Source organism: Ruegeria sp. O5, assembly GCF_056535105.1.
On record NZ_JBQERN010000006.1, the window covers coordinates 1 to 57,307 of the forward strand.

A 57,307-nucleotide genomic window follows, 5' to 3' on the forward strand; every position below is an offset into this window, starting at 1 on the left:
ACTCAGCATTGGGCTGGAAAAGCCCTGTCGCATTCGAAAGGAAAGTGGCTTAAACGAGCACTTGGGGCGGCAAAAAAACGGGACAGGTCCACTTTGTTCGAATACGTACGCTCCTACGAACAACTTGACGCGCTTGTGGACCCCGTTCACTTCGATGAAATCAGACTTAAGCGTGATAAAGATGAACTTCGCGAGCTTTTGTTCGCCTACGCTGACGAGGCGGAAATTGACATCTTCCAACTGGTAACGATGGAATTTCTAAGTCGACTGGACTTTGCTTGTGCTCATCGATGGGGCCTTGTGATCGAACTGTTGATTGACACCCTCACCAAAGCAAAACTAGAGGGTAAAAGCGAACTCAAGCTGGAAGACTTCGCTGAACAGTTTGCACTGCGGACAGGTACGACAGAGCAGTATTCTCCATTCACTGAGAAAAACTACGTCGAGGCATTCGATACAAAGAGAATGCTCAAATTGAGCGATTAGTCAGTATTTGATGAAAACTAGTCTGCAAATTCGAAGGCATGCTGCACCTGCATTCGGCGGGTCGCAGCCCAAAGCGGACCTTCATCACTAAGCTTTGCAATCTCTGAGATGCGGGACGAAGCTGACTTTTCAGGTCCGGCTATGCGTTCCTTTCCTAGCAATAAATTTCGTAGTCTCTATCATGCTGGTTTCGCCCCACTGTCGAAGGAAACAACATGTTGCGTTCAATGCTTATCCCCGCAGTTCTCTTTGCGCCTCATTGTCTGACTGCTGCAGAGAAAGTGTCGGCAACGAACTTCTATGTCGTCAACCAAGAGCAAATTTCCGCGGGCGAGGACGTGTTCTGGAAAGAGGACAACTATGGGACTTATACCGTTGACGAGGGACCAATCGATCCTGGTTTTGTCCGGTGCGTGGGCTCGGGTTTCGGCGGACCCAGCGGTGTCAGCGGCGGTGGCGTCTGTGTTTATGGTGAAGAAGAGGACACGTTCACCATGAGATGGGAGGTTGTTGCCTTCGGCGTCAACAACTGGCGGATTGTTTCCTCCACCGGCAAATATTCGGGGATGACTGGAAGTGGAACGACCAAAACACGTGTGGCGTCAAAACTCCTGGCGCTACCGCACCGTATTTCTGACTGGGAAGGCGAGGTTGCCTTGCCCGCTAGGGATTGAAACTCGAACTGAAATGGTCGGGGATGATGCTGATTTGAAAGGTTGGCAAAGCCCGCATTGGGCTTGTTGTCGCCTTTCGTTACTTTTCACATTAATGACCGGTGGCAGCCCGAAGCGGACATTCTCGAAAGTTGGCACACTACTGCCGAACTTGATAGATTCGAAAAAAGGTTGCTATTGGGAAATGCGCATGACACGCCGACTTGCCGCCATACTTGCCGCCGATATGGTCGGCTACTCACGGCTTATGGCGGCTAACGAGGCGGGAACACTTGCTCGTCTCAAAGACCTACGACGGGACATCATCAATCCAAGTATCGAAAGTGCCGGAGGTGAGATTATCAAGCTTACCGGTGATGGCCTGTTTGCACTTTTTAGCTCGGTCGTTTCTGCCGTTGAGGCCGCAGCGACGCTCCAGAAGGCGCTGCACGCCGCCGAAGCCGAGAGCCCCACCGAAAGCCGGATCAGCTTCCGAATAGGGTTGCACATTGGAGACGTAATCTTGGACGAGGGCGACATTTATGGCGAGGGTGTTAATCTTGCCGCAAGACTCGAAGGCATCGCTGACCCAGGCGGTGTCATACTGTCTGACGACGCATGCCGGCAGGTTCGAGGCAAAATCGAACACGACATCATAGACCTTGGCGAAGTAGCGCTCAAAAACATCTCCGAGCCAGTTCGCGCCTACAAATTGGCGATGGAGGGCAAATCAGATTCCACGCAAAACCAATCTCAACCCACTGACAAACCCTCCATCGCTGTCTTGCCCTTCCAGAACATGTCCAATGATCCAGAACAGGAATACTTCTGTGACGGCGTTTCCGAAGACATCATCACAGAGCTCTCGCGCTTTCCCGAGCTTTTCGTCATCGCCCGCAACTCCTCATTTTCGTTCAGGGGTCGCCCCGTCACCCATATAGATATCGCTCGAGAACTCGGTGTTCGCTACATGCTAGAGGGTAGCCTCCGTCGAGCCCAAAACCGCGTACGCATTACTGCCCAACTCATCGACTGCACAAATGGAGCCCATGTTTGGGCCGAGCGCTACGACCGCACGCTAGACGACATCTTCGCGTTACAGGATGAGATTACACGCAGCGTGGTCGGCGCCATCGCCCCCCAGATATCCATTGCCGAAATAGATCGCGCGTCTGTGGCTCGAGATATCGACTTCAACTCCTACGACCTCTCGCTACGTGCAATGGCGATCTTCTACGCGGGAGGCTTCTACTCTCAGGATAAGTTCGATGAGGTCATATCGGTCTCTGATCGCGCCATTGATCTCGACCCGCGCAACGTCCAGGCCCATTGGATCAAAGCGTTTGCCTACCTGATGCGTTATCTATACCAGTTCGATGAGGACCCCACCGAAAACCTGGGCCTAGCTGATAAAAGCGTTGAACCTCTGTTTCTTGGTGGTCAACTCGACCCGCGCGCCTTATGCGTTCGCGGTATGGTTCGTCATTTCCGTGGAGATTTTGACGGGGCCAACGCCGACTTCAGTTTGGGCTTCACACTGAACCCGAACTTTGCCCGGAACATCTTCTTCATGGCCTGGCATGAATCTTTGGTCGGCCGAACCACACAGGCGCGCGAACATGCCCACCTTGCCCTCCAGCTTTCCCCACGCGACACTGACCTCTGGGTAGGAGACGCCTATCTGGCGCTCGCCCAAGCTGCCTTCGCCGACGCTGATTTTGAAGACGCAATGCGTTGGGGTGAGCACGCCATTCAGATGACGCCGCGTGCGCCGATCCGCCGGGCTCTTATGATCGCCAGTGCCGCCCACCTCGGGCGCGCCGAAGCAGGCCTGCCACATGAGCAGGCGCTGGCGGATTTCGCCCCAGCGTTCCTAGACAGCATTGTCTCCGGAGCTTTGATCCTCTTCCGTCTACCCGAACACAATGCGCTTTTGGTCGAAGGCTTGAAGAAAGCTGGTGTTAAGCCGTAGAGTTGGTCAGGATGCCAAAGCTCGAAACTATCGCAGACAAATCGTGCCAAGGGCCAATCCAATTTTAGCGCAATGTCCTCGAAAGGTTCTAGGCTCTGGACCTATAAACGGGTAGCAATTTCAACGGCAGCTTCCATCAGCACCGGACGTTCGTCGAAATCGCCGCTATGACCGAGTTGCGGACAAACCAACCGTAAGGTTGTTTGCTGTGAATGTCCGCAATGCGGTTATTCAGCGGCGCTCAATGAGGCAGGTGCACGAAACTCGCGTGCGATTTCTGAGACCAGTGCCTTGACTGGAGCAGACCTGCTTTTGGGATTGACCCGTGCAACGAATGTAATGCTAGGCGGCGATGGGAACAGGTTTTCGATCACATCCATGTCTTCTGTCACATGCATTCCGTTCAACAAGGCGATGCCAAGCCCTGAACGAACACCCGATTGAATGCCTGCAGCGCTTGGGCACTCAAGGACTTTCTCAAAGGATCGCCCTTTTTGCAGCACCTCCGAAAAACCCCATTTCCGATAAAAGCAATTGGTATCGAAAGACAGAAACGGAATTGGTCGAGCGAGGTCTAGTTCATAGTCTTTCGATTTGACCCAATGAAGGGTGTCATCAAAGAGAGCCTGATCTTGGGGCTCTATGTCTGCTGTGAACACCTGCATCATCGCAAGATCAAGCTCATCTGCTTGCAGCCAGGCTTGAACATTCAGGCTTTGGCTGGTCCGCGTTCGCACACTTACAGAAGGGTACAACCGCGTAAACCGACCAAGGATTCCAGCGATGTCGCTGGTCGTAGCATCTTCGGTCATGCCCAGACGAATGGCTCCATTCAAGTTTTTCTTTCCCAAATCTGAAAGCGCTTCGTCATGCAGATTGATAATACGCAAGGCATAATCATGAAGGCGTTTTCCGGCATCCGTGAACAGTGGTCCTCCGGATTGCCGTGCTAAGAGGGTGCAATCCAACGCACTTTCTAACCGTTTGATTTTGTGACTAACGGCTGACTGCGACACACCCAACTGTCTCGCCGCATTGGTAACACCGCCACTGGTGCCAATGGCGCACAACGCACGCATTGCATCGATTTCCAGCCTCTCAGCCAAGGTTGCTCCTCATATGACAAACTAGCATCAAAATATGACAATCATTCATTTGTGTCATATTGTAGCCTTGGTTATCCATCTTGCAAAGCCAAATTTGCGAGGACACCCAATGACCGACATTAGCCATCAAAACGCTATAACGCGCGACAATCGCAAGCTCACTTCTCTGTTCGAAGTCATCGGCTCCATTCTGGCCATGGTCTATGCGATGTCGATTGCGATGAACATCGGCGCGGAGATGCTTGGGTTTTCCTTGCTCTTGGTGTCGTCGGCACTGTTTGCAGGATGGGCTTTTTTAGACCGGCGTTGGACGTTCCTATTGCTCCAAGTGTTCTACGCTACGTCAGCAATTATTGGGTTGATCCGATGGGCCTGAGAACAATTCAGCGAAATCGTCCATACCGACAAGAAGGAGAGAAACTATGAAACTGATGGACTTCAAGGTTCTGGCATTCGACGTTTATGGCACGCTGATCGACTGGGAAAGCGGCATGGTCACAGCTCTCAAACCCTTGACGGACAAGGTCACTCAAAACCTGACACGCGACGATATTCTTGAAGCGCACGCCTATCATGAATCCACGACGCAACGTTGGACACCCAACAAAAAATACTTTGATCTCCTTGCAGTCGTTTATCGTCGTCTGGCTGAAGAATGGGGTGTCGAAGTGACTTGGGAAGAATGCCAAGCATACGGCCTGTCCGTGCGCCAGTGGCCTGCATTTGACGACAGCCGTGAAGCACTCGCCTATCTCAAACAACACTACAAACTGGTCGTCTTGACCAATACCGACAACACGAGTTTTTCAGGCTCGAACGCTCGGCTCGATGTCCACTTTGATGGTGTTTACACCGCTGAAGACGTTGGCAGCTACAAACCATCTGATCGAAACTTTGACTACATGCTGGAAACGCTTGCGCGGCAAGGTGTCGCCAAAGAGGATATTCTTCATACAGCAGAAAGCATGTTCCACGATCATGGCCCTGCCAACAAATACGGGCTCTCTAATTGCTGGATTTACCGCCGTCACGAAAAAGAAGGATTCGGGGCAACAATGAACCCCGGAGAGATGCCCAGCTACGACTTCTGCTTCAACAGTATGGCGGAGCTGGCTGCTGCACATAAAACGGAACTGTCAGGCGCGTAACTGAGAAGCAGTCATTCGCGGCGGTGCAGAATATCGGAAGGTTGGGCTCAACCTGGTCATCCACGCTATTTTGTCGGATGACAGTTCAGAGCCCCAGAGCCGACGTTCACTGCGAAATTTTCAAAACCTAGGCCATGACTGGCAGCTTTGCGCAGAAGCGGACGGTAAACAAATATGCGTTTATGTCCGGGTAGCGGGACGCAGCGTGAATTCGCTGCACGGGCGCAAGTGTCTGCTTTCAGCGCCTGACGCAGCAACGTTGCAGTTAGATATCAACCTATCTGGGTTGTGGATTCACGCGGGCATGAGCGACGCGAGGATATTATTTGCGTCCTGTCACGACATTCACCGCGTCAGGGTAGACAAGTCTATCGCCCACAACATATGCGTCGAGCATTTCCGCGACCTCTTGAATCAAGGCACTTTGCGCATCTTCTTCGAGTGCGAGAAATGCGCCTGCAATAGGCATAGACGCCAGATGCATGGGAACAAATTCTGGCGCAAGCGGAACATCGATCATCAGCTCTTGCCTCTGAACGGCCACATCCGAAAACCCTTGATCCGCGACCTGTTTTCTTAATTCTTCCACCGGTGGCGTCTGCCGTTGAGCGCTCTGCTTTTCTGCAATCTCGGGGGAGATGTGGTGGGCAACGGCAGAGCAGAGGGCTTCAGTGTAAGCGCTATGACCATCCCAGATTGAGAAGGCCAAACGCCCGCCTGGAACCAGGAGCCGCAAGAACTCACTCAGAGCTTTGGGCTGTTCCGGAAAGTAATGGTAGCCATGCTGCGAAAGAATGACATCGTAAGACCCTGATGGCAGTCCGCTGCTGCATACATCGCTCTCAATCCATTGAATATCGAGATCACCGGCTAAATCTTTTGCCTTGGCGAGCATTGGCGCGTTGATATCCAGACCATCGACCTTCCCGCTTGCTCCAACCTTTGACTTTGCCAGTCGGGTTGTCACACCTGTTCCGCAAGCAACATCCAAGACACGTTCCGAAGAAACTAGTGAAGCCTGTTCAACAAGCGCCTCAGCCCATCGGCCAAACCAAAGGGGCACCATGATTTCTTCGTAGATTTTGGGTCCGTTACCTGCCAATTGAAATGTCATGGAAAAACCTTTGTCGCTTTTTCTGTTAGCGACAGCGTATGCGCGTACCCATTCTCAGGTCAAACCGCCGTTGATTGTGTTGTGTTCAGGATGTCCTTTGATCTGGACATTCATGCAAAGCGCAGCATCGGTCATTTTGGGCTCAGTGCCGTCATCCGAGTGTTTTTGTCGGATGACCGCAATGCCGCGCGGAGCCGCCTTTGCGATGGTCGATTCCATTCCCTGAGGCATCGTGATTCAAGGTCGACAGGAGGATTGTCCATGTCGCATCTGTTCTGGCTCGACCAAGAGCGTCTCAACCGCATCAAGCATATGTTCCCAAAGCCACGCGGTGTTGCGCGTGTCGATGATCGCCGCGTTCTCAGCGGCATCATCCATGTCATTCGCAATGGATTGCGCTGGCGAGACGCTCCGTCCGATTATGGGCCACACAGACACTTTACAACCGATGGGCTCGATGGTCCCACATGGGCGTCTTTGCACGTATCCTGACCGAATTAGCCGCTCAAGGCGATGAAACAGGCACGCTAATGATTGATGCGACGCATCTGAAGACCCATAGAACAGCGTCCAGCATGGGGCTCAAAAAAGGGGGCGCGGCCGCCTGATTGGCCGCACCAAGGGTGGGCTGAACTCAAAACTCCATGCCGTAACCGATGCGGTGGGTCGTCCAATTCGGCTATTCATGACGGCGGGAAACGTCAGCGACTACATCGGAGCACGGGCACTTTTACCCTCACTACCTGCTGCGGAATGGATGTTGGCGGATCGCGGATATGACGCCGACTGGTTCCGCGAAAGCTTGAAAGAAAGAAGCATCAAACCCTGCATACCATCGCGCCGGAACCGCAAGGACATCATCCCACATGACACAAAGATTTATCGAATCCGCCACAAGATTGAGAACATGTTTGGGCGGCTTAAAGACTGGCGTAGGGTCGCGACCCGTTATGACAGATGCCCTGTAATCTTCATGTCGGCCATTGCGCTCGCGGCAACCGTATTGTTTTGGTTATGAGTCCAGAGCCTAAGCAATCGCTCATTGCTTCAATCGGCGACGACTGTTTCCAGCCCAAACCGGACATTCAACCCAGGACTTTGCAATTCCGGCTTGGCGGGCTTTTTGGTCGAAGAAATTTCTTGCACCAAGGTGCTGAGCCCAAAAAGTTAACAAATCAGACCGTTCCTCTAAGCCGATGTTTTTCCTATGGTTGGTAAGAAGTACCAAGTCGGGAGGTCTTAATGAACAAGCTTATCTCAGTAACGGGTGCCGTCTGCTTTGCTTTCACTGGAGCTTGGGCCGACGAACATACCCCGCCCAACATTCTTGTCATCATGGCAGATGACGTAGGTTGGGCGAGCGTCGGCGTTTACCACGGAGGTGTCAAAAGCATCGAGACGCCGAACTTGGATCGCCTCTCCTCTGAGGGTGCTCGTCTCACAGATTATTATGCCGAGCCAAGTTGTACTGCCGGTCGATCAGCTTTCATGACCGGACAATTGCCAATACGGACTGGTATGCACACGGTTGGACTGCCGGGAGATCCGGTAGGTTTAAACCCAGATGACCCAACGCTTCCGATGTTCCTGAAAAAGTTGGGGTATACGACGGGGCAGTTCGGAAAAAACCATCTAGGCGACCTCAATGAGTTCCTACCGACTGCAAAAGGTTTCGACGAGTATTGGGGTTGGCTCTATCACTTGAATGCTATGGAATATACGTCTGATCCGGATTGGCCAGACGACCCAGAATTCAACGCGCAATTTGCGCCTCGCAACATCATTCATTCATTTGCAACAGAGGAGGTAGACGAAACAGTCGACCCGCGATTTGGAAAAGTCGGGAAGCAGCGCATTATTGATGACGGGCCTGCGCCTCCTGAGCGCCAAAAGACTTTGGATGACGAAGTGACATCTTACACGAAAGACTTCATTTCTCGTGCAGTAGAGTCGGACACTCCGTTTTTTGTCTGGATGGCTCCAGCCCGTGCACACGTCTGGACCCACCTCAGCCCCGAATACGAAGCTATGTTGGGCAATGGGCGCGGACTTCAGGATGTTGTCATGAAGGAGTTGGACAACAACGTTGGTAACGTTCTCAGCCACCTTGAGGATCTGGGAGTCGCCGATAATACCATAGTGATGTTCACCGCAGACAATGGCCCGGAAACACTGACGTGGCCTGATGGTGGTACGACACCGTTTCATGGGGAAAAGGGTACTACTTGGGAAGGTGGCTTTAGAGTTCCTGCGATTATTCGCTGGCCGGGCAAAATTCCAGAAGGTCAAGTCTTGAATGGCATCTTCAGCGGAATGGACTGGATGCCAACATTTGTAGCTGCGGCTGGAGGTCCGACAGATCTAAGAGAAAAGCTCCTAGAGGGATATGAAGGCTATAAAGTGCATCTCGATGGCTACAACCAACTAACTTACCTGACAGGTGAGGATAAAGAGAGCAATCGCCGCGAGCTGATCTACTATCAGGGTACGGACCTCCAAGCAGTACGCTACAACGATTGGAAAGCGCACTTTGTCGTTCAAAACCATGGCTGGTCAGGCCCGAAGGAAGAGTTGGTCGCCCCCTTGCTTTTCAACCTTCGCCGCGATCCTTATGAGAAAGCTGCGGATGAAAGCGGGATGTACGTCCGCTGGATGGGCGAGAAAATGTGGGCATTCGGTCCAGCCGCCCGTCTAGTGCAGGCACATCTCGCTACTTTCGAGGAGTTCCCTCCGCGCGGGAAGCCGGTCGCCAATCAAGACCATGTTGAAGAACAGACATCAACCGAAGGCGGCATCTCTCAGTAGAGGAAGCGAGGCAACCAATACGCCTTTCCCACCGCAGCGTGGGCATCCGGCTCGGATCATCGGATGCCCAAAATAACCGACTAGGAATTTCGCAAAAAGCGAAACCTCTACGAGAAGGAGTCCTCCATGAGTGCTAGATTAGTCCTTCTGCTTGCTGCCGTCGGCCTCGTGCCAATTGCGTTATCATACGGTCTGATGCCCGGCCGTTCGATCCCAGTTTTGCTGAGATTTCCGGTGGAAGGGACGAACCAAACCCACGTGTTCCGAGCGATTATGGGTCTTTACCTGGCAAACGCTCTGTTTTGGTTGGCGGCTGCTTCGAAACCAGAGTTACAACGCCCCGCGCTGTGGGTTCTATTTTTGTTTATGTCAGGACTGGCCGTTGGGCGCATACTAAGCATCCTTATCGATGGAGTTCCGAACGGGGTACTTCTCTTTTATCTTGCAGCCGAGATAGCTTTTGCAGCTCTGGCGGCGGTTTCTCTGAAAAAAGTACGAGGAAACAGGAAGTGGTAAAATGGTGAGGTCTGGCTTTGTTTTCTCGATGATCGCAACTTTATCAGTTTCGGCATCCGCTTTTGCACAATCTTCATCTGTCCAGACCGCGGTGGACGAAAACTTCTTAGAGCTTGAGACTGCCGTTTCCGAAGCGGGAGCTGCTCCAATCGCATCGATAGATCACGCGCGCCTGGCCAAGGCCGAAGGCGTCGAAATGCCAGCATCTCGTGTACTCGTTTTCTCTGATCCAGAGGTAAACACACCTATACTGGAGGAGAACGTACGTGCAGGTCTGGACCTTCCTTTTCGCGTTCTTTCATTCGATCAGGATGGTCGACCGCAGATCGAATACACAGACTCTCAGTTTCTCAAAGTTCGGCATGGTCTAATCAATACCCAAGCGTTGAATGCATTTGAGAACAAGTTGCTCGAAGTCCTGAACGACTTGGATGCAGCACCAGCGCCGACCAAAGGATTAGTTGCAAACCATGGCATCATCGAATTGCGATCTGAGCTCAGCGTTCCAGAGGCAGTGGAACGTGTCAGGACAGCTGTGATGGGACAGGACGATACAGTCTGGTTTGGGGAGATCGATTTTGCGGCCGAAGCGTCCCAACTGGGGACGGAGCTGCCGGATGCTGTTCTCTTGCTATTCGGCGGACCAGCGCCCGGTGGTGTGGCTATGGCGGACTTTCCGGCAATTGGTTTGGATGCCTTTTGCCAAAAACTATTGGTTTACGCGAATGAAGAAGGCGGCTCCGTAGTCATTTTCAATGACATCGCTGCTTTGGCGGAGTTGCACTACGGTTCTTCAGCCGAACCTCATCACGGTTTGAACAAACGGCTGACGGAGACATTTCGCAAGGCAATTGAGTAGCCGCTGTTAGGAAAACGCAAAAAACCTTTGCCGATTGGCCATCTTTTCGTCGTCCGCTTTGGGTTGATTTCAGCGGTTCTCAACGCAACAGGCCTACCACGCTTTGGGCCGTTCGTTAAACTTTGCAAAGGCCGCTTTCTGCGCATCGCTGACGTAGTACAGTCGGGATGCTGCGCGGCAGAGAAGCGAAGCTTTGCCCGATAAAGCGGAAGTTGACCCGAGCCATCTCAACATCCGATTTCGGTGCAGTGGGTAGCTCTCGAAAAAGTCTTCGAGGTGCGATGCTCGCCGAAGCCCGTCAAATTTGCGATGGACTAGTGTTGTTTCAATATTTGCGGCATGGGCCGGCACTTCTAGTGGTCTTGGTCTTTGTTCTACTTTTGCACGCTTATGCCTCCTGATTTTGGTCTTGCACGCTTATGCTTCACGCGTTGCACAGTTATGGTGTTTCATCAAATTTGTCTCTCTTTAAGCTATTGTTTTTAAGAGATTTTTTTGCACAACCTATGCGAGAAAATACTGATTCGTGCACGCTTATGCTCAATTTGCACTAATATCACACACTATGAATCTAGGTCCGGATTTTGGCGCGTTCTCAGCGGCTTTTCTGATATCAGCGCCATGTTGAGACGCGCAGGTGCATGCTCTTGCGAGAAAATAGGAAAGACCCCGGAGTTTTTTCTTGCCGCAGGGTAAGTGTTAAGGTACCCGCGTTTTACCGGTCCCGATGTGGCTAAGAGGGAATCCGAGGTGCCTTTTGGTGCCAACCGGAACTGCCCCCGCAACTGTAGGCGGCGAGCGCTGTCCATTTCCGTCACTGGGCCATTTTGGTCTGGGAAGACAGGACAGACAAAGACCCGTCAGTCAGGAGACCTGCCGGTATGAAACCGAAACACACCGGGCGGGGTTGTCCGGGGAGGTTGCCGAAGAAACGCGCCGGGCGGTCTATTTTCTACCCTGCGCTCACGGCAGGCAGTAAAGCGTCTGTTGCTTCGGTAAATGCCCATTCACCCGTTCTCTGGTCATTGACACATGGAGATCGATTGTCATGTTTCTACGCACTGGCCTGATTGGCCTTTCCTTGCTGGCTACCAGCGCTGCCGCCGAAGGAAACTTTCCCCTAACTATCGAAAACTGCGGTCACTCGGTCACGTTTGACGCGCCAGTGACGTCGTCAGTCACGGTCGGCCAAGCCGCGACCGAGGTGCTTTATGCGCTGGGTCTGGGCGAGCAGGTTCTTGGAACCTCGGTCTGGTTCAACGAGGTGCTGCCTGAATATGCCGAGGTGAATGCCAAGGTAGAGCGTCTGGCAGACAATGATCCCAGCTTTGAAAGCGTTGTTGCCAAGCGGCCGGGACTGGTCGCAGCGCAATATGAGTGGCATGTCGGACCCGAGGGCATCGTCGCCACGCGTGAGCAATTTCACGAACTGGGCATTCCAACGTACGTAATGCCTGCAGATTGCATCGGCAAAGACAATACAGTCGGCGGCGATGGCACCCGCCTGCAAGCGTTCTCGACCGATACGCTGTATCAGGGTATCGAAGAACTGGCGGCAGCCTTTGATGTATCCGAACGCGGCACGGACCTGGTTGCCGAGTACAAGGCCCGCGAAGCCGCAGCCGTCGCCAAGGCGCAAACCGTGAAGCTGGACGATGTGTCAGCCGTATTCTGGTTTTCCTCTCCTGAAATGGAAAGCGACCCGTTTGTGGCCGGACAGAAAGGCGCACCGGGATACATGATGAGTAAATTGGGTATCCGCAACGTCGTCGAGACGGATGAAGAATGGCCAACAGTGGGCTGGGAAACCATTGCCAAGGCCAATCCGACGGTGATTGTTATCGCCAAGATGGACCGCCGTCGCTTTGCTGCGGACGACTACCTGAAAAAGCTGGAGTTCCTGCGCACTGATCCGGTGACCAGCCAGATGGATGCGGTCAAGAATGACCGGATCGTCATTATGGATGCGCAGGCCATGGACGCCACCATCCGCGCAATCCCGGCGCTGGAGGATCTGGCCGAGAAGCTGGATACCATCGGAAACAACCTGTGAACGAGGCCGCCGCAATCTTACGGCAGGGTTTCAAGGCTGCGTGCCTTACCGTGCCATTGTTGATTGCGGCGGTTCTTGCGGGCGCGATGATCGGGGAAACCTCTCTGTCGCCCGATTTGGTTCTCTCCGTTCTGGCCAACAAGCTGGCCGGAGCGGACTTTCCTGTCGACCCAATTGATCAGGGTATTATCTGGAGCTACCGGATTCCTCGCGCTCTGGTCGCTGCGTCCTGCGGTGCCGGTCTGGCTGTCGCAGGGGTCGTGTTGCAGGCTTTGCTGCGAAACCCGTTGGCCGACCCTTACATTTTGGGCATTTCTGCCGGGGCCTCGACGGGTGCCGTGGCTGTAACCATCGCTGGTTTGGGTGGGGGGGCTTTGTCGCTGTCTTTTGGCGCGTTCAATGGCGCGCTTTTGGCTTTTGGTTTTGTCGCGTTGCTGGCCCGAGCCGCTGGCGCAGGGGGCGGACGGGTTGCGACGGCACAGATCGTCCTGGCGGGAATTGCCGGGTCTCAGTTGTTCAATGCGCTGACGGCCTTCATCATCGCCAAATCCGCCAATGCCGATCAGGCGCGCGGGATCATGTTCTGGCTGATGGGAAACCTCAGCGGCGTGCGCTGGCCGGATGTGTATCTGGCCATTCCGGTGGCCCTTGTCGGTTGGCTCATTTGCCGCTTTCACGCCAGAGCACTGGACGCCTTTATTTTCGGCTCTGATTCAGCGGCCTCCCTGGGCATATCGGTACGTCGGGTGCAGGCAACCCTGATCTTTGCGACCGCGCTCACGACAGCTGTCATGGTTTCTATCGTCGGATCCATTGGCTTTGTCGGGCTGGTCATCCCTCATGCTGCCCGGTTCCTTGTGGGACCGGGGCATCGCAGGCTTATCCCAACCTCCGCCTTGATCGGAGCGGTCTTCCTGATCGGCGCAGATATCGTGTCGCGCATCATCATCCCGGGTCAGGTTCTGCCGATTGGGGTGGTCACCGCTCTGATCGGTGCGCCTGCCTTTGCCGTAATTTTGGTGCGCGGCCAGAGGAGCGCCCGATGAAGATCGAGGCGCAAAACCTGACATATTCCGTTCGCGGCAAGACTTTGCTGTCAGACGTATCCTTTGTCGTGGAGCCCGGCGAAACACTTGCTTTGGTCGGACCTAACGGTTCGGGAAAATCAACGCTGATGCGCCTGCTGGCGGGGTTGGTACGTCCGGTTTCAGGAAAAGTCGTCATAGCGGGTCATCCCGTTTCGCATTTGTCGCGCAGACAAATTGCCCAACGGATTGCCATCGTTGAACAACAGGCTGATACGGCCGAACGCGTGACTGCACGATCCGTGGTCGAACTGGGCCGCACGCCCTGGCTGTCGGCCTTACGGCCGTGGCGCGCCGAGGACACCTGGCAAGTCGACAAAGCCCTGCAAACCGTGGAAATGGCCGATATGGCACACAGAGAATGGGCGACATTGTCGGGAGGAGAGCGCCAGCGACTGCACATCGCACGCGCTTTGGCTCAGCAACCGGGACTCTTGCTTTTGGACGAACCGACCAACCATCTGGACATTCATCACCAACTGTCGATCCTGAACTGTGTTCGAATTCTAAAAGTGACGACAGTGATGGCGCTGCACGATCTGAATCAGGCGATGGCCTGTGACCGGGTGGCTGTTTTGTCAAAAGGGCGGCTGGTCTCTCTTGGCCCGCCCGAACATGCCCTGTCTTTGGAAACCGTTTCAGAAGTTTTCGGTGTCAAAGCACAGTGGGGGTATAGTGCCGGCGGGACAGAACGATTTCTGTCCTATCATCTGGACTGACGGATTCCGATCGCTTCTGGTCGTACAGGATATCAGTGTCGTCAGCGCAGCATGTCAGATACGTACAATCTACGGCCTCAAAGCCATATTCCAACGGCGCGCAATCTTGACTTGGGTTTCCTCACAACCCGTCAAGTTGCCCGTCGAATGCTGTCTTGATTCTGACCTGGATTGGATTCGTTCGTATTTTTGCCTTCAAAGATGATCAGCAGGCGCGTTGTCCGAGCGTGGGTCGACCAAACCTCAATGATATGTTCACTACTTGTTTTGAACCGTGAAACAGATTCCTTTTGGAAACCTCTGAGGCCTGACACAAATCACGACACGCCATCAGGTTGAACAGATTGCGGCGACCGCATGTCGATATTGCAGATTACCCACAATCAAAGCCTCAATCTGAGCCTTAAATTAACGGTAGATTAACGAAACAGGGCACAACAAATCTCTGGATGACAAGTTCTTGATATACTTATGCCTATATCGAGATTTATTGGTGGGTAATCCTGCCGGTCTGTTGACTAGTCCAGTTTTTAACGAGGGGGTATCCCGGCAGGATCAGGGGGTGCCAGATCAGGCCAGTTCGAGGCCAACAGATCGCGGCACCCCCGCCGGTAAGCGCGAACCAGCAACCCATCTTTTTCAGTTGATCTTGTTGCGTTGCGCGTGCGGCGTGATGCCGAAACTGGATCTGTACACCCTAGAGAAATGACCCGGATTTTCGAAGCCGCAGGCCACGGCGACTTCGGTGACCGACGCCTCGGTTTGCAAAAGCAGCTTCCGGGCCCGTTCCAGCCGCATTTCCATAAAGTACCTTTTAGGGGAAGTGTTTAAGTATTTGCCAAACAACCGTTCAAGTTGACGGGTGGAAATACCCAATTTGTCTGCAATGAAGGATGGGGAAACTGGGGTTTCCAGGCTGTCCTGCATAATGTCTATCGCCTTTGCCAGATGGGCATTGCGCATTCCATTGCGCGATTGCAGCGAAACGCGCTGCTTGGCGGTCGCATTACGCACCGTGTTATAGACCATTTGATCCGCAACATCGGTGGCCAGCTCTTCGCCATGGTCGCGTTCAATCAGATGCAGCATCAGGTCTGCGGTCGCGGTCCCACCTGATGCGGTAATGTGTTTTTCGTCGGCGACAAAGACGCTGCGCACCAGATTGATATCCGGAAAGGCTTCCATGAACGCGTCGTGGTATTCCCAATGGATCGCCGCCTGCATACCATTGAGGAACCCGGCCTCGGCCAGCAGCCACGCGCCGGAACACAATGCCCCGATCCGCGTTCCACGCGCTCGTTCGCGCCGCAGTGTGGCCAGAAGGGAACGGGTCACGTGGTCACGCATGTGAATGCCCGACAAAACAAAGAGCTGATCGCACTTGGACAGTTCCTCAAGTCCGGAATGCACAAGGGTGACGGACCCATTGGAAGACACGGCCTGCTCGCCCTGTTCGGATACAAATGACCAGCGATACAGCTCTTCGCCACTTACAAGGTTGGCGATTCTCAGCGGCTCGACCGCACAGGAAAAGGCGAGGTGCGAAAACTCCTCGACCAGGATGAAGGCGAAGTGCTGCGTCTGAGGCATGAGCAGGACCATTTCCAAACTGGGCCGACGCCCGAACGTGAGTCTATTTTGCAGACATCCATGCTGCACGAGATTTTTTTGTATACAAGTTGTATTTTTTAGAAATACAAAACTGTGACCTCCGCGATTCGAACGCGGCGGCCACAGGACATAGTGAGGCCAAAGGATGAAAGACGAAGCCAAGTCGCGCAAAAATGCGCTCAGAGAACACCTGAAGATGTCCATCCTGACGCTGCGCCTTCGTCCAGGTGACGATCTGGATGAGGCGCATCTGTCCGATGAATTCGGCCTGTCGCGCACGCCTCTGCGCGAAGTGTTTCGTCAACTGGCTGGCGAAGGCTATCTGGATCTGCGAAAAAACCGCAGTGCCCGTGTTTCGGAAATGTCCTACACCACACTGCGCGATTTCTTCCTTGCCGCGCCGATGGTTTACGGGGCCATCCTGCGTCTGGCGGCAGTGAACGCGACTAACGCGCAAATCGAAGAACTGAAAGCGGCTCAGCAAGCATTCAAAGCTGCCCTTCGTTCAGGGTCGGCCGAAGATCGCGCACTTGCCAACAACCGTTTTCATGACGTGACCGGAGAGATGTCCGGCAATGTCTACCTGCTGCCGTCATTCAACCGGCTGCTGATCGATCATGCACGGATTGGCATGACATTCTACCGGCCACAGACAGTTGAAATGTCCGAAAACCTGTCGCTGGCCAGCCAACAGCATGACGCGATCATCGCAGCCATCGAGGCACGCGATGAAGCCGCGGCGGCGAAACTGGCCGAGGATCACTGGAACCTGTCCCGGGATCAGATCGGGATGTTCGTGATGCCTGACGCGCTGGATGTGCCGATGGGTATCCCACCATTTTCGAAACCCGCATGAGGACGGAATGAACCCGATTTTCAAGTTTGAAGGGATATATACCCCTGTGGTCACCCCCTATCACGACGATGGCAGCGTGAACTGGGACGCCCTGTCCGACGTGATCGAATACCTGATCGAAAATAGTGTGCACGGCCTGATTTCCGGCGGATCCACAGGTGAGAATTATGCCCAGACCGTGGCGGAGCGGCTGGAACTGGCCAAATTCACGCATCAGCGCCTGAAAGGGCGGTTGCCCTTGGTGGTTGGCACGGGCGCGATGCTGACTTCGGACTCAATTGCGTTGGCCGCGGGCGCGCGCGACATCGGCGCGGACGCCATCCTATTGGCCAGCCCGCCCTACTCGGTGCCGACGGATCGCGAAAACGCGCTGAATGCACTGGCCATCGACAAGGCCGCCGACCTGCCGGTGATGCTGTACAACTATCCGCACCGTACCGGCACAATGATGGGAGAAGAGTTCCTTGACCGCGTAGGTCGTAGCCGAAATTTCTGCGGCATCAAGGAAAGCTCGGGCGATATCAACCGGGTGCATCTGTTGGCCCGGGATTATCCGCATATCCAGCTGGGCTGTGGCATGGACGATCAGGCACTGGAGTTTTTCGCCTGGGGCGCACCATTCTGGGTCTGCGGCGGTTCGAACTTCCTGCCAGCGGAACATGTGGCGCTGTATCAGGCCTGCGTGATCGAAGGCAACTTTGCCAAGGGGCGTCGGATCATGTCAGCGATGATGCCGCTGATGCGGGTGCTGGAACAGGGCGGCAAGTTTATCCAGACCATCAAGCATGGCGTCACCATGAACGGGATCGACGCGGGTATCATGCGGCCTCCGCTGAAGGGCCTGAACAAAGATGACAAGCGCGCGCTAGAACAGGTGACGCGCGTGCTGAGAAAGACAATCGCCGACATCGTGGCTGAGGGGTGACAAACATGGATCTGCTGACACAGGACGAGTACAAATCCATCGCCGCAGGTCTGAGCCTGCCGACAGGCGCCTTTATCGACGGCGCGTTTCGTCCGGCGGTTTCGGGCCAGACCTTTGCGACAGAGAACCCTGCAACCGGTGAAAAGCTGGCCGATATCGCATCCTGTGGCGCGGAGGATGTGGACTTTGCCGTCAAGAAAGCTCGTGAGGCGTTCGACGATGGCCGCTGGTCCAAACTGCACCCCGCCGAGCGCAAGGATGTGCTGATCCGGCTGGCCAAACTGATGGCTCGCAGCGCCCGTGAACTGGCGGTAATGGAGAGTATCGACAGCGGCAAGACCATCTACGACTGCGAAACTGTTGATGTGCCCGAGACAATCCACTGCCTGAAGTGGCACGCCGAGGCGATTGACAAGATTTACGATCAGGTTTCGCCCGCCAGCGACGATCACATCGCCATGGTGGTGCGCGAGCCAATCGGCGTTGTGGGTCTGGTGCTGCCGTGGAATTTTCCGCTGCTGATGTTGGCATGGAAGATCGGGCCAGCGCTGGCGGCAGGCTGTTCTGTTGTTGTGAAACCGGCGATGGAAACCACTTTGACGGCCCTGCGCCTTGCCGAATTGGCGATGGAGGCCGGTTTGCCACGCGGTGTACTGAACATCGTACCTGGTGGCGGGACCGAGGTGGGCGAACCCATTGGGCGGCACATGGATATCGACATGGTGTCCTTCACAGGCTCGACCGTGACCGGCAAACGCTTTCTGACCTATTCGGCGGAAAGCAACGCCAAAGAGGTGGTGCTTGAGATGGGCGGCAAGAACCCTGCCATCGTGATGGAGGATGCCGAAAACCTCGACCGGGTGGCGGCGCATATCGTCAATGGCGCATTCTGGAACATGGGGGAGAACTGCTCGGCCTCGTCACGCCTGATCGTGCATAAGAAAGTGAAGGCCGAGCTGCTGGAGCGCATCGCGCATCACGTCAAACAATGGAACACCGGCGACCCGCTCGACCCCGAAACCCGCATGGGCGCACTGGTGAGCGAAGACCACTACACCAAGGTTTGTGGCTATCTGGATCAGGCCGAGAACGTGGTGATCGGTGGCAAAGCGGACAACGGGTTTGTCGAGGCCACCGTGGTCGAAGTGCCCGGCAACGACGCTGCATTGGCGCGCGAGGAGATCTTTGGCCCTGTCTTGTCGGTAATTGAAGTCTCGGGCTTCGATGAAGCGATCCAGATCGCGAACGACACCGACTATGGCTTATGCGCCTCAATCTTCACGGCCAATGTCAAACGCGCCATACGTGGTGCGCGGATGATCCGCGCAGGCACCGTGACGGTGAACAGCTTCGGCGAAGGTGACATCACGACACCTTTCGGTGGTTACAAGCAGTCGGGTTTTGGGGGTCGCGATAACTCGATCCACGCGCATGACCAGTACACCCAGTTGAAAACCATCTGGATCGATCTGGCCGATGACGCGGATGAGGCCGTCGATTGAGTCGACATGACGCAAAAAGGCTACCCCGGCAGACAGGCCCGTCGGGTTGGAATGCGATTCTGCCGCCCCAAACACCTCTGGCGGTGCTGGAACGGAACCTGACCGCAGATATCACAATAGTTGGCGGTGGGTTTGCCGGGCTCAGCGCGGCGCGGCGGCTGCATCAATTGGATCCTTCCCTGAAAATCGTTCTGCTGGAAGCCGGCCGCTTCGCGGACAGCTCGGCAGGCCGAAATTCCGGGTTTATGATCGACCTGCCCCATGACTTGGCCTCGGACAACTACGCAGGCAAGGGATCAGAGGCAGATCGCGCCACCATTGCGCTGAACCGCAAGGCCATTGCCTTTGCGACCGAAGTGGCCTCGGATTGCGGGCTGCCACAGGAGATGTTCGACCCTTGCGGCAAATACAATGCCGCCGCCACCAAAGCGGGCGACGCGCACAACCGCGCCTTTGCCGCGCACCTGACCAAACTGGGCGAGCCGCATAAGCTTTTAGATCAGCAGCAGATGCAAGAGGTCACGGGCAGCCCGCACTATACCTCGGGACTTTATGCGCCGGGGACAGTGATGATTCAGCCTGCGGCTTATGTGCGTGCGCTATCCGCCCGTCTGGCCGGGCAGATCGAAGTGTTCGAGCATTCACCCGTCACCGGTTTGGAACAACAAGGCGCAGGCTGGGTGGTCAGCACCAACAAGGCCAAGGTGAGCACCGGGCGGATAATTCTGGCCAATAACGGCCACCTGGAGAGCTTTGGGTTCTACCAGCGGCAATTGATGCACATTTGCCTTTACGCCTCGCTCACAGCCCCGCTGAACGAGGCGCAGATCAAGACACTAGGCGGGAAGTCGCGCTGGTCGGTGACGCCAGCGAACCCGATGGGGACGTCAGTACGGCGCATTTCCGGCAGCTATGGGGATCGCATCCTGATCCGCACCTGCTCCAGCTTTCATCCAACAATCGAGACCAGTCCAATGCGACTGCGCAATGCAGGCTGGGTGCATGACCGAAAGTTTAGGGAACGCTTCCCGCATCTGCCGGATGTGCAGATGGAACATCGCTGGGCCGGGATGCTTTGCCTCAGCCGCAATGGATCGGCTGCGTTCGGCGAGCTTGAGGACGGTGTCTACTCAGCCTGTTGTCAGAACGGTCTGGGCATTGCACGGGGAACACTGCAAGGCATGGGCATCGCTGAACTGTTGTTGGACCAGCAGTCTGACATCGCCGATCATTTTCTGGCGCAACCGGACTTGCCGCGTTTGCCGCCCGAGCCATTCGCCTCGCTTGCCGCCAACAGCTATCTAATCTGGAAAGAGTGGCGGTCCGGTAAGGAATGAACTTGACCGTCAGTAAGTCTGGTTCAACTCATCTGCTGCCGGAATTTCCCTCTCACGGCGGGCGATATAGTCCAGAAGGGCGTCGTTCTTGGCCTCGTCCAACTTTGGTTCCTGATACTCGGCTAAAAGCTTCCTCGCGTATTTCAGAGCGCGTTCGGTGATTTCAACTTCACCTTCCGCCACCCATTGTTCGATCGAGTTGTTGTCAAACAGTTCGGGCATGAAAAAAGCCGTCTGAAAATTCTCCTGGGTGTGCGGATGCCCCAAATAGTGCCCGCCGGGACCCACATCCGGAATTGCGGCCAAGCCTTCGTCAAAATCATGCCATTTAGGCCCCTCCGCCATCCGATAGGCCATCGCGCATTGTTCCGCGTCCACAACAAACTTGGCGACCGAACAATGCATCCCCGCCTCGTTCCAGCCTGCCGAATGCCAGATGTAGTGGGCCCCTGCATGCAGAACAGCGCCCAGAGTTGTGGCGGATTCGTACCCGGCCTGCGCGTCAAACGTCTTGGCCCCGCCCAGCGTGTTCGAGGTGCGCCATGGCACATCGTAAAAGCGCGCCATCTGACCAATCATGAAATTCATCAGACTGATTTCAGGCGTCCCTGCCATCGGCGCACCGGATTTCATCGAAACGGTTGACAGATAATGCCCCCAAATCGCCGGACAGCCCTTGCGGATCACCTGCGTATAAGCCAGTGCCGAAAGCGCCTCGGCGGTTAGCTGTGCCACGGTTGCGGGTACCGATGCGGGCGTATTGGCACCGCCCAGAACGAAGGGCGAGCACAAAACCGGCTGATTCCGGCGGCAGAAGGCGCGCATTGCACCCAGCATGGTTTCATCCCAGACCAGCGGGCTGTTGCCATTGCAGTTGCCCGTTGTAACCGGGTGGTCATCAATGAACCCTTGGCCGAAAAGGATATCGCACATGTCCATCACGTCTTCGGCATTCCGGGGCGAGGTGGTCATGCCCATGAACGTTTTGTCCGAGTATTTCATCGACGAATAAGTGATGCGCAGGTGCCGCTGGCTGATCGGGTGGTCGTAAGGTTCGACGATATGATGGGCCGAGCTGTGCAATGCGGGCATCATGTGCGACAGTTTGTGAAACATCGCCAGATCGTCCAGCGTCGGGTTCCGGCGCACGTCGTCAAGATCACGAAGAAACGGCGCGCCGGTCATCGGCACGAAGATCGAGTGCTTGCCGCCTAGAGCGAGGTTCTTTTGCGGATCGCGCGCGTGATAGGTGAATTGCGCCGGAATGGTCGCGATCAGCTCGCGCACCATGTTGCGGTCCAGAAAGACCAGCTCTCCTTCGACCTTTGCCCCCGCTTTCTTCCAGTCTTCCACTGCGGTCGGGTCACGGAACTGGACACCGACGTTCTCAAGAATATCCATGGCGGCCTTGTCGATAGCCTCAACCTGGCTTCCGTCCATAACTTCGCAATGCGGGATGCCGCGGGTCAGACCCGGCAGCATGTCGAAGTTCGGCGCTGTGCGAAGAGCGCGGCGCGCGGAACGCCCACCAGCGCGTGTAAGAGTACGGGTCGACAAGGGGCAATCCTCCTGTTTTGAATCAGACTGACGGAATTACGCGCCGTTCACCTCTCTGATTGCGATATGTGTTTGCAGGAAGCGACACCGCCCTGATGACGGTTTTTCGCCATGTCTGTTCACGTAAGGTCGTTCAGTCATTTTACCTTGTGTGACCTACTTCACTGCCAATCACGTGCAGACATCTGCAACAGATATCCATAAAGTTGTTTCAGGAGGGGCGCTTCAATGCACTACACGACAGAGATGCTGATCATCGGTGCCGGGTTCTCGGGTCTGACGATGGCGCTTGAGGCGCGCAAGCGTGGCATCAAAGATATCGCCATTCTGGAAAAGGCCGAAGATATCGGTGGCACGTGGCGCGAGAACACCTATCCCGGCGTCGCCTGCGATGTGCCTTCGCATCTGTATTCCATGGCAACCCACCCTAATCCGCACTGGAGCCGCGCTTATGCCGGTGGCGCAGAGATACAGAAATATCTGCAAAATGTCGCGCATCAGGAAGGGTTGTATGATCTTTGCCACTTTGGGCAGGCGCTGAAATCGGCAAAATGGGATGGCACGCTTTGGCAGGTCGAAACCATGGATGGCCAGTTCTGGTCGGCCCGGTTTCTGGTCTCGGCCATCGGCGCACTGCATCATCCCAGCATTCCGGATATTCCCGGCGCCGACAGCTTTCCCGGCCCCTGTTTTCATTCGGCCGAATGGGATCACACCGTCGATCTGACCGGAAAGCATGTGGCTGTTGTCGGCACCGGGGCGTCAGCCGTTCAGTTCGTGCCCGAGATTGCCAAGGTTGCGCGCCACGTCACCGTTTTTCAGCGCAGCGCGCCTTACGTCATGCCGCGCCCTGACGGCCCGATCGCGCCTTGGGTGCGCAAACTATATGCCTACCTTCCCCTGCTTCCGCGCATCCGGCGCAAACTGATTTTCATGTTCTTCGAGTTTCGTCACCGCGTGTTCAGGGGCGAGGAACGCGCGATGAACTTTGCTCTGAAGATGTGGCGAAAATCGTTGGAAGGCGCGATTGCCGACCCAGAAGAACGGCGCATTCTGACCCCGGACTATCGAATTGGGTGCAAACGCATTCTCAGTTCAAATGACTGGTACCCGGCGCTGGCCCGCGACAATGTCAGCGTCATTCCGCACGGCGTTGCCAGTATCGATGGCAACAGCATCCTCGCGTCAGATGGCACCAGGGCAGAGGCAGACGCGCTGATCTGGGGCACCGGGTTTCAGGTCACCAATGTCGTAGAGAGGTTGGATATTACTGGCACAGATGGGCTAACGCTGCGGTCGGCCTGGACAAACGGGATGTCTGCTCATCTGGGCACGGCGATAGCCGGTTTTCCCAACTTTTTCATCCTTCTGGGGCCTCATACCGGGCTTGGGCATAATTCGGTCGTGTTGATGATCGAAGCCCAGGTCGGGCATATCGGTCGGGTTCTGAGCGAGATGCAGCACAAGGAACTGTCGGTGATCACCCCCGATGCGGCGAAACAGGCGGCCTTTACACAGGAAATGCAGGACCGCCACGCGGACAGTGTCTGGCAGACCGGAGGCTGCACATCCTGGTACATTGATGCGGATGGGCAAAACACGACGCTTTGGCCCGGAACAGTTGCCGAATTTCAGAAACGCATGTCACAATCGGGATTGGAGCAATACATCCCTATTAGGACCGGAGACAGCTAGATGACAATTTTTCTTAGCCTGGTTGCGGCCTTTGCCGTCTTTCTTCTGACCATGGCCCTGTGGACCCGGCGTATAACCCGTCAGGGGCTAGAAACCGTGCCGCAGATGGGCCAGATCGTGCCCGTGCAGGGCGGTAGCATCCACTATGTGGAAAAGGGCAATCCGGACGCGCAGACGGTTATCCTGATTCATGGTCTGGCTGGGCAGTTACAGCATTTTACCTACGCGTTGGCAGATCAACTGGCCGAGGATTTCCACGTCATCGCGCTGGATCGCCCCGGTTGCGGATATTCAACCCGGGATACGGCAGAACTCGCACAATTGCCGCAGCAGGCCGCGATGATAGCTGAGTTTCTTGAAACCAAAGGCGTGAATCAGGCCGTGCTGGTCGGGCATTCACTGGGCGGTGCGGTGTCGCTGGCACTGGCTTTGGATTACCCCGAGCGGGTATCCAGCCTCGCTCTGTTAGCACCACTAACGCACAGGCTGCCTGAAACACCGGTGATCTTCAAACCGCTCGAGATTCGGACCAAATGGCTGCGCAGTCTGATTGCCAACACGATTGCAGTGCCCATGGCCTCAAAAACAGCGCCGCACAGTCTGGGCGTGGCATTTGACCCTGAAACCCCTCCAAATGACTTTCTGGACCGTGCGGGTGGTGCGCTCGGGCTGCGCCCGTCGGCCTTTGTCACGGCCTCGCAGGACGTTATCGGGTTGGATGCCAGTTGCGATGCGCTGGTGGCCAGATATCCTGAGCTATCGGTCCCCGGTGGGATATTGTATGGCCGTCAGGACGCACTTCTGTCCCCTGCCCTTCACGGACCGCCGATGGTCAAATATGGTCTGAGCTATGAAGAGCTCGACGGTCTGGGTCATATGATCCTGATCACAGAACCGGAGATATGCGCCGCGTTTATCCGCAGAACGGTGGATACCACGATATTCCGTCAGACGCCCTTCCAGGAAACGGCGACAGAGCCCGTGAAAGAATTCCCCGGTTAGGGCGATTTCCCTCTTGACCCTCCCCGGCCCCTCGCTTACATCGCCTCTCACTCACGGCGGAGTAGCTCAGTTGGTTAGAGCAGCGGAATCATAATCCGCGTGTCGGGGGTTCAAGTCCCTCCTCCGCTACCAAAATCCCCAAAGCATCAAACCGGAACACCACTTTTGGTTTTCCTTTTGATTTCAGCTGATTTCAGCGCTCATCGATCCGGTGGAAGATCGAGATATGGTGCCGCGCGTGTGATGTCGACCGCGCCCTGTGCCCCGCCCGTTTTCAACTGGATGTTCAGCTGGTCGGTCCCACTGAACTGCGCGAAATAGGCGAACTCGATCATGTTCAGCGCACTCATATCGTGACACTGAATGACATAGTCCGCCTGAAACTCCGAGTGACTCTCCGCCGTTGTGGAGCCTGTGACTGCGTTCGCCTCACCACTCTGCAGTGTGATGCCATATGTCAGAACCACATGGGCGGCCACCGTAGAGCACCCAGCTTCGGACGGGGTTACGAACAGGTTTAGCGGGTCGGAAAGTTTTGACATTGCTATGGCCACACGTGTGCGGCTGTCATCGTTTTCAACCGGGGTTTCAAACCCGACGATGTCCATGCTTGGCACCCTCAGCGCCAAGGCGAACCCGGTGTCAGAAAACACGATGTCGATCTGGGCCGAACCATGGTGATGAGGCGTGGAAACCTGCGTTGCTTGCGCCGCAAGTGCCGCAGGAAACAGGAACAAGGCCAGAACCACGCGCTTCATGAACAACAAACCACCTACAAAGAATCACTTGGCTGATTTTAGCCCGAAACATGTACCGCACAATGTGATCCGCCGGACCGAACCCCCGCCAGATATGGGGATAGTGGCAACTGAGTCAGCGGTTTCATTATCCGACAAAAAAACTCAGATTGACAATGTTGACTTTTTAACTCAGTTATTTCAATGAAAGCCGCCGCGGGAACAAACCCGCCTGATCTGACAGTTCTGAAAAGAGAGTATCGACCTCCATGACCAAGTTGTTTGCAACAGCCAGCGCTTTGACATTTGCGACAGCCACTTTTGCTTTTGCCGGTGATGTGCCGACAAAAGCGGATATTCTGGAAACCTATGCCGATATTGCCGAAGCCAAGTATGACGACAGCCTGACTGCGGCAAAGGTTTTGCGGGACGCAGTCGGTGCGCTGATTGCCGAACCCTCGGACGCGACCCTGACTGCGGCACGGGCAGCATGGGTTGCAGCGCGTGTGCCTTATCAACAGACCGAAGTTTATCGTTTTGGCAACGCAATCGTTGATGACTGGGAAGGCAAAGTAAACGGTTGGCCACTGGATGAAGGTCTGATTGATTATGTCGACGCGGCCTATGGTGGCGCGACGGATGAGAACGAATTTGCGGTTCTGAATGTCATCGCCAACCCCAGCTTCGAACTGTCGGGCGAAACCATTGACGCCAGCGAGATTACTCCGGAACTACTGAGCGAATCCCTGCACGAAGCTGATGGTATCGAAGCCAATGTCGCGACCGGCTACCACGCTATCGAGTTCCTGCTGTGGGGTCAGGACATGAACGGCCACGGGGCCGGTGCAGGCAACCGTCCAGCCACTGATTATGCGAACGGCGATACCTGCACTGGTGGCAATTGCGACCGTCGTGCACAGTATCTGAGCGCCGCAACCGACCTGCTGGTCAGCGATCTGACCTGGATGGCCGATCAGTGGAAACAAGGCGGCGCGGCGCGCACGGCGCTGATGGAAAATGAAACGGCGGGTGTCAGTGCGATCCTGACCGGTATGGGTTCACTGTCTTACGGTGAACAAGCGGGTGAGCGGATGCGTCTGGGCCTGATGCTGAACGACCCGGAAGAAGAACACGATTGCTTTTCGGACAACACCCACAACAGCCATTACTACGATGGACTGGGCGTTCTGAACGTCTATCTGGGCAGCTATACCCGCATCGATGGCACACCTGTGTCAGGCGCATCGCTGGCCGATCTGGTGATCGCAACTGATCCGGCACTGGACGCCGAGATGAAGGCGAAACTGGCCGTCACGATGCAAGCCCTTGGCAGAATCAAATCGACCGCGGAAGCAGGGTTTGCCTATGACCAAATGCTGGAACGCGGCAACGAAGGCGGTGAAACCCTAATCATGGCCGGCGTCAACGGCCTGATCGACCAGACCAAGACAATCGAGCGCATCGTGACCGCACTGGAACTGGACCAGATTGAATTTGAAGGATCAGACAGTCTGGATAACCCCGACGCGGTATTCCACTAAACAAGAACACGTGCCGGGGGCTTGCCTGCCCCCGGTACACTCAGCACGCTGACCCGCCAGCCCTTTGAACCACACAAACCCAAGCCAACATTCATGATTGTCTGCCACTGCACCAACATCTCGGACCACGACATCCGCGCCGCCATCGACTGGATGCGGACAGCCGACCCCCAAACCATCATCACCCCCGGCAAGGTTTACCATGCTCTTGGAAAATCGGCGGATTGCGGCGGATGCATGCCTCTGTTTCTGGACACGATGCGGTCAAGCGATAATCTCGAAGTACCCATGCAACTCCGCGCCCTGCGCGCGGCAGTATCACAGGAGAGTGCAGATGAAGGGCGATCCAAAAGTCATCGAATATCTCAACAAATCTCTGCGGCATGAACTGACTGCAGTCAGCCAATACTGGCTGCACTACCGGTTGCAGGAAGACTGGGGGCTTGGCCACATGGCCAAGAAAAGCCGCGAGGAAAGCATCGAAGAGATGGGCCACGCGGACAAGCTGATCGAACGGATCATCTTTCTGGAAGGCCACCCCAACCTTCAGAAGCTGGACCCGCTTCGGATCGGTCAAACACCAAAGGAAACGCTGGAATGTGACCTGGCGGCCGAGATCGATGCACGGGCCTTGTACAAGGAAGCGCGCGAATATTGTCGGGATGCCGGCGACTATGTCTCGATGTCGCTGTTCGAGCAGTTGATGTCCGATGAAGAGGGCCATATCGACTTTCTCGAAACGCAGCTCGACCTCTATGAAAGGATCGGCGAAGCCAATTATGCGCAACTCAACGCATCGAAAATGGACGAAGGCGAATAGCCTTGTCGCCCTGTCGGTGGTCGCCTTTGCGGCCACCCCTTCCCTGTCAGCCGAGCTACAGGACCTGCATCTGAACGTCACCCCCCGCACTGACGATGAACGCGCCCGAATTGCCGTTGTCATAGCACCGCCCCAGGATTTCAGCGCACCGCAGCAGTTTGAAGAACTGCCCGCCGGGGCCGCGACTGTTCGGGTTCGTACGGACGCGGATGCGTTCTCGCAACCGTCCGACAACCTGAGCTTTGAACAGGAGCTGAATTTCAAAGTCGGAAACGGGCTGTTCAAGAAGGTCTGGGTTTCGTCGCCCTCATCGACGCTCGCCTCTGACGGGTTGGGGCCGCTCTATAACGCGCGGTCGTGCCAGCGCTGCCACATCAAGGATGGGCGCGGACACACGCCAAACGGGCCCGATGACAACGCGGTTTCGATGTTTCTGCGGGTCTCGATCCCCGGCACGTCGGAAGATGGCTATGCAGCGATAGAAGATTACATCGCCACTCTGCCCGAGCCTACCTATGGTGGGCAGATGCAGGATTTCGCACTGGCAGGTCATCCAGCGGAATACCGGCTGGACATCTCGTACGAAGAAATCCCGGTGGAGCTTTCTGACGGTGAAACCGCCTCATTGCGCCGCCCGACTTATCAGGCAGCCGATCTGGGTTATGGCCCGCTGCACCCCAACGCGATGCTAAGCCCACGGGTCGCGCCGCAGATGATCGGGCTTGGCCTGTTGGAAGCGATCCCGGTCGAAGACCTGCTTGCCAAGGCCGACCCTAACGATTTGGATGGGGACGGCATATCAGGTCGCCCGAATATCGTCTGGTCGGTCGAGTTTGACACGCCGATGATGGGCCGGTTCGGTCACAAGGCGGGGATGCCGACAGTTATGGAACAATCGGCAGCTGCTTTTGCCGGGGATATCGGCATATCGAACCCACTCTACCCTGCTCCGCACGGGGATTGCACCAATGTGCAGGTGAACTGCATCCAAGCCCCGCATGGCGACAATGATGAGCGCGGCTTTGAGATCGATCATCAGGGTATGGACCTGGTCGCTTTCTACAGCCGCAATCTGGGGGTGCCGGGTCGCCGCGACGTGGATAACCCCAAGGTGTTGCGCGGGAAAGAGGTATTTCATGCGACCGGCTGCGCGTCATGCCACACACCGTCACATGTCACTCATCGGATGGAAGATCGGCCCGAGCACAGTTTTCAGCTGATTTGGCCCTACACCGACCTGTTGCTGCATGACCTGGGCGAAGGTCTGGCCGACAATCGCCCCGAGGCCCGAGCGACAGGCCGGGAATGGCGCACGCCGCCTTTGTGGGGCGTTGGCCTGACCGAACGCGTCTCTGGCCACACAGAATTTCTGCATGACGGGCGGGCGCGCACATTGCTAGAGGCGATCCTGTGGCATGGCGGTGAAGCGCAAGCTGCCCGCGACGCTGTTGTCTCGATACCCAAAGTCGACCGTGATGCCCTGATCCAATTTCTGGAGAGCCTCTGACCCATGCGAGTTCTTACCCTTGTTGCAGCGTTGATCATGCCACTTGCCGCGCAGGCACAGGATCGCGCGCCGATCCTGATGGATGTGACTGAAACCCATATCCTGCCCCGGTTCGACACGCTGCCGGAAACGACGGGCGCGCTAGTCAGCGCGTCACTGGTTGAGTGCGATCCGACCTCACCGGCGCTGCGCGCGGCCTACGATGCGGCTTTCGATAGCTGGATATCCGCCAGCCACCTGCGGTTTGGTCCGACCGAGGTCGATGACCGCGCTTTCGCCATGGCGTTCTGGCCGGACACGAAAGGGTTCACCACCAAAGCCCTGTCCCAGCATATCGCAACCGAGGATGACACCGTGCAAAGCCCGGAGGCCTATGCCGAAACGTCCATAGCAGGGCGCGGGTTCTTCGCGCTCGAACGGATGTTGTTCGATCCCAATTACGCGGAACAGGGCAATGCCGAATATCGCTGCGCGCTGATCAGGGCGATCACGGCGGATATCGATGCCAATGCCCGCGCGATGGCGCAGGACTGGCACAGCTATGCCTCTAGCCTTACCCAACCCCAAGAGAACAGACGCTACCGGACGCAGGACGAAGCGATGCAGGAGCTGTTCAAGGCCCTATCTACCGGTCTTGAGTTCACGGCGGACACTCGGCTGGGTCGCCCCATGGGGACATTCGACCGCCCCCGTCCGAACCGGGCCGAGGCGCGGCGGTCCGGGCGGTCTTTGCGCCATGTAGAACTGTCGCTGATATCCTTGCGAGATTTAGCCGCACGGCTGTCTTTTGATCACACCGAAATCGCGTCGGAACTGGACGCTGCGTTTGCACGTGCCATCCAGAACGCTCAATCCATTGACGATCCCTCGCTGGCCGGGGTTTCAGATCCCCAAGCCCGGTTCCGGATCGAGGCGCTTCAACAGTCGATCCACGATATCCGCAGCATCGCCGTGACCGAGCTGGGTCCGACATTGGGGATCAGCGCAGGATTCAACTCGCTGGACGGAGACTAACCCGTGACGTCACGCCGCCATTTTCTTGCCGGTCTTGCCGCAGCCGCGATTTCCCCGGTCCGCGGGTGGGCCTCGGCCGGTTCGCCTGGTTTTCTGGCCGCAGGGCTGTTTCCCGACGGGTCCTTTCGACTTGCCGGGTTGAGCACATTGGGGAAAATCGTGTTCTCCGTGCCTCTACCCGAACGCGGACATGCGGCCGCTGCCCATCCACACAAGGCCTTGGCGGTCGCGTTTGCCAGACGTCCGGGAACCTTTGCCATCGTCATCGATTGCGCAACCGGCGCGCAGATTGCGCAGCTAAATGCCCCTGAAAGCCGACACTTCTACGGCCACGGCACATTCTCGGCGGATGGCGCGTATTTTTATGCCACCGAGAACGACTACGAAGCCGGGACAGGTATCGTCAGTGTCTGGGACGCTAAAAGCTTTTCGCGTCTGGGTGAGTTTTCATCTGGCGGAATAGGCCCGCATGACATGCGCCTGATGCCCGACGGGGAAACGCTGGTGATTGCCAATGGCGGGATCGAAACGCACCCCGAAACCGGGCGCACAAAGCTGAACCTGCCGACGATGGCGCCCAACCTGAGCTATCTCACCCTGTCGGGCAGGATCCAAGAGCAGGTGTCGTTACCTGACGAGCTTCACAAGAACTCGATCCGCCATCTGGCGGTGCGGAGCGACGGTCTGGTTGGCTTTGCCATGCAATGGCAGGGCAGCAAGTCCGAACACCCGCCCCTGTTGGGCCTGCATCGTCAGGGTGAAGCCCCGCGCCTGCTTGCCGCGCCGGATCACGAACAAAGCATGTTGCAGGGATACGCTGGCAGCATCGCATTTTCAGCCGACGCCGAGACGATCGCAATCACCTGTCCGCGCGGCAATGCGCTGCACCAGTTTGACACAACCAGTGGCACATTCATCGGCGCCTTCGCGCTTGAGGATGTCTGTGGGCTTGGGGCCGGTGCGAACGGGTTGGTCTTTACCACGGGAACAGGCGCCTTCGGGACATTGACGGGCGCGCGCCCAGCTGTTCGAACCCGCGCCGAATGCCAATGGGACAATCATCTGATCCCAATCCACCCGTCCGCGTAAAATTCGGAATCCCCAATCAGATAGTTTACACTTGGAAGAATCAAACTGCTGCCGTATTGGCGGGCGCGAAACTGGCACCCTACGTTAAGGACCGACTTGATTGAAACAGACGCCCGACGCACCGCATTCCATCTACGGAGTTGAGAAATGGGGCAAAGGCCTCATCGAGGTGACCGAACAGGGCGAGATCGGTCTGCGCAATCCCATGGCCCCCGAGACAGCGGCGATCAGCCTGCCCGGTATCCTCAGCGATCTGGACGACCGTGGCATCAAAGCACCGATGGTTCTGCGCGTCGCGTCTTATCTGGAACACGAAATTGCCCATCTGAACGAGAGCTTTCGTGATGCGATTGCGCGCGTGGGCTACACAGGCAGCTATCGCGGCGTATTCCCGATCAAGGTGAACCAGCAGGCGCAGGTTGTTGACCGGATCGTCGAGTTTGGAAAGAAATACAACTATGGGCTCGAGGCCGGCTCCAAACCCGAACTGGTGATTGCGCTGGCGCATCGTCTGGCCCCCGAAGCGTTGATCGTGTGTAACGGTGTCAAAGATGCCGAATTCATCCAACTGGCTATTCTAAGCCGCAAGATCGGGTTCAACACGGTCATCGTTTTGGAAAGCCCGAAAGAGGCCGACACGGTAATCGAAGTTTACAACGAACTGGGCATCGAGCCCCTGATCGGTGTTCGGGTGAAGCTGACCAACCAGATCAGCGGCAAATGGGAAGAAAGCTCGGGCGACCGCTCGGCCTTTGGGATGAACACTGATCAGCTTATCGCCACCGTAGACAAGCTGAAAGACGCAGGGTTGCTGCACTGCCTCAAGCTGCAGCATTCACATCTGGGCAGCCAGGTTCAGGATGTCAACGATGTGCGCCGTGCTGTGGGCGAAGCCTGTCGCTATTACACCGAGCTTACGCGCGAAGGCGTGCCATTGACCCACCTGGATCTGGGTGGCGGCATGGGGGTCGATTACACCGGCGAAAAGAAAGCCGCCGAAAACTCGATCAACTACACGGTCGAAGAATACTGTGCCAATGTCGTCGAAACCGTGGCCTACGCCATGGACGAGGCAGAGGTGGACCACCCGACACTGGTCACGGAAAGTGGACGTGCCGTGGTGGCGACGTCCTCGATGCTGGTCTTCAACGTGCTCGAAAGCACGCTTTACGATGCGCCCAATGGCCCCGAGGTTGATCCGGATGACCACCACTTGGTCTCGGACCTCGCCGCGGTGCACGGATACCTCTCTCGCGACCGCCTGCAGGAATGCTGGAACGACGCCACCTTCTATCGTAACGAGCTGCGCGCCCTGTTTCGTCGCGGCTATGTCGACCTGCGTCAGATGGCCCGGGCCGAACGGATATACCTGTCGCTGATGGCGCGGCTCAAGGCGTTGGCCGCGTCAGAGGATCTGGAAACGGACCTGAATGACCAGCTTGAAAAGGTTGCTGATATCTATCACTGCAACTTCTCGCTGTTCCAGTCGCTGCCAGATGTCTGGGCCATCGACCAGTTGCACCCGATCGTGCCGCTGCAATATCTGAACCAGATCCCCGACCGTCGCGCCGTGCTGTCCGACATCACCTGCGACAGCGACGGCAAGATTGACCGGTTTATTCTGGCCGACGGTGTGTCCCCCAGCCTGCCGGTGCATTCCCTGCCTGAAGAGGACGAATATTTCATGGGCGTCTTCTTCGTTGGCGCCTATCAGGAAACGCTGGGAGATCTACACAATCTCTTTGGTGACACCAACGTGGTCTCCATCGACCTGCGCCCGGATGGCGGCTTTGACCTGCTGCACGAACAAGAGGGCGACACGATCAGCCAGGTTCTGTCATATGTCGAGTTCGTCCCGCAGGATTGCGTCGCCGCCTTCCGCAAAATGGTGGATGAGGCGATTTCGACTGGCACCCTGAAAGCCAAGGACCGCAAAACCCTGATGAGCGCTTACCGCGACTCGATCAACGGTTACACCTATTACGAATAACCCCTGAGAGGAGATCACCCCCATGGGCACTTTGAGTGGCAAAACACTGGTTGTCGGCGCGGGCGGCGTATCCCACGCTGCCGTGCACAAGATGGCAATGAATTCGGATATCTTCACCGAAATCACACTGGCCAGCCGCACGAAATCGAAATGCGACGCGATCGCCAAATCGGTGAAAGACCGTGTGGGCGTTGATATCGCGACCGCCGAACTGGACGCCTACAAGGTAGAAGACACCGTAAAGCTGATCAAGGAAACTGGTGCTGAAATCCTCGTGAACCTCGCCCTGCCCTATCAGGATCTGGTGCTGATGGACGCATGCCTTGAGGCGGGCATTCATTATGTGGATACGGCAAACTATGAGCCCGAGGATGAGGCCAAGTTCGAATACCACTGGCAATGGGCCTATCAGGAACGGTTCAAAGCGGCCGGTTTGACCGCCATCCTTGGTTCGGGCTTTGATCCCGGCGTTACATCGGTCTTTGCCAAATGGTTGAAAAAGCACAAGCTGGACACCATCCGCCAGATCGACGTGCTGGACGCCAATGGCGGTTCGAACGATCAGGAATTTGCCACCAACTTCAACCCCGAAATCAACCTGCGCGAAGTTCTGGCTGAAGTGCGCCACTGGGAAAACGGCGAATGGAAACACTCTCCCGCCATGACCCACAAGGTCGAATTCGATTTCCCCGCCATCGGCCCCAAAAACATGTACCTGATGTATCACGAGGAACTGGAATCGCTCTCGACCCACTTCCCCGAGATTGAGCGCGCCCGCTTCTGGATGACCTTCGGCGACGCCTATATCATGCATGCCAAGGTCTTGGAAAATGTCGGCATGACCCGCATCGACCCAGTGATGCATGACGGCAAGGAAATCATCCCGATCCAGTTCCTGAAAACCCTTCTGCCCGATCCCGGTGATCTGGGCGCGGAAACCAAGGGCAAGGCCTGCATCGGCGACATCGCCACAGGTCAGGCCAAGGATGGCTCGGGCGAGAAAACCTATTACATCTACAACATCTGCGATCATCAGGAATGCTATGCGGAAGTCGGCAGTCAGGCCGTCAGCTACACCACCGGTGTCCCCGCCATGATCGGCGCCGCGCAGGTGCTGAAAGGCAACTGGTCCGAGCCTGGCGTGTGGAACATGGAACAGCTCGACCCGGACGACTTCATGGACATGCTGAACGAACATGGCTTGCCATGGCAGGTCCATGAACTCGACGGCCCGGTTAACTTCTGATCCGCTTTAGCTTCATCTGGCCCTAAATATCCCGGGGGTCCGGGGGCAGCGCCCCCGGCCTCTCCACCAAACGGAGACGCCGGTTATGTCCGACATGATGACCACACAGGCCGGTGACGCCGGCGCCTTCCGCAATTTCGACCTCTCCCGTGTACCCAGCCCCTGCTTTGTGGTCGACGAAAAGGCGGTTGAACGGAATCTGAAAACCCTCGCTGATGTCGGAACCCGCTCCGGCGCGCATGTTCTCAGCGCACTCAAGGCGTTTTCGATGTTTTCGCTGGCCCCGTTGGTGCGCCGGCACCTTGCGGGAACCTGCGCCTCGGGTATCTATGAAGCCCGGTTGGGACGCGAGGAATATGGCGGAGAGGTCGCAACCTTCTGCGCCGGGTACAAAGACGCGGATATCGACGAAATCCTGTCGCTGTCCGATCACGTCATCTTCAACTCCGCTGCCCAAAAGGACCGGTTTCTCGCCAAAGCCCAAACCGCCAAAGTGCAGGTTGGCCTGCGCATCAATCCGGAACATTCCGAAGGCGAGGTTCCGAAATACGATCCCTGCGCCCCGTGCTCGCGCCTTGGCACACCAGTCAGCCAACTGACCGCCGACACGTTGCGCGGCGTTGACGGCTTGCACATGCATACGCTTTGCGAACAGGGGTTCGAACCGCTGCAACGCACGTGGACCGCCATCGAACCGAAGCTCAAACCCTACCTTGATCAACTCAAGTGGCTGAACTTCGGCGGTGGCCACCACGTCACCCGCGATGATTATGACCGCGACGGGCTGGTGGCCTTCCTCAAGGACATTCGCGAAACCTATGGCATTGATGTTTACCTTGAACCCGGTGAGGCTGTGGCGCTGGACGCAGGTATTCTGATCGGTGAAATCCTCGACCTGCCGACCAACGGCATGAACCTCGCGATCACTGATATCTCGGCCACATGTCACATGCCCGACGTGATCGAGGCCCCCTATCGCCCTGCCCTTATGGATGAGGCCGAAACAGGCCATACCTATCGCCTTGGCGGCCCGTCCTGTCTGGCGGGTGACGTGATTGGCGACTACACTTGGGGCAAGCCGCTGGAGATCGGACAGCGTTTTGCCTTCCTCGATCAGGCACATTACTCGATGGTCAAGACAAACACCTTCAATGGCGTCCCCCTGCCCACAATCGCCCTGTGGAACAGCGAAACGGACGAGCTGAAGATCATCCGGCAGTTCGGATATGACGACTTCAAGGACAGACTCTCATGAGCATTTTTCTCGACAGTGAATTGACCGCATCCGAACGCACCGAAGATGCCCGCTTTCGCGTGATCCCGGTGCCTTTGGAGCGCACGGTCTCTTACGGGTCCGGCACGGCCAAAGGCCCCGAGGCAATTATCGAGGCCAGTAATGAACTGGAACGCATCACCGGTCACGCGGAGCCCTGTGTCGAAGGAATTTTCACCGAAGAACCGCTAAATTGTGACGGCCCGTTGCCCGAGGTAATGGAACGCCTTGCGCACCGCACCGAGGCTGCAATTCGGGCTGGAAAGGTACCGGTCACTTTGGGCGGCGAGCATTCCCTCAGCTATGGCGCAGTGATAGGTGTGGCCCGTGCGCTAAACCAACCCATCGGCATCGTCCAAATCGACGCCCATGCCGACCTGCGCAACGCTTATCAGGGCGAAAAACACTCTCACGCCTCAGTGATGCACCTGCTTGCCGAAGAAGGCGTTCGGCTCGCCCAGTTCGGTGTTCGCGCTTTTTCAACTGAAGAGGCCCAAAGCCGACTGAGAAACCACGTCTTTCACGTGGATGCCGAGGAACTGGTGACAGGTAACATCCATTCGGTCGACCTGCCTGCAGACTTCCCCGAGCTGGTCTATGTCAGTTTCGACGTCGACGGGCTGGATCCATCGCTGATGCCCGCCACCGGAACACCGGTGCCCGGTGGGTTGGGCTATTACCAGGCACTGCGGCTGGTCGAGCACGCGCTCAAGGGGCGCAGATGCGTGGGCTTCGATGTGGTTGAGCTGGCCCCGGACGGCAATTCCGCCTGGGACTTCACCACAGCTCAGATTGTCTATCGCCTGATGGCTGCCTGTTAATCTTCGGCAGTTTCGTTCAGTTCCATATGGCCTTCGCCCTTGCTCAGGATGCGGCGCAGCATGGGTTCAAAAAACTCCAGCGGTTTCGTCGGATAGTCTGGGTCAAACGCCTTCTGATCGTATTCATGGCAGAAATAGCGGCAGTCCTCCCAATGGGGGCTGTCGCGATACTTGTCGCGCGCGTTGCGGTCTCCTCCAAGGTGGTGGTTGTAGTAGTAACCCTGAAACACGCAATGGTGCTTAAGTATCCAATAGGTTTTCTCGCTGACATAGGGCTTCATCATCGCCGCTGACAGCTCTCCATGGTTGTAGGGTGACAGAATGTCGCCGGTATCGTGGATCAAAGCGGCGACCACCAACTCCTCATCCGCGCCATCCTCATAAGCCCGGGTCGCGGCCTGAAGGCTGTGCTGATACCGGTTGACCGGATAGGGTGTCCATTCCTCGTCCAGTGACCGAATGGCGTCCAGAATGCGATCCGGCAAGGCGGCATTATACGCCTCTTCATAATCCATAACGGCGTCCCAGTCGGCCTTGGTGGCATTCTCAAAACTAGTCCAGGTCGGTTTGTGGCTTTTGTCCAGCATGGCTGATCCTTTGGCGTGTTTCCCGAAGCCGACAATATTACGAGTCGCAACTTCAAAAAAATGAATTGATTTTATCACAACGATCAAAAAATACTCTCGGTATGCGAACCAAAGCTTTGGAAACCTTTCTATGTGTGGCGGAGACAGGTGGTTTTCATGCCGCTGCCCGTAAGCTGAATGTAACTCAAACGGCCGTCAGCGCGCGCATTCATCTGATCGAAGAAGAAACCGGCAGACCACTATTCACCCGCGGAGCCGGTGGCACTTCGCTGACCGAGTTTGGCCAACAATTCAAACCGTATGCAGAACAAATACTATCCCTTTGGGCCTTCGCGTCGCGGGATTTACCGTTTCAGACACAGAACCGTCCAGCGCTTCGGTTGGGTAGTCAGCTTAGCATCTGGGACCCTTTGCTTGTGGATCTGGCTGTTCGGTTTGAACAGCGCTTTGACAAACTGCTGCTGACACTGAACTACGATCACGATCTGAACATGGTTGAAGCTGTTGCGACCCATGTGCTGGACGTGGCGATCACGCATGAAACGCCATCAGACCGACGCGTCACCTTTCACGAACTGGAACCGGAGCTTCTAACCCTCGTCAGAACCCCGCAAGCAGCAACGGCAGAAAACGATTTGGTCTTCGTCAATCTTGAACTTGGAGAGATCTACCAGGATCACGTTAGATCGGCTGTGCGACGCGCCTCAGGGCAGACCTTGTTTCTTGGCAATTGCATGATGGCGCTACGATATGTCCTGCAAAGAGGCGGATGCGGCTACTTCCCCGACTACGTCATTTCGCAACATTTGGCTTCGGGTGCGCTCGAACGGGTTGAAGACAGTGTAAGCCTGCCGTTGCCGATGTATTTGGTCGCCCGCAGTGATCGCGAAGAATTCGACGACATTCGTTGTTGTCTGGAAGAACTTCGAACCTGAAATCAAGCGGGTGTTGGGATGACCTCGGACCCGCGCGCACGTTTCCGTAATAGCGGGCGACCTGCGACAAGCAGAAAACAGCACGAGATCAATACACCCATAACGGCAGGAAGGTAAAGCAGCACCCAAAGCTTCGGGTCATCGATCACAACCGGGGACACGAACCCGCGTACGCCCTCAAGCAGCACAAGAATGGTAAAGGCACCCAAAATCTGAGGCCACAATCCAAACCGTGAAAAGCTGCCTAACATCAGGGTTGAATACCCCGCCAGCGATACGGCGATGCAAATGGCTATCCAGGAAAATCGCTGATGCAGTTCTTCGATCAATTTACCCTGGCTGAACCCCTCGGTTTCAGAAATCGCATCCCGGTTGAGGATCAGATCAGAGGTTGGAATGGCTTCGAGGCTGCGGTTTGCCAACGGGCTTGCGTTCGTCAGTTGCGAAATGTCGTATGATGCGTCCTGAAACAGGGTCGAGGAGAGAACCCTGCCCGCCTTGTTCAGGCGCAGCGCCACCCCGTCGACCATCACCAGATGAATTCCCGCGTCGTTATTGACCAGATAGGCCGTCACACTGGAATAGCTGACTGCGTTTTCCGGGTCGCGCCGATCGGATACGAACACCTCGTGCAACGTACCGTCCAAATCGATGCCACCGATGTAAACCGTAACATCTTCGGCGGGGTGCAGAAATTCGCCTTCATTCAACAACTGCGCTGTCACATCTCCTGCTACTTCGGCTTGCCGGTATTCCAATTGTTGGACCGATGCAGGGCGCAGGAACACACTGATGGCAGCCATCATCAGACCAGTGATCACACCGAACAAAACAACGGCCCGCGCTAGTCGCCACGGGCTTGACCCGGTTGCCAGCATCACTGTCATCTCGCTTTCGCGACTCAATCTGTTGGTCGCATAGACGGCAGCCGCAAATACCGCCATCGGCATAACCGTACGAACAAGCGTTGGCAGGGTAAGCGCGGTGAATTCAAGAAACACCATAGCGGACTGGCCACCGCTGATGACTTTGTCAAACAGGCTGACAGAACGGGTGATCCAGAAGACACCCACCAGGACGAGGGTGAAGAAGCCGAATAAAACCAGCAATTGCCGCAGAAAATATCCATCAAAACGCGACATATATCCTCATCCGGCTGATTGCGTCGTGGCCGGACAATAAGTCAATCGCCCACCCAAGGAAACCTCGATTACCGCCTCAGAACCGGCATCGACGGCAACCTAGTTATTCGGACATAGGAAGGGCGCGCTCAACCACAAGCGCGCCCCGGCCACAGGAGGGAAAAACAAAACAGCGTCATGTACCGAACGTGAGCGCCAACTCGTAACAGTTGTAAGTAAAGCGGGATTCTAGTGATTGGTCTGTGATTTAGTTCACCTTTGAACCGGTCACATGAACACTCTTATGGACAAGAACCCCAGCAAAAAGTTAACGACACGTTAACGCCTTGTTTCCAGCCCATTCACTGTACTACCCACATAGTGATACCTGTCGGTTTTGGGAATGTCCGTGACAGGACGATTGCAAATAACAGTATCAGTTGGCACAAGGGGTCCGATGGCAATGCATAAACCTTCGACATCAGAAGCCGCTGCACTGAATGCGCAATTACTGAAAAAGACCGACTCGGATTACGATGTCGCTATGTGGGCCGCGTGTGCATTGATGGCGCTCCACTCAGACAAACCAGCGGTGTTTCAAGAATATCAGAATATGTGGGCTGAAAAACTGGATGCGGTACGCCCGCACGAAAAAACAGGTGCCAACAAAAGATAACAACAGGTCACGATGGCCTCGCGTCATTGTAGCAGTGTTGTCGAAGCCAATGCTGCGACTAGTATTGATCCAAGCGCGAAATAGCTGAAGACAGGTATAGCGAACTCAAAGGCTGAAACCCGTTCATCCTTGGAAATCACAACTTAGTATTCGGACAATTTCAATGGCAGGGGCAGCAGGGTTCGAACCCGCGACCTACGGTTTTGGAGACCGTCGCTCTACCAACTGAGCTATACCCCTGTAGTGAGCCCCAGATATGCCAGCCGCGCGGCGGACTCAAGAGGCTTTTTCAGATTCCGATCCACGAAATGTCCGGACAAACAAGTTGCGCAAAATGCGTGGTGCGCTAAGACAAGGACCGGTTAGCAGAAGGAACCCGGCGTGAACCTCCGTAAGAAGATTGCAGACAGCGAAGCTGTGCTAAACTGGGTGGCGCGTCGGATTGCAAATTATATTCGGCTGGTACACCGCAACACACGTTGGCAGCGCATCGGCTATGAAGAACTGGACCAGTTGGCCGAACAGGGTGAGCCGGTCATCGTTGTTCTCTGGCATCAACGGCTGGTGCAGTCGCCTTATTTTTTCCCGCTGGACAAGGGGCGCATCTGTTCGATTACATCTTCTGCGCGGGCTGGCAGCATGGTGGGTCGCGTGCAAAAGTTGTTTGGAATGGACACCATTGCCATGGCCAGCAAGGCACGCCATGTCGCCCTGTCGCGACAGGTATTAGGCAAAATGAAACAGGGGATATCCATTGGCATAGCGGCGGACGGCCCCCGTGGGCCAGAGCGGGTTTTGTCGACGGTTCCTCTGGTTTGGGCGCGAACATCGGGTAAACGTGTTTTTGGTATTACCTTTTCGGCGAAACATGGGCGCGAAGCAGGAACATGGGATCATCTTTTGATGCCCCGGCCATGGGGTAACGAGGGGGTATTTCTGTGCCGGGAATGGACAGAAACAGTTCCTCGGAAAGCCAGCGAAGACGAAATAGAAACGCTGCGTTTGAGTCTCGAACAACACATGAACGATATCACGGCCGAGGCAGACCGAATGGTCGGGCGCGAGCCTTGGTCGCCTGACGCTTAACCGCCCCTCAGCCTTTGCATCAAATAGACTTCACTGCCTTCGGGAATCGGTTCGGTCAGCCCGGTCGCGATCACGCGCCCGTCGACAGCGATAGATACGCCAGCGTCGATGGGTGCTTGAAGCTGCGGATGCGCACGCACGAGCGCACGCAGCAACTCTCCGGTGGTTTTGGCCTCGACCTCAACCACCTGTTGGCCCCCGGTCAGTGACCGGAGGCCGGACCAGAGGTGAACCTCAACCATTGTCCTTGAGAGCGGCCAGAATACGTGGCGGCGACATCGGCAACCGCTTCATCCGCACTCCAGCCGCGTTGGACACAGCGTTGGCAATGGCGGCCAGTGGCGGCACGATACCCGTCTCACCCACACCGCGGACGCCAAACGGGTGGCCCGGATTCGGAACCTCGACGATCACGGTGTCGATCATCGGCAAGTCGCTGGCCACCGGGATGCGGTAGTCGAGAAAGATCGAGTTCTGCAAGCGACCGTCTTCACCGTAGATATATTCCTCGTTCAGGGCCCAGCCGATACCCTGCGCGGCACCGCCCTGATACTGGCCTTCGACATAGGTCGGATGGATCGCCTTGCCCGCGTCCTGAATGACCGTGTAGCGGGTCACACTGGTCTTACCGGTTTCCGGGTCAACCTCGGCATCCACGATGTGGGTGCCAAAGGACACGCCAGCACCTTCGGGGGTTGCCTCGAAATGACCCGAGATCGGACCACCGGTGCGGCCCATATCGGCGGTGATATCGGCCAGCGGCATCGGATCGAAATCGCCTGCATTCGGGCCTGAGGGCACCGCACAGCCGTTTTCCCATTTCACCGCATCAACCGGGATGCCCCATTTGGCCGCGGCCCGTTCGCACAGTTTCTCGACCGCGTGTCTCGCAGCCTTGATTGTCGCCAGCCCTGACGCGTAGGTCACGCGAGAGCCATGGCTTACATCATTGTAGCCCAGTGTAGCCGTATCGGCGATGGTCACCCGGATGTTTTCATACGGGATGCCCAGAACCTCGGCCGCCATCAGGGCCATCGACGCGCGCGAGCCACCGATATCAGGCGTTCCGACCATCACCTGAGCCGAGCCATCCTCGGATAAGGCAAGCGAAACGCTGGTCTCGCCACCATGGTTAAACCAGAAGCCACAGGAAATACCGCGCCCCTGCCCCGGCTTCAGCGGAGCCGAATAATGAGGATGTGCCTTGGCTGCTTCCAGCGTTTCGACAAGACCGATGCGCTCGTAGGTCGGTCCATAGCTGGCTTTCGTGCCCTCATGCGCGGCGTTCTTCAGGCGCACCTCAACAGGGTCGAGACCCAGCTTGTTGCACAACTCGTCAATCACGGACTCGACTGCAAAGGCGCCCATTGGTGCACCCGGCGCGCGGTACGCTGCCTGCTTTGGGCGGTTGGCCATCACGTCATAGCCGATCTGCTTGACGTTGGTCAGGTTGTAGGGTGCGAAGGCACACATGGCTGTCATGTCGCCCGGCGCGCCGGGAAAGGCCCCGCCCTGCAAGCGGAAAACACCCTGAGCCGCCGAGATCGTGCCGTCTTTCTTCATGCCGATCTTGACGTCCATCGAGGCAGACGAAGTCGGACCAGTGGCCCGGAACACTTCGGACCGGGTCATCACAAGCTTGACCGGGCGATTGGCCTTACGGCTGAGCGCTAGTGCGACGGGTTCGATGAAAACGGTTGTCTTACCGCCAAACCCTCCGCCGATCTCAGACGCAGTGACGCGCAGCTGCGAGGTTTCGATGCCCAGAAGAGCGGCACAGGTTTTCTGCGCAATCCAATGCCCTTGTGTCGTGCACCACAACTCACCCTTGCCGTCATTACCCAATATGGCCAGACAGGCGTGCGGTTCAATATAACCCTGATGCGTCGCTTCGGTGACGAAACTATCTTCGATGACCAGATCCGCTTCGGCAAATCCGGCCTCGACATCGCCGTGACCACTTTCATGATAGCGGACAACGTTCGGGTGCATTCCTTCCGGCACGGAATAATCCGCTGCCCCTTCGCGGATCACAGGCGCATCCGGTGCCATCGCCTTATCCACATCGGTGACGTGGGGCAGAACTTCGTATTCGACCTCGATCAGCTTGAGCGCGTCACGCGCCGCCAATGCCGAAGTCGCAGCGACCGCTGCAACCGCGTGCCCGTCATATAGCGCTTTCTCACCGGCCATAACGTTTTCCAGAACGTTGTAGAATTCACCTTCCAGACCGGGCTTGAACGGCACTTCAGCAAAGTCGGCACGCGTCACAACAGCTTTGACATCCTTGTGCGCCTCGGCTTTCGACGTGTCGATTTTCACGATCCGCGCATGAGCATGAGGTGAGCGCAGGATCGCGCCATGCAGCATTCCCGGGGCGTAGGCATCCGCTCCGAATTTGGCGCGGCCGGTCACCTTGTCCAGACCGTCGGGACGGTTGGGGCGGGTGCCGACAAAAGTGAAGTCTGATTTACGATCGTCTAGAGCCATTACGACGCCTCCCGCATCTCAGCCGCCGTATCCATCACGGCGCGAATGATCTTGTCATACCCAGTACAGCGGCAGAGGTTGCCTGCCAGCCAATACCGCGTCTCTTCCTCGGTCGGGTTCGGGTTTTTCTCCAGCAAAGACTTGGCCGCCACCAGAATGCCCGGCGTGCAGATGCCGCATTGCAGGGCAGCGTATTCGATCATCTTCTTTTGCAGCGGATGCAGAATATCACCGTCGGCAATGCCTTCGACCGTTTCGATCTGCTTACCTTCGGCCTCGACACCCAGCATCAGACATGAACAGACCAGACGGCCATCAACGGTGACCGAGCACGCGCCGCAATCGCCGGTGCCACAGCCCTCTTTCGCGCCTGTCAGGTTCAGCTTGTCGCGCAGACAATCCAGCAGGGTTTCACGCGGATCACACAGGTATTCGACCGCATCGCCATTCACGGTGGTGGTTACGTGGAGCTTTTTCATGCGTTTTCTCCCTTCGCGCGGGCATAGGCAATTTTCGCGGCGCGCTTTGCCAGAACGCCTGCGACCTCGGTACGGAACGCGATCGTGCCGCGCTTGTCGTCAATCGGGTTACAGGCGGCAGAGGCGGCGGCGGCCAGCGCATCCAGGGCCGCATCATCCAGCGCGCTGCCGATAATGGCCTTGGCACAGTCTTCGACCAGCAGAACGGTCGGGGCCACGGCGCCCAGTGATACGCGGGCCTCGGTGATGGTGTCGCCGTCAAGACGCAGGTTCACACCAACGCCAACCACAGCGATGTCCATTTCGGTGCGGGGGATGAACCGCAGATAGGCATCGCCGCCGTTTTCGCCACGTGCAGGGATATTGACCGCCGAGATCAGCTCACCTTTGGCCAGCGAGGTTTTGCCGGGGCCGGTCGGAATATCCTCGACCGCGACTTCGCGAGTGCCGTCCGGGCCGGTCACGGTAACAGTCACACCAGCTGCGACCATGGCGGGCACGGAATCAGCCGCAGGTGAGCCGTTACACAGGTTACCGGTCGGTGTTGCGCGCCCCTGCACCTGGGTTGATCCGATCAGGTCCATCGCCTCGACCACACCGGGCCAGTCACGACCCAACTCGGGATGCTCGCTCATTTCGGCACCGGTTGCGGCAATTCCCAATGTCCAGCTTCCATCAGCATTGCGGGTAATGTCGTGTACACCGTTGATTTTCTTGATGTCGATCAGCGTATCAGGCGTCACTAACTCCGAGCGCAACTGCACCAAAACGTCGGTGCCGCCCGCCAGAAAGCGCGTGATGCCCGTCGCATTTGCGGCCAGAGCCGAAGCCTCGGCAAAGCTGGCGGGGCTGTGATAATCCATAATGCTACCTCGCACCTGTTGGTCAGGGATATCTGGGTTCGGGGCGACGTTAATTCACCACCCACGTGACGTCCATGGGCCGAGCGACCAAATTTTACCGTCTAAAGGTCGCTTTCTGACCATGCTTACAGATCGAGCTCGATCACACCATCCGGCTCCGCAGCGCGGCTTTGGCACAGAATCATCGCCCCTTGGCGCTGCTTTTTGGACAGCACGAAATCCCGATGCTCGACCTCGCCCGAAAGGACACCGCATTTGCACACACCACAGATACCATCGGCGCATTTCACATCCACGCGAAAACCCGCCTCGTTCAGAACCTGAGCGGCATCCTTGTCTGCGGGCACAGGCAACGTTTTACCTGAACGCGCGAGTTTCAGGGTAAATGGGTGGTTTTCGTAGTCAGGGGTTTCCGGGACCGAGAAATATTCAAGATGTCGGGCCTCTTCGGGGAAACCCTGATGTTCCGCGGCCTGCATGACCCCTTCCATGTACCGATCAGGCCCGCATGTATAGACGTGCCATCCCTGCTGATACCCCGACAGGATCGCATCCAGATCAGCGCGCGAGCCTTCATCCGAGAAATGGTAGTGGACGCGGTTCGCCCAGGGCATCCCCGCCAGATCATCCAGATACCCCGCACCGCCCCGCGTGCTGGCCGAGTAGTGCAACTCGAAATCCATGCCCAATGAATGCAGGCGATGAGCAAATGCGATCATCGGGGTTATACCGATACCACCCCCCATCAAAAAGGTTTTGGACGCCCCTTCGTTCAGTTCGAAATGGTTGATCGGTTTCGAGATGAAAACCTTGCGCCCTTCGTTGAAAATTCGGTGCAGCAAGGACGAGCCACCCCGCCCTTCATCCTCGCGCAGAACACCGATCTGATAAGACCCCCGTTCCGACGGGTCGCCAGACATGGAGTATTGGCGCAGGAACTCTGGCGCGACAAGCACATCCAGATGCGCACCTGCGGACCATTCAGGAAGCGGCGTACCGTCAAGGGAGGAAAACTCATACTTGGTGACATCCGAGGTCATCTTGTCGACCTTGGTCACAGCGACCCGCATCACCGGCGCGTCACCTGCGACCTGATAACGATGAATGATCGACATATCCCCCGCAGCTTTACGCGCCTTGTACTCTTCGGCTGTCACCAAGGCCTCATAGGCGGCAATTCCTGCCTCGCGATCCATTGCAAACGGATAGGGCCAGGGGTGCGGGGCCAGATAGGCCGGGTAGACCGCCAATGTCTGATCCTCGTATCTAAGGTCCAGATCCTTTTGCAGATCGCGCCGGTTCAAAGGGTGTGTTGTTGGCCGATACGCCCCGTCGGGCTGCAACTCGATATCCCACCACCATTTCTTGGTGTCGTTCAAACCGCCATTGCCAACCGCGTCATCCAGCTTGGCCAATGCAGGCGCCGCCGAGGGGATGTTCATCGCGGCCCAGCGGAACGGGCGCTCCTTGAAGATACCCTCAAGGTTCCAGGGGCAGGTCTTCATGCACCGCCCGCACATTGCGCCTCCCGGAGTGGTCACGCGGTAGGTCGCGCATTTCTGGCTGTCGGATTTCCAGATTTCATAGCCGTTGAACATCAGCTTTGGCCCAGCCGTGATCGCGCCCGATGGGCATTCGCGCGCGCATTTGTTGCAAGACTCGCAAAAGCTTTGCAGACCGAAATCAATGGGCATGTCATGCGCGATCGGCATATCCGTGCTCACCACGCCTGATTTCAGTCGCGGCCCAAGATAGGGGTTCAGGATCACTTCGCCGATCCTGCTGACTTCGCCCAGACCGGACAGCAACAAAAGCGGAGGTTGCAGAACTTCGCCATCCATCACCGTATGCGCCTTGGCCCTGTAGCCAAGATTGCGGATCTGCTGTGCAATCACGCCACCCAGCAGCGAAAATCGCAGATAGGCGCGCATCGATTGGGCGACACTGATCCAATCGTCGCCGCTGGCACCCTCCATCGTTTCATAACCCTGATCGATGATCATGCTGACGGCCTGATCATGGGGCGGCACGATTTCTTCGCCCGTCGCGTCATGGGAATACCAGGCCCATTCCGGGCAGCGGCTGAGACCCACCGCATCGACCCCCAGAAAATAGGTCGCAGCCTTGATGTTTGCTGCGTTGCGTTGTGCGTCAGATGGCTTGGGCGCGTCAGCGCTTTCACCGTCCTGCAACAGTACAAACGCACCCAAAACACGGCGTTGGGCAAAACTCGGTGCTGCCTTGCGGACGTAATACCCGCCTTTGGCCGCATCCTGTAGCGACTTGCCCATATCTCCGAACTGCGCCCGGGCAAACAAATCTGCACGCTTGGGCACACGAGCGACATTCTCTCCGTCAATAAAGGTCGTTGGTGTCTCGACCCGTTTGAGTTTCTCAAACGGATGTGCCCCGTCCACATAGCGCCGCTTGGCATAGGGGTCGCGGTTGAAGGCGTTCTTGGCAAAGCCCGTTCCCAACCACCATGCCGGCCCCTGCGTCCGGAACCAGGGCTGATCGGCCATAGGCTTCAGCGGTTTGTCATGGGCGATCGGCATGTCAGTCGTCACGGCGGCCAAACCAAAGCGCTTGCCCAGCCAGGGCACGACAACCTCTCCATCGTCGACCGAAGCCAACCCGGCGGCGACCGCCAGCTTGCCCAAATCAACGTCGGTCGACATCATGCTGTGCGCCCGTGCGTCAAAGCCCAAAAGGCGAATGTAATTGGCAATGACCACCGCATTCTCGGTCGCCAGCAGACAGGCGCGATGGTCCTGCGCGTCGACTATCCAATCAGCGCCGGGTTCGGACGGGTCGGGATCGCGGTTGTGTTCATAAAGAAAGACAATGCTGTGCCGATGGCTGTCGATCGGCTTGGGCGCGGCCTCCATACTGTCTTTCAGATCAGCCATGATGACGTCGATCCCGGATGCCAGCGTTTTGGTCTGACGGGTGCGCAACGCGTGGGCAAGCCGGTCAATATCGGGATTGCGGCGAGCCTCGGGCAAAAGGGCGTCAGATGGCAGTGGACCGCACCCCATCATCGACGCATCGTTGAAGTAGCCAAACGCTTTTATGTGGTTGGCCCGTTCCTGCGGGTTAGATGGAATCTCGGACGCAACCGGGTTCACCATTCCGTCGCGGATGGCGTCCATCATCGCCTGAAACTCACCCATCGCATTGACGATGCTGTCAGGGTGTTCCGGTCGGTGGAAGCTCAGCTCGGCCATAGGGGGCACAAGCGACAGATCCGGCATGTCATCTTGCCGGGCCAAACGCTCCAGCGGGTAGCCGCCCATATGAACGGGCCGGTTTCTGTCCGAGAATAAACGGATCCCCATCGAATATCTCCTGTTGATGCCCGTCCCGTATCCCGCCATGGACAGCAAAACCATTCATGATTAATCATAAATGGTATGAGAAAATTCGATTTCATTGACCTCGACGGCAAGGTTCTACGCACTTTTTTGACGATACTCGAGGAAAACTCGGTCTCGAAAGCCGCAGATCGGCTGGGGGTTACGCAATCTGCGATCAGTCATACTCTGGCCAAACTGCGGCAGGTCCTGGGCGACCCGCTGTTTGTTCGCTCAGGTCAGGGTCTGACACCAACCGAACGCGCCCTGTCCCTGAAAGAGCCTGCGCAAAAGGTACTGGACGGAATGCGGGCGCTGACCGACGGCCGACCGTTCGACCCATTGTCGGAACAGATCAACATCCGCATCGCCACAAATGACATGCCACGCGAGCTGATCTTTCCACAGCTGCTGCGTGACACCCGCGCCGAAGGCGTGCGCCTGCGGTTGGAATTCATCCCATCGGGTGTGCCCGACCCCGAATTTTTGCGCAGCGACCGGTGCCACTTGATGCTGACCCCGCTACCGCCCGATGGACCAGATATTTTCCAGAAGAGACTGATCGAAAGCCCGCTGATGGTGTTCTACGACGCCACGCAACGCACGCCCCCGGACAGTTGGGAAGACTATTGCCACAGCGACCATGTCGAGGTGCGATTTGCCGATGGCCGAAACGCGCGCGCCGTCATGCGTGGCGTCGATCAAAGCCAGATCAGGCCAGCGGTGGTGACCCTGCCGCATTTCAACGCGATCCCGGCCTTTGTGCAGGGCAGCGACCTGATCTCGACAGATACGGCACTGATGAAACAGGGGCCGTTGGCCGTGCTTGATTGCGCACCGTTACCTTTCGCCTGCCCGCCTGTGTCCATCTATATGGTCTGGCATCAAAGATCGACCAATGACCCCGCCCACCGCTGGTTACGCGGCCGGTTAGAAGCCATCGCAGCGTCCCTTCAGACCTGAGATAGCCGTCAGCTACGCATGACCGGGGCCAGGTTTGGCTACGGGGCGCGGTCACGAGTATTCAACAAAACTGATTGGTCAAACCGCAATTCATTCGCCATCCTGAAACCAAATCAAAACGGAGACGTCAGATGGAGAAAGTAGCACTGATCACAGCAGGCGGCAGCGGCATGGGCGCGGATTCCGCGAGGCGGCTGGCCGCGGACGGTTTCAAGGTCGGGATTCTGTCATCCTCGGGCAAGGGCGAAGCGCTGGCGCATGAGTTGGGAGGCGTCGGTGTAACCGGCTCGAACCAGTCCACGGAGGATCTGCAAAAGCTTGTTGATGCGGCCATGGCCCATTGGGGGCGTATTGACGTTCTGGTCAATTCCGCTGGTCACGGCCCCCGTGCCCCGATCCTTGAGTTGACGGACGAAGATTGGCACACCGGTATGGATGTCTATTTCATGAATGCCGTCCGCCCCTCGCGGCTTGTGACGCCGATCATGCAAGCGCAGGGCGGTGGATCGATCATCAATATCTCAACCTTCGCTGCATTCGAACCTGACCCGGTTTTCCCGACCTCAGGCGTGTTTCGCGCCGGGCTGGCCGCGTTCACCAAACTGTTCTCGGACAAATACGCTGCCGAAAACATCCGCATGAACAACATCCTGCCCGGTTTCATTGACAGCCTGCCCGAAAAAGAAGAATTCCGCGCGCGCATTCCCATGGGGCGCTATGGGCGCAGTTATGACGAGGTCGCCTCGGTCGTTGCCCTGCTGGCATCCGAAGGCGGTGGCTACATCACCGGGCAGAATATCCGGGTTGATGGTGGCATCACCCGCTCGGTCTGAATTCAGATCCGCGCCTTTATCAGATGCGTCAGCGCCGCGCCGGATTCAAAAAAGGCGCGGCGCACGCGCGTCCAGCTTTCGCGATGCTCATGCACCGCAGGAACGGGCAAAAGCGAAAGCTCACCTGCAAGAAGACTTTTGGCCATCATTCGACCGAACACCGTGCCGGGGCCAATACCACGGCCGGAATATCCGTGCGCGGCCAGAGCGTTGGGGCCAATCTGCGTGATTTTCGGGATATGGTCCGAGGTCATGGCAATCCGCCCGTGCCAACCCTGTTCAAACGGCTGATCGGCAAGCTGAGGATAAAGCTCAGCCAGTTTGCGTCGGACCCATCCGGTATGCACACTGCGTCCTGCATTCCCCAGATCGCCCATGCCGCCAATGATCATCCGCCCCGCCTGATCCAGCCGGAAGGACGTCATGATCAGCCCGGTATCCCAGCACCCTTCTGCCTGCGGCAGGATGCTGGCGCGCAGATTATGCGACAACGGGGTCGTTGCGTATTGAAAGTAATAAACGGGAACATAGGCAGGCGCAGTATCTGGCAAGCCAAGGTGATAGGCGTTGGTTGCCTGAATGACGGACCTCGCCCGTACGTTCCCGCCCGGTGTCGTCAATACCCATTGCCCACCTTCGTGCCGAAGGGTCTGTACCGGGCTTTGTTCATGGATCTGCGCCCCGGCCTGAGACGCGGCACGCGCCAATCCCATGACATAAGCCAAGGGTTGTATGGTTCCTGCGCGAGGATCGAACAACGCCCCATGGAAGGCATCGCTACCGGTCCGGTCACGGGCCTGATCCACCGATAGCAGTGCTACCGGCGCGCCGGACCCGCTTAGCTGCGCGTGGCGCGTTTGCAGGTTCTTCAGCCCCGAGGCGGAATGCGCGCAATGCAGGGTTCCATTGCGAATGGGTTCGCATGTGATGCCGTGTTCTTCGATCAGGGAAAAAACGTCCGACGGTGCTTTACCCAACAAATCGATCAGCCGATCGCCAGCCTCTGCACCAATATGCGCGCGAATGTCATCCGGTGGCAGCCACAGCCCGGCATTGACCAGACCGACATTGCGCCCCGACCCGCCAAACCCGATCTTCTGCGCTTCAAGCAAACAGACCGAAGCGCCGGTACGGGCCGCCGTCAAAGCGGCTGAACAGCCGGTAAATCCGCCACCTATGATGGCCAGATCAACGGTTGTGTCACTGCTCAGCGGCAGAGCTGTGACTGCTTCGGTACATGTAGTCCGCCACAGGGCTTGTTCGGGATCGTTCACGTCAGACCTCTGAGTCTTTTCGGCGGATCATCATACCGCTGCACGTCCTTTGCAAGTGGGCAACTGCGGTCGGGTCAGCAACAAAAAACCCCGCAAGCACGGGCCTGCGAGGTCCAAAAGAAGCGAATAGTCCGTTAGGAATGGTGACATCAGGCAAGAGGCCGCCCAGATACCTTCAAACGTCGAGCGACCGTGCAATCAGCTCTTTCATGACCTCGTTCGTGCCGCCGTAAATCATCTGCACGCGCGCGTCTGCGTAGAGGCGGGCAATTGGATATTCCATCATAAAACCGTAGCCACCGAACAGTTGCAGACATTCGTGCATGATTTCGTTCTGCACCTCTGAACCCCAGTACTTGGCCATCGAGGCGGTGGCCGCGTCCAGTTTTCCTGCCTCCAGCTTGCCGATACAGTCATTGACGAAACTGCGCAGAACCTCGGCCTTGGTCTTGCATTCTGCAAGCTTGAAACGCGTGTTCTGGAAATCCATCACCCGCTGACCGAACGCTTTGCGCTCCTGCACGTACTTTACTGTTTCGGCAATGGCAAAATCTATCGAACCCAGCGCCATGATCGCGATATTCAGCCGTTCCCATGGCAGTTGCTTCATCAGCTGATAAAACCCCTGACCTTCCTCAGCCCCCAGCAGGTTCGTCATCGGAACTTTGACATCTTCGAAAAATAGTTCGGCCGTGTCGTTGCCCTTCATCCCCAGTTTCTTGAGGTTGCGCCCCCTGCGAAACCCCTCGGCCCCCTCGGTTTCGACCACGATCAATGACACACCCCGCGCGCCCTCGGACTTGTCAGTCTTGGCGGCCACGATGATCAGATCAGCCGTCTGGCCATTCGTGATGAAAATTTTCGAGCCATTCAGCCGGTAGGAGTTTCCGTCTTTCTCGGCCGTTGTGCGCACAGCCTGAACATCCGAGCCGGTGCTGGGTTCCGTCATGGCAAGTGCGCCGACCATTTCGCCCGAAGCCAGTTTGGGCAGCCATTTCCGTTTTTGATCTTCGCTGCCATAAGCGGTAAGATAATGCGTCACGATCGACTGAATACCATAGCCCCAGCCGGCGTCGCCCCGTGCGCCCTGTTCGTACGCAGTGATGGCGTCAAAGCCCATACCGCCGCCGACACCGCCATATTCTTCGGGGATTGCACCTGCCATCAGGCCGGTTTCACCCGCTTTGCGCCAGAAGTCGCGATCAACGGCCCCGTTTTCAACCCAGGTTTCGATATTCGGTGACAGTTCGTCATCCATGAACCGGCCAGCCATATCTGCAAACATGCGGTGTTCGTCGGTGACCCATGCTGCGGTCGAAGTGAAAAGTGACATCAAAGGCTCTCCAAACTGTCTTTCGCAAAAGCCTAGCGGTCCGCCCGATTCCCGCCAATCCATGTGACGCGGCGTTCCGACTTCGAACAACGCAACGTTTCTATGCTAGGTAACTTAAAGAACCTGCTTGTTTTTAAGGAAATTAAGTCAGCGCCAATGCCAGCAATTGCTGTGCCGCATCCCTGGCGTCTTCCGCAGGATCACAATTCTTGAGCAAAACCGCAGACACGATTGCCCCTTCCTGCAACAACACGATCTGGCTGGCGAGTTTCTGAGGATCACGCGCACCAGCCTGTTCGGCGACGGACGTGAAATGCTCCAGCAACAGCTGTTTATGTTCGGCTGCCTGCACATGGATCGGATGATCTGTTTCCTGATATTCTGCCCCGGCCTTGATGAACATGCAGCCCCGGAATCCATCTTCCTCGAACCATTCCTTCAAGGCATCAAAACTAGCGATGAGTTGCCCGGCCGGTGTTTCTGCCATCTCTTCGATGCGCCGATAGAACCACTCGCGAAAATTCTCATCCCGCAGACGCAGAGCGGCTACAATCAGGTCTTCTTTAGTGCGGAAATGTTTGTACATCGACGTTTTCGAAACGCCCGTTTCCGCCACCAGCTTATCCATGCCGGTCGCGTGAAACCCGTCGCGGTAAAAAACCTTCAGGGCTTTGCTGACAAGTTCATCCCGTTTGTTTGGACGCATGATTCGGCTCCATGGTGTACCGTTCTGTACATATTACCCCGAAACATGAAGTGCAACCGGCCCCGCCCAAAGCATTGTTTTCATTATAATTCATGGCTCACCTTAAACTGCGAGGAAAATTTTCAACTTTTCCTCTTGCAAAAGTTAACAGATCGGTACACCTTATTGCTAAGTTTACCGATCAGTACACCAGAGGATTTGACCGATGAAACGTCGCGCCAGCATATTCCCCCCTCAGTACGTTCCATTTCTTCTGACACTGGCCATTCTTGCCGCTTCTCTAACCTGAAAGCCCCCTGCACCATGTCTCGACCCCCTCTTCCCCCGTTCACGTTGGAAACTGCCACGCAAAAAGTGCGCATGGCAGAGAATGCCTGGAACAGCCGCGATCCCGACCGCGTCACCCCCGCATACACAGATGACAGTCAGTGGCGAAACCGGGCGGAATTTCTGTCAGGGCATGACGAAATTCACGCCTTCCTAAGCCGTAAGTGGCACAAGGAACTGGACTATCGGCTGATCAAGGAACTCTGGGCCTTTACCGGTAATCGCATCGCAGTGCGTTACGCTTACGAGTGGCACGACGATAGCGGTCAGTGGTTCCGGTCATATGGCAACGAGAATTGGGAATTTGCCGAAGACGGACGCATGTCGCATCGGCATGCCTCGCTGAATGATCACCCCATAGCCGAAAGCGACCGCTTGTTTCATTGGCCATTGGGTGAACGCCCCGATGACCATCCCGAGTTGTCTGATCTGGGTCTTTGAAAGGACATACTGTGCCGCGTGCGTTTTCAGAACTGACCTTCACCCCAACCGTCCGCGCCCATCAGGAGCGGATGGGATCGGCAAAAACCTATGCCAAATTCATTGAAGGTGGCCCGCAACAGGGCCATCTGATCGGCGAACCCGAAAAACAGTTCATTCAGGCGCGCGACGGGTTTTATCAATCCTCGGTGTCTGAAACAGGCTGGCCTTATGTGCAGTATCGCGGCGGGCCGGTCGGGTTTCTTAAGGTGCTGGGGCCGCAAACCATCGGATATGCCGATTTTTCAGGCAACAGACAGTATATCTCGCGCGGAAATCTGGATGGCAACGATCGGGTCGCGATGATCCTGATGGATTATGCCAATCAACACCGTTTGAAGATCCTGGGGCGTGTCGAATTCACGGAAGGTCAAGCAGCGGCAGCCAGCTTGTATCCGGAGGGGGCCGAAGCCCCCGCAGAGCGGGCCGCGATCATTCGAGTTGAGGCGCTTGACTGGAACTGCCCACGCCACATCACGCCGCGTTTCACCGAAGCCGAACTGCGCCCGCATCTAAACAGTTTAGGCCAGCAACTGGCCCAGTTGCAGGCCGAAAATGAAAGGCTGAGACAAGAACTGTCAAAGCTCTCGTGATGCGCAAGACACCGCAAACTTTGTTGAGTATTTACAGGGAATAATCCAATGGTTCGTTCGGTCTTTCAGCTTTCTGCGGCGTTCCTTGCCGGAGCAGCCCTGATCCTTATGATCATGATGTTTGGTTTCTTTGCTTCACCCAGCGCCGTCCGGACGTCACCACCTTCTGTGTTCAGCACCATCCTGTTCAACCATTTGCAGCAATAGCAATGCTGCGCGTTCAACCGCGACTGGTCTGAACCATCGCTTCGATACCGGCTGCACAAAATTCGATCAGGCGTTCCACCTCTGACACTCCGCCGCCATGCGACAGGGCCCCGACCCGCCAACCACTGTTGAGATGCGCCAGCATTGCCGACACGGAATAGACCTGGCCGCTGGCCAGCAGCGCAGGGTCAACATCCGGATAAAGCGCAGCGATTTCGTCGATAAAATGCCGGGCGGTCGGGTCGAAACACTCAGCCGCGATATCGCGCCAGCGGGGATCGACCGAGACATGCGCCACAAGGCGCCCATACGCCATCCATCCCGAACCGCCTGTTTCTGCCAGTTCCACATAAGGCCGGATAAAACTGTCCAGAATGCTGCGCAATGTTAGCGGACCTGCTTTTCTTGCCTTGGCCAGCGCATCGGTTCTGATTTGTGCCAGCTTGCCCGCACGGCGTTCGATCGCTCGAAAAAACAGCTCTTCCTTGCCGCCGCCATGGTGATGAACAAGGCCAACCTGAACCCCTGCAAGCGCAGCGATATCGCGGATCGACGCGCCTTCGAATCCGCGTTCGGCAAAGACTGTTTCGGCCGCGTCCATGATCCGCGCTTTGGTTTCCAAAGACCGCTTGGACGGTGCTCTTTGTCTTGGCTTTTCTACGTTTTTCAGCGTCATAAAATTCACCTTGCCTTATTTTGGTCGTTCGTTCAATTTAAACCTCACGAACTTTGGGAGGGTTCATGACAGAAACGCGCGACACATTCGCCCTGATTGGGGCGGGGCCAATGGGTTTGGCCGCGGCCAAGGTGCTGAAAGAACAGGGAATCGCATTTCAGGGGTTTGAGTTGCATTCGGATGTGGGCGGTTTGTGGGATATCGATGCCCCAAGATCAACCATGTACGAGTCGGCGCACCTGATCTCATCCAAGCGTATGACCGAATTTGCGGATTTCCCCATGAATGACGCGGTTGCCGAGTACCCCTCGCACCGGGCGATGCGCGACTATTTCCGCGCATTTGCGGACCGTTTCGGGTTGCGTGAGGGTTACAAATTCAATGCAGAAGTCACTCAGGTCGCTCCGCTGGGCAATCCGGGTGACGGTTGGCGCGTGTGCTGGCGAGACCAAGATGGCGACCATCAGGCCGAATATGCCGGCGTACTCATTGCGAACGGTACCCTGTCGGAACCGAATGTACCCAGCTTTCCGGGTACATTTGACGGCGAGTTGATCCATGCCTCGCAATATCGGTACCCAAGCCAATTCGACGGCAAGCGTGTGCTGGTCGTGGGCGCAGGCAATTCCGGCTGTGACATCGCAGTCGACGCCATCCACCACGCGAAACGCTGCGATCTGTCGATGCGGCGCGGGTATTATTTCGTCCCGAAATACGTCTTTGGCAAACCCGCTGACACAATAGGTGGAAAGATCCGTCTGCCGATGTGGCTGAAGCGTAAGGTCGACAGCCTGATCCTTGGCTGGTTTGTCGGCGATCCACAGAAATACGGCTTTCCCAAACCGGGTTACAAGCTGTACGAAAGCCACCCCGTGGTGAATTCGCTGGTTCTGTATCACGCAGGCCATGGCGATCTGAGCATCCGCCCGGATATCGCCCGGCTGGAGGGCCACACCGTGCATTTCAAGGACGGCTCCTGCGACGACTATGACATGATCCTCGCCGCGACCGGATACAAACTGCATTACCCGTTCATCGACAAGGGCCTGCTGAACTGGCAGGGCGACGCCCCGCATCTGTATCTGAACACGATACATCCCGAACGGGACGATCTGTTCGTGCTGGGCATGGTCGAGGCCACGGGCCTGGGCTGGCAGGGCAGGCACGAGCAGGCCGAGATGGTGGCGCGCTACATCAAAGGGCTTCGACACGGCTGCCCCGTGGCAGCCGATCTGCACGCAGAAAAGCAAAAAGGTTATACGCGCGCCACCGGAGGCATGAACTAC

General features: G+C 56.6%; 51 protein-coding genes, 2 tRNA genes, 3 pseudogenes and 1 riboswitch (1 of these 57 cut by a window edge). Of the genes and pseudogenes, 38 read left to right on the forward strand and 18 right to left on the reverse strand.

Annotated elements, in window-relative coordinates:
• From ACR0M3_RS09985 to ACR0M3_RS09995, 3 genes and pseudogenes are all read left to right on the forward strand, one after another.
• Positions 1-486 (forward strand): annotated as a pseudogene (locus tag ACR0M3_RS09985) (hypothetical protein); the annotation flags it as partial.
• Between the two features lie 215 nt (positions 487-701).
• Positions 702-1,160, forward strand: coding sequence for a hypothetical protein (locus ACR0M3_RS09990; protein ID WP_480474019.1), 459 nt, complete (start codon positions 702-704; stop codon positions 1,158-1,160).
• Positions 1,161-1,350: 190 nt separating this feature from the next.
• Entirely contained in the window at positions 1,351-3,111 is a 1,761-nt protein-coding gene (locus tag ACR0M3_RS09995) for an adenylate/guanylate cyclase domain-containing protein (protein ID WP_170556818.1), read from the forward strand.
• A 227-nt stretch (positions 3,112-3,338) separates the two neighbouring features.
• Here ACR0M3_RS09995 and ACR0M3_RS10000 read toward each other — a convergent pair whose 3' ends face one another.
• Positions 3,339-4,217 carry a LysR family transcriptional regulator gene (locus ACR0M3_RS10000; RefSeq protein ID WP_480519624.1) on the reverse strand — a complete coding sequence of 293 codons (879 nt, stop codon included), beginning with the start codon at positions 4,215-4,217 and terminating at the stop codon, positions 3,339-3,341.
• 109 nt (positions 4,218-4,326) lie between these two features.
• Here ACR0M3_RS10000 and ACR0M3_RS10005 point away from each other — a divergent pair, with 109 nt between their 5' ends.
• Entirely contained in the window at positions 4,327-4,593 is a 267-nt protein-coding gene (locus ACR0M3_RS10005; protein ID WP_480519622.1) for a hypothetical protein, read from the forward strand.
• A gap of 46 nt (positions 4,594-4,639) precedes the next feature.
• Positions 4,640-5,365: a haloacid dehalogenase type II gene (locus tag ACR0M3_RS10010; RefSeq protein WP_480519620.1), complete on the forward strand. Its 726-nt coding sequence runs from the start codon at positions 4,640-4,642 to the stop codon at positions 5,363-5,365.
• Between the two features lie 322 nt (positions 5,366-5,687).
• Here the strand turns inward: ACR0M3_RS10010 and ACR0M3_RS10015 are convergent, their stop codons facing one another.
• Both ACR0M3_RS10015 and ACR0M3_RS10020 read right to left on the reverse strand, forming a co-directional pair.
• Entirely contained in the window at positions 5,688-6,479 is a 792-nt protein-coding gene (locus ACR0M3_RS10015; protein WP_480623452.1) for a class I SAM-dependent methyltransferase, read from the reverse strand.
• Between the two features lie 54 nt (positions 6,480-6,533).
• Positions 6,534-6,698: a hypothetical protein gene (locus ACR0M3_RS10020; RefSeq protein WP_480910524.1), complete on the reverse strand. Its 165-nt coding sequence runs from the start codon at positions 6,696-6,698 to the stop codon at positions 6,534-6,536.
• Positions 6,699-6,740: 42 nt separating this feature from the next.
• On the opposite strand from ACR0M3_RS10020, the pseudogene ACR0M3_RS10025 reads away from it, so the two are divergent.
• From ACR0M3_RS10025 to ACR0M3_RS10055, 7 genes and pseudogenes are all read left to right on the forward strand, one after another.
• Positions 6,741-7,497, forward strand: a pseudogene (locus ACR0M3_RS10025) (IS5 family transposase).
• 224 nt (positions 7,498-7,721) lie between these two features.
• On the forward strand, positions 7,722-9,284 hold the full coding sequence (locus ACR0M3_RS10030) for an arylsulfatase (RefSeq protein WP_480910527.1): 1,563 nt from the start codon (positions 7,722-7,724) through the stop codon (positions 9,282-9,284).
• A gap of 126 nt (positions 9,285-9,410) precedes the next feature.
• Positions 9,411-9,800, forward strand: a complete 390-nt coding sequence (locus ACR0M3_RS10035; protein ID WP_480901144.1) for a DUF4345 domain-containing protein — start codon at positions 9,411-9,413, stop codon at positions 9,798-9,800.
• Between the two features lies 1 nt (position 9,801).
• Positions 9,802-10,659 (forward strand): DUF302 domain-containing protein, encoded by an 858-nt coding sequence (locus ACR0M3_RS10040; RefSeq protein ID WP_170582983.1) that lies wholly within the window; start codon positions 9,802-9,804, stop codon positions 10,657-10,659.
• Positions 10,660-11,361: 702 nt separating this feature from the next.
• A riboswitch (cobalamin riboswitch) is annotated at positions 11,362-11,554 on the forward strand.
• 153 nt (positions 11,555-11,707) lie between these two features.
• On the forward strand, positions 11,708-12,712 hold the full coding sequence (locus tag ACR0M3_RS10045) for an ABC transporter substrate-binding protein (RefSeq protein ID WP_480773124.1): 1,005 nt from the start codon (positions 11,708-11,710) through the stop codon (positions 12,710-12,712).
• Positions 12,709-13,758, forward strand: a complete 1,050-nt coding sequence (locus ACR0M3_RS10050) for a FecCD family ABC transporter permease (protein WP_480910530.1) — start codon at positions 12,709-12,711, stop codon at positions 13,756-13,758. Before ACR0M3_RS10045 ends, ACR0M3_RS10050 begins: the two co-directional genes overlap by 4 nt.
• Positions 13,755-14,264, forward strand: a pseudogene (locus ACR0M3_RS10055) (ABC transporter ATP-binding protein); the annotation flags it as partial. The gene ACR0M3_RS10050 and the pseudogene ACR0M3_RS10055, both read left to right, overlap by 4 nt.
• 891 nt (positions 14,265-15,155) lie before the next feature.
• Here ACR0M3_RS10055 and ACR0M3_RS10060 read toward each other — a convergent pair.
• Positions 15,156-16,106 (reverse strand): GlxA family transcriptional regulator, encoded by a 951-nt coding sequence (locus ACR0M3_RS10060; RefSeq protein WP_267365279.1) that lies wholly within the window; start codon positions 16,104-16,106, stop codon positions 15,156-15,158.
• Positions 16,107-16,272: 166 nt separating this feature from the next.
• On the opposite strand from ACR0M3_RS10060, the gene ACR0M3_RS10065 reads away from it, so the two are divergent.
• The 4 genes from ACR0M3_RS10065 to ACR0M3_RS10080 are packed head-to-tail and all read left to right on the forward strand — an operon-like array spanning position 16,273 to position 20,747.
• A complete protein-coding gene (locus tag ACR0M3_RS10065) occupies positions 16,273-16,983 on the forward strand; it encodes a GntR family transcriptional regulator (RefSeq protein WP_480557693.1) in 711 nt (236 codons plus the stop codon).
• A gap of 7 nt (positions 16,984-16,990) precedes the next feature.
• Entirely contained in the window at positions 16,991-17,908 is a 918-nt protein-coding gene (locus tag ACR0M3_RS10070; RefSeq protein WP_480910532.1) for a dihydrodipicolinate synthase family protein, read from the forward strand.
• Positions 17,909-17,913: 5 nt separating this feature from the next.
• Positions 17,914-19,410: an aldehyde dehydrogenase gene (locus ACR0M3_RS10075; RefSeq protein WP_480910535.1), complete on the forward strand. Its 1,497-nt coding sequence runs from the start codon at positions 17,914-17,916 to the stop codon at positions 19,408-19,410.
• A complete protein-coding gene (locus ACR0M3_RS10080; protein ID WP_480557698.1) occupies positions 19,407-20,747 on the forward strand; it encodes an NAD(P)/FAD-dependent oxidoreductase in 1,341 nt (446 codons plus the stop codon). Before ACR0M3_RS10075 ends, ACR0M3_RS10080 begins: the two co-directional genes overlap by 4 nt.
• 9 nt (positions 20,748-20,756) lie before the next feature.
• On the opposite strand, the gene ACR0M3_RS10085 is transcribed toward ACR0M3_RS10080, so the two are convergent.
• A complete protein-coding gene (locus ACR0M3_RS10085; protein ID WP_480557700.1) occupies positions 20,757-22,304 on the reverse strand; it encodes a trimethylamine methyltransferase family protein in 1,548 nt (515 codons plus the stop codon).
• Positions 22,305-22,532: 228 nt separating this feature from the next.
• Here ACR0M3_RS10085 and ACR0M3_RS10090 point away from each other — a divergent pair, with 228 nt between their 5' ends.
• The 3 genes from ACR0M3_RS10090 to ACR0M3_RS10100 all read left to right on the forward strand — a co-directional run bounded on the left by ACR0M3_RS10090 (position 22,533) and on the right by ACR0M3_RS10100 (position 25,133).
• The gene (locus ACR0M3_RS10090; protein ID WP_480910538.1) at positions 22,533-23,999 is read left to right on the forward strand and encodes a flavin-containing monooxygenase; all 1,467 of its coding nucleotides are present in this window, start codon (positions 22,533-22,535) and stop codon (positions 23,997-23,999) included.
• Complete coding sequence (locus ACR0M3_RS10095) at positions 24,000-25,001, forward strand: alpha/beta fold hydrolase (RefSeq protein WP_480910541.1); 1,002 nt, start codon at positions 24,000-24,002, stop codon at positions 24,999-25,001.
• A gap of 55 nt (positions 25,002-25,056) precedes the next feature.
• Positions 25,057-25,133 (forward strand) — tRNA-Met (locus ACR0M3_RS10100).
• A 68-nt stretch (positions 25,134-25,201) separates the two neighbouring features.
• Here ACR0M3_RS10100 and ACR0M3_RS10105 read toward each other — a convergent pair.
• Positions 25,202-25,759 (reverse strand): ZrgA family zinc uptake protein, encoded by a 558-nt coding sequence (locus tag ACR0M3_RS10105; RefSeq protein ID WP_480910543.1) that lies wholly within the window; start codon positions 25,757-25,759, stop codon positions 25,202-25,204.
• Positions 25,760-26,007: 248 nt separating this feature from the next.
• On the opposite strand from ACR0M3_RS10105, the gene ACR0M3_RS10110 reads away from it, so the two are divergent.
• The 10 genes from ACR0M3_RS10110 (at position 26,008) to speB (ending at position 37,039) form a co-directional block, all read left to right on the forward strand.
• Complete coding sequence (locus tag ACR0M3_RS10110) at positions 26,008-27,279, forward strand: imelysin family protein (protein WP_480910545.1); 1,272 nt, start codon at positions 26,008-26,010, stop codon at positions 27,277-27,279.
• A 93-nt stretch (positions 27,280-27,372) separates the two neighbouring features.
• The gene (locus ACR0M3_RS10115; protein WP_480831407.1) at positions 27,373-27,666 is read left to right on the forward strand and encodes a (2Fe-2S)-binding protein; all 294 of its coding nucleotides are present in this window, start codon (positions 27,373-27,375) and stop codon (positions 27,664-27,666) included.
• On the forward strand, positions 27,614-28,099 hold the full coding sequence (bfr, locus tag ACR0M3_RS10120) for a bacterioferritin (protein ID WP_267365109.1): 486 nt from the start codon (positions 27,614-27,616) through the stop codon (positions 28,097-28,099). The genes ACR0M3_RS10115 and bfr overlap by 53 nt, the downstream gene beginning before the upstream one ends.
• A complete protein-coding gene (locus ACR0M3_RS10125; RefSeq protein ID WP_480910548.1) occupies positions 28,059-29,606 on the forward strand; it encodes a di-heme oxidoreductase family protein in 1,548 nt (515 codons plus the stop codon). Before bfr ends, ACR0M3_RS10125 begins: the two co-directional genes overlap by 41 nt.
• 3 nt (positions 29,607-29,609) lie before the next feature.
• Positions 29,610-30,620, forward strand: coding sequence for an imelysin family protein (locus tag ACR0M3_RS10130; RefSeq protein WP_480910549.1), 1,011 nt, complete (start codon positions 29,610-29,612; stop codon positions 30,618-30,620).
• A gap of 3 nt (positions 30,621-30,623) precedes the next feature.
• Complete coding sequence (locus ACR0M3_RS10135) at positions 30,624-31,709, forward strand: DUF1513 domain-containing protein (protein WP_480910552.1); 1,086 nt, start codon at positions 30,624-30,626, stop codon at positions 31,707-31,709.
• Positions 31,710-31,809: 100 nt separating this feature from the next.
• Positions 31,810-33,699, forward strand: a complete 1,890-nt coding sequence (gene speA, locus ACR0M3_RS10140) for a biosynthetic arginine decarboxylase (RefSeq protein WP_480910554.1) — start codon at positions 31,810-31,812, stop codon at positions 33,697-33,699.
• 22 nt (positions 33,700-33,721) lie between these two features.
• Complete coding sequence (locus ACR0M3_RS10145) at positions 33,722-34,945, forward strand: saccharopine dehydrogenase family protein (RefSeq protein WP_480910557.1); 1,224 nt, start codon at positions 33,722-33,724, stop codon at positions 34,943-34,945.
• A gap of 85 nt (positions 34,946-35,030) precedes the next feature.
• Positions 35,031-36,200 (forward strand): carboxynorspermidine decarboxylase, encoded by a 1,170-nt coding sequence (gene nspC / locus ACR0M3_RS10150; protein ID WP_480475640.1) that lies wholly within the window; start codon positions 35,031-35,033, stop codon positions 36,198-36,200.
• Positions 36,197-37,039 (forward strand): agmatinase, encoded by an 843-nt coding sequence (gene speB / locus ACR0M3_RS10155; protein ID WP_480910560.1) that lies wholly within the window; start codon positions 36,197-36,199, stop codon positions 37,037-37,039. The genes nspC and speB overlap by 4 nt, the downstream gene beginning before the upstream one ends.
• Here the strand turns inward: speB and ACR0M3_RS10160 are convergent.
• Entirely contained in the window at positions 37,036-37,626 is a 591-nt protein-coding gene (locus ACR0M3_RS10160; protein WP_480605317.1) for an HD domain-containing protein, read from the reverse strand. The genes speB and ACR0M3_RS10160 overlap by 4 nt on opposite strands.
• Positions 37,627-37,727: 101 nt before the next feature.
• On the opposite strand from ACR0M3_RS10160, the gene ACR0M3_RS10165 reads away from it, so the two are divergent.
• Entirely contained in the window at positions 37,728-38,561 is an 834-nt protein-coding gene (locus ACR0M3_RS10165) for a LysR family transcriptional regulator (protein ID WP_480910561.1), read from the forward strand.
• Between the two features lie 2 nt (positions 38,562-38,563).
• On the opposite strand, the gene lptF is transcribed toward ACR0M3_RS10165, so the two are convergent.
• Positions 38,564-39,703, reverse strand: a complete 1,140-nt coding sequence (lptF, locus tag ACR0M3_RS10170; protein WP_480910564.1) for an LPS export ABC transporter permease LptF — start codon at positions 39,701-39,703, stop codon at positions 38,564-38,566.
• A 436-nt stretch (positions 39,704-40,139) separates the two neighbouring features.
• On the opposite strand from lptF, the gene ACR0M3_RS10175 reads away from it, so the two are divergent.
• Positions 40,140-40,358, forward strand: coding sequence for a hypothetical protein (locus ACR0M3_RS10175; RefSeq protein WP_480487675.1), 219 nt, complete (start codon positions 40,140-40,142; stop codon positions 40,356-40,358).
• Positions 40,359-40,522: 164 nt separating this feature from the next.
• Here the strand turns inward: ACR0M3_RS10175 and ACR0M3_RS10180 are convergent.
• Positions 40,523-40,598 (reverse strand) — tRNA-Trp (locus ACR0M3_RS10180).
• Positions 40,599-40,739: 141 nt separating this feature from the next.
• Here ACR0M3_RS10180 and ACR0M3_RS10185 point away from each other — a divergent pair.
• Positions 40,740-41,444, forward strand: coding sequence for a lysophospholipid acyltransferase family protein (locus tag ACR0M3_RS10185; protein WP_480506017.1), 705 nt, complete (start codon positions 40,740-40,742; stop codon positions 41,442-41,444).
• Here the strand turns inward: ACR0M3_RS10185 and ACR0M3_RS10190 are convergent.
• The 5 genes from ACR0M3_RS10190 to ACR0M3_RS10210 all read right to left on the reverse strand — a co-directional run bounded on the left by ACR0M3_RS10190 (position 41,441) and on the right by ACR0M3_RS10210 (position 48,614).
• Positions 41,441-41,686 carry a MoaD/ThiS family protein gene (locus tag ACR0M3_RS10190; protein WP_170346142.1) on the reverse strand — a complete coding sequence of 82 codons (246 nt, stop codon included), beginning with the start codon at positions 41,684-41,686 and terminating at the stop codon, positions 41,441-41,443. The two genes, ACR0M3_RS10185 and ACR0M3_RS10190, sit on opposite strands and share 4 nt — an antisense overlap.
• Entirely contained in the window at positions 41,679-43,934 is a 2,256-nt protein-coding gene (locus ACR0M3_RS10195) for a xanthine dehydrogenase family protein molybdopterin-binding subunit (RefSeq protein WP_267364884.1), read from the reverse strand. Before ACR0M3_RS10195 ends, ACR0M3_RS10190 begins: the two co-directional genes overlap by 8 nt.
• Positions 43,934-44,413 carry a (2Fe-2S)-binding protein gene (locus tag ACR0M3_RS10200; protein WP_209597982.1) on the reverse strand — a complete coding sequence of 160 codons (480 nt, stop codon included), beginning with the start codon at positions 44,411-44,413 and terminating at the stop codon, positions 43,934-43,936. Before ACR0M3_RS10200 ends, ACR0M3_RS10195 begins: the two co-directional genes overlap by 1 nt.
• Positions 44,410-45,276: an FAD binding domain-containing protein gene (locus tag ACR0M3_RS10205; protein ID WP_480482127.1), complete on the reverse strand. Its 867-nt coding sequence runs from the start codon at positions 45,274-45,276 to the stop codon at positions 44,410-44,412. Before ACR0M3_RS10205 ends, ACR0M3_RS10200 begins: the two co-directional genes overlap by 4 nt.
• Before the next feature lie 125 nt (positions 45,277-45,401).
• Complete coding sequence (locus ACR0M3_RS10210; RefSeq protein ID WP_480910567.1) at positions 45,402-48,614, reverse strand: 2Fe-2S iron-sulfur cluster-binding protein; 3,213 nt, start codon at positions 48,612-48,614, stop codon at positions 45,402-45,404.
• 75 nt (positions 48,615-48,689) lie between these two features.
• On the opposite strand from ACR0M3_RS10210, the gene ACR0M3_RS10215 reads away from it, so the two are divergent.
• On the forward strand, positions 48,690-49,592 hold the full coding sequence (locus tag ACR0M3_RS10215) for a LysR family transcriptional regulator (RefSeq protein WP_480910570.1): 903 nt from the start codon (positions 48,690-48,692) through the stop codon (positions 49,590-49,592).
• A 131-nt stretch (positions 49,593-49,723) separates the two neighbouring features.
• Positions 49,724-50,425: an SDR family oxidoreductase gene (locus ACR0M3_RS10220; protein ID WP_480482134.1), complete on the forward strand. Its 702-nt coding sequence runs from the start codon at positions 49,724-49,726 to the stop codon at positions 50,423-50,425.
• Between the two features lie 2 nt (positions 50,426-50,427).
• Here ACR0M3_RS10220 and ACR0M3_RS10225 read toward each other — a convergent pair whose 3' ends face one another.
• From ACR0M3_RS10225 to ACR0M3_RS10235, 3 genes are all read right to left on the reverse strand, one after another.
• Positions 50,428-51,699 (reverse strand): NAD(P)/FAD-dependent oxidoreductase, encoded by a 1,272-nt coding sequence (locus tag ACR0M3_RS10225; RefSeq protein WP_480539258.1) that lies wholly within the window; start codon positions 51,697-51,699, stop codon positions 50,428-50,430.
• 175 nt (positions 51,700-51,874) lie between these two features.
• Positions 51,875-53,032, reverse strand: a complete 1,158-nt coding sequence (locus tag ACR0M3_RS10230) for an acyl-CoA dehydrogenase family protein (RefSeq protein ID WP_480910572.1) — start codon at positions 53,030-53,032, stop codon at positions 51,875-51,877.
• A gap of 142 nt (positions 53,033-53,174) precedes the next feature.
• Complete coding sequence (locus ACR0M3_RS10235) at positions 53,175-53,738, reverse strand: TetR/AcrR family transcriptional regulator (RefSeq protein ID WP_209504701.1); 564 nt, start codon at positions 53,736-53,738, stop codon at positions 53,175-53,177.
• A 303-nt stretch (positions 53,739-54,041) separates the two neighbouring features.
• On the opposite strand from ACR0M3_RS10235, the gene ACR0M3_RS10240 reads away from it, so the two are divergent.
• The 3 genes from ACR0M3_RS10240 to ACR0M3_RS10250 are packed head-to-tail and all read left to right on the forward strand — an operon-like array spanning position 54,042 to position 55,345.
• The gene (locus ACR0M3_RS10240) at positions 54,042-54,506 is read left to right on the forward strand and encodes a nuclear transport factor 2 family protein (protein ID WP_209504702.1); all 465 of its coding nucleotides are present in this window, start codon (positions 54,042-54,044) and stop codon (positions 54,504-54,506) included.
• 11 nt (positions 54,507-54,517) lie between these two features.
• The gene (locus ACR0M3_RS10245; RefSeq protein ID WP_480487659.1) at positions 54,518-55,138 is read left to right on the forward strand and encodes a pyridoxamine 5'-phosphate oxidase family protein; all 621 of its coding nucleotides are present in this window, start codon (positions 54,518-54,520) and stop codon (positions 55,136-55,138) included.
• A gap of 48 nt (positions 55,139-55,186) precedes the next feature.
• Entirely contained in the window at positions 55,187-55,345 is a 159-nt protein-coding gene (locus ACR0M3_RS10250; protein WP_480487657.1) for a hypothetical protein, read from the forward strand.
• Between the two features lie 13 nt (positions 55,346-55,358).
• Here ACR0M3_RS10250 and ACR0M3_RS10255 read toward each other — a convergent pair whose 3' ends face one another.
• Positions 55,359-56,021 (reverse strand): TetR/AcrR family transcriptional regulator, encoded by a 663-nt coding sequence (locus ACR0M3_RS10255; protein ID WP_480487655.1) that lies wholly within the window; start codon positions 56,019-56,021, stop codon positions 55,359-55,361.
• A gap of 65 nt (positions 56,022-56,086) precedes the next feature.
• On the opposite strand from ACR0M3_RS10255, the gene ACR0M3_RS10260 reads away from it, so the two are divergent.
• On the forward strand, positions 56,087-57,307 hold the 5' portion of the coding sequence (locus ACR0M3_RS10260; protein ID WP_480899433.1) for a flavin-containing monooxygenase. The gene runs 96 nt beyond the window's last position; the window shows 1,221 of its 1,317 coding nt (coding positions 1-1,221); it begins with the start codon at positions 56,087-56,089; the stop codon falls past the right edge of the window.

Coding starts and splice junctions, on each gene's coding strand:
- ACR0M3_RS09990 (WP_480474019.1), top strand. CDS start 702: ATGTTGCGTTCAATGCTTATCCCCGCAGTTCTCTTTGCGCCTCATTGT.
- ACR0M3_RS09995 (WP_170556818.1), top strand. CDS start 1,351: ATGACACGCCGACTTGCCGCCATACTTGCCGCCGATATGGTCGGCTAC.
- ACR0M3_RS10005 (WP_480519622.1), top strand. CDS start 4,327: ATGACCGACATTAGCCATCAAAACGCTATAACGCGCGACAATCGCAAG.
- ACR0M3_RS10010 (WP_480519620.1), top strand. CDS start 4,640: ATGAAACTGATGGACTTCAAGGTTCTGGCATTCGACGTTTATGGCACG.
- ACR0M3_RS10015 (WP_480623452.1), bottom strand. CDS start 6,479: ATGACATTTCAATTGGCAGGTAACGGACCCAAAATCTACGAAGAAATC.
- ACR0M3_RS10020 (WP_480910524.1), bottom strand. CDS start 6,698: ATGGAATCGACCATCGCAAAGGCGGCTCCGCGCGGCATTGCGGTCATC.
- ACR0M3_RS10030 (WP_480910527.1), top strand. CDS start 7,722: ATGAACAAGCTTATCTCAGTAACGGGTGCCGTCTGCTTTGCTTTCACT.
- ACR0M3_RS10035 (WP_480901144.1), top strand. CDS start 9,411: ATGAGTGCTAGATTAGTCCTTCTGCTTGCTGCCGTCGGCCTCGTGCCA.
- ACR0M3_RS10040 (WP_170582983.1), top strand. CDS start 9,802: ATGGTGAGGTCTGGCTTTGTTTTCTCGATGATCGCAACTTTATCAGTT.
- ACR0M3_RS10045 (WP_480773124.1), top strand. CDS start 11,708: ATGTTTCTACGCACTGGCCTGATTGGCCTTTCCTTGCTGGCTACCAGC.
- ACR0M3_RS10060 (WP_267365279.1), bottom strand. CDS start 16,106: ATGCCTCAGACGCAGCACTTCGCCTTCATCCTGGTCGAGGAGTTTTCG.
- ACR0M3_RS10065 (WP_480557693.1), top strand. CDS start 16,273: ATGAAAGACGAAGCCAAGTCGCGCAAAAATGCGCTCAGAGAACACCTG.
- ACR0M3_RS10070 (WP_480910532.1), top strand. CDS start 16,991: ATGAACCCGATTTTCAAGTTTGAAGGGATATATACCCCTGTGGTCACC.
- ACR0M3_RS10075 (WP_480910535.1), top strand. CDS start 17,914: ATGGATCTGCTGACACAGGACGAGTACAAATCCATCGCCGCAGGTCTG.
- ACR0M3_RS10090 (WP_480910538.1), top strand. CDS start 22,533: ATGCACTACACGACAGAGATGCTGATCATCGGTGCCGGGTTCTCGGGT.
- ACR0M3_RS10095 (WP_480910541.1), top strand. CDS start 24,000: ATGACAATTTTTCTTAGCCTGGTTGCGGCCTTTGCCGTCTTTCTTCTG.
- ACR0M3_RS10105 (WP_480910543.1), bottom strand. CDS start 25,759: ATGAAGCGCGTGGTTCTGGCCTTGTTCCTGTTTCCTGCGGCACTTGCG.
- ACR0M3_RS10110 (WP_480910545.1), top strand. CDS start 26,008: ATGACCAAGTTGTTTGCAACAGCCAGCGCTTTGACATTTGCGACAGCC.
- ACR0M3_RS10115 (WP_480831407.1), top strand. CDS start 27,373: ATGATTGTCTGCCACTGCACCAACATCTCGGACCACGACATCCGCGCC.
- bfr (WP_267365109.1), top strand. CDS start 27,614: ATGAAGGGCGATCCAAAAGTCATCGAATATCTCAACAAATCTCTGCGG.
- ACR0M3_RS10125 (WP_480910548.1), top strand. CDS start 28,059: ATGCGCAACTCAACGCATCGAAAATGGACGAAGGCGAATAGCCTTGTC.
- ACR0M3_RS10130 (WP_480910549.1), top strand. CDS start 29,610: ATGCGAGTTCTTACCCTTGTTGCAGCGTTGATCATGCCACTTGCCGCG.
- ACR0M3_RS10145 (WP_480910557.1), top strand. CDS start 33,722: ATGGGCACTTTGAGTGGCAAAACACTGGTTGTCGGCGCGGGCGGCGTA.
- nspC (WP_480475640.1), top strand. CDS start 35,031: ATGTCCGACATGATGACCACACAGGCCGGTGACGCCGGCGCCTTCCGC.
- speB (WP_480910560.1), top strand. CDS start 36,197: ATGAGCATTTTTCTCGACAGTGAATTGACCGCATCCGAACGCACCGAA.
- ACR0M3_RS10160 (WP_480605317.1), bottom strand. CDS start 37,626: ATGCTGGACAAAAGCCACAAACCGACCTGGACTAGTTTTGAGAATGCC.
- ACR0M3_RS10165 (WP_480910561.1), top strand. CDS start 37,728: ATGCGAACCAAAGCTTTGGAAACCTTTCTATGTGTGGCGGAGACAGGT.
- lptF (WP_480910564.1), bottom strand. CDS start 39,703: ATGTCGCGTTTTGATGGATATTTTCTGCGGCAATTGCTGGTTTTATTC.
- ACR0M3_RS10175 (WP_480487675.1), top strand. CDS start 40,140: ATGGCAATGCATAAACCTTCGACATCAGAAGCCGCTGCACTGAATGCG.
- ACR0M3_RS10190 (WP_170346142.1), bottom strand. CDS start 41,686: ATGGTTGAGGTTCACCTCTGGTCCGGCCTCCGGTCACTGACCGGGGGC.
- ACR0M3_RS10195 (WP_267364884.1), bottom strand. CDS start 43,934: ATGGCTCTAGACGATCGTAAATCAGACTTCACTTTTGTCGGCACCCGC.
- ACR0M3_RS10200 (WP_209597982.1), bottom strand. CDS start 44,413: ATGAAAAAGCTCCACGTAACCACCACCGTGAATGGCGATGCGGTCGAA.
- ACR0M3_RS10205 (WP_480482127.1), bottom strand. CDS start 45,276: ATGGATTATCACAGCCCCGCCAGCTTTGCCGAGGCTTCGGCTCTGGCC.
- ACR0M3_RS10210 (WP_480910567.1), bottom strand. CDS start 48,614: ATGGGGATCCGTTTATTCTCGGACAGAAACCGGCCCGTTCATATGGGC.
- ACR0M3_RS10215 (WP_480910570.1), top strand. CDS start 48,690: ATGAGAAAATTCGATTTCATTGACCTCGACGGCAAGGTTCTACGCACT.
- ACR0M3_RS10220 (WP_480482134.1), top strand. CDS start 49,724: ATGGAGAAAGTAGCACTGATCACAGCAGGCGGCAGCGGCATGGGCGCG.
- ACR0M3_RS10230 (WP_480910572.1), bottom strand. CDS start 53,032: ATGTCACTTTTCACTTCGACCGCAGCATGGGTCACCGACGAACACCGC.
- ACR0M3_RS10235 (WP_209504701.1), bottom strand. CDS start 53,738: ATGCGTCCAAACAAACGGGATGAACTTGTCAGCAAAGCCCTGAAGGTT.
- ACR0M3_RS10240 (WP_209504702.1), top strand. CDS start 54,042: ATGTCTCGACCCCCTCTTCCCCCGTTCACGTTGGAAACTGCCACGCAA.
- ACR0M3_RS10250 (WP_480487657.1), top strand. CDS start 55,187: ATGGTTCGTTCGGTCTTTCAGCTTTCTGCGGCGTTCCTTGCCGGAGCA.
- ACR0M3_RS10255 (WP_480487655.1), bottom strand. CDS start 56,021: ATGACGCTGAAAAACGTAGAAAAGCCAAGACAAAGAGCACCGTCCAAG.